Annotated in this window: 34 protein-coding genes, 1 tRNA gene, 2 rRNA genes, 1 other RNA gene and 1 riboswitch (1 of these 39 running past the window's edge); of the genes, 31 read left to right on the top strand and 7 right to left on the bottom strand. The window is 40.7% G+C overall.

Features of this window, described 5'->3' with window-relative positions; genetic code table 11:
- From RCP16_RS18470 to RCP16_RS18425, 10 genes are all read left to right on the top strand, one after another.
- A 23S ribosomal RNA gene (locus RCP16_RS18470) occupies positions 1–2834 on the top strand; it begins 89 nt to the left of the window's first position.
- Positions 2835–2898: 64 nt separating this feature from the next.
- Positions 2899–3015 (top strand): 5S ribosomal RNA (rrf, locus tag RCP16_RS18465).
- Positions 3016–3791: 776 nt separating this feature from the next.
- Positions 3792–5249, top strand: a complete 1458-nt coding sequence (gene guaB, locus RCP16_RS18460) for an IMP dehydrogenase (RefSeq protein WP_137225807.1) — start codon at positions 3792–3794, stop codon at positions 5247–5249.
- A 547-nt stretch (positions 5250–5796) separates the two neighbouring features.
- The gene (locus tag RCP16_RS18455; RefSeq protein ID WP_137225825.1) at positions 5797–7164 is read left to right on the top strand and encodes a D-alanyl-D-alanine carboxypeptidase family protein; all 1368 of its coding nucleotides are present in this window, start codon (positions 5797–5799) and stop codon (positions 7162–7164) included.
- 217 nt (positions 7165–7381) lie between these two features.
- A complete protein-coding gene (pdxS, locus tag RCP16_RS18450) occupies positions 7382–8263 on the top strand; it encodes a pyridoxal 5'-phosphate synthase lyase subunit PdxS (protein WP_069328941.1) in 882 nt (293 codons plus the stop codon).
- 15 nt (positions 8264–8278) lie between these two features.
- Positions 8279–8860 (top strand): pyridoxal 5'-phosphate synthase glutaminase subunit PdxT, encoded by a 582-nt coding sequence (pdxT, locus tag RCP16_RS18445; protein WP_069328940.1) that lies wholly within the window; start codon positions 8279–8281, stop codon positions 8858–8860.
- A 206-nt stretch (positions 8861–9066) separates the two neighbouring features.
- Positions 9067–10350, top strand: coding sequence for a serine--tRNA ligase (serS, locus tag RCP16_RS18440; protein WP_069328939.1), 1284 nt, complete (start codon positions 9067–9069; stop codon positions 10348–10350).
- A gap of 88 nt (positions 10351–10438) precedes the next feature.
- Positions 10439–10527, top strand: a tRNA-Ser gene (locus RCP16_RS18435).
- A 273-nt stretch (positions 10528–10800) separates the two neighbouring features.
- Positions 10801–11706: a YitT family protein gene (locus tag RCP16_RS18430; RefSeq protein ID WP_069328938.1), complete on the top strand. Its 906-nt coding sequence runs from the start codon at positions 10801–10803 to the stop codon at positions 11704–11706.
- 214 nt (positions 11707–11920) lie between these two features.
- On the top strand, positions 11921–13012 hold the full coding sequence (locus RCP16_RS18425; protein WP_069328937.1) for a hypothetical protein: 1092 nt from the start codon (positions 11921–11923) through the stop codon (positions 13010–13012).
- An 81-nt stretch (positions 13013–13093) separates the two neighbouring features.
- Here the strand turns inward: RCP16_RS18425 and RCP16_RS18420 are convergent, their stop codons facing one another.
- The 4 genes from RCP16_RS18420 to motA all read right to left on the bottom strand — a co-directional run bounded on the left by RCP16_RS18420 (position 13094) and on the right by motA (position 16128).
- Entirely contained in the window at positions 13094–13690 is a 597-nt protein-coding gene (locus RCP16_RS18420; RefSeq protein ID WP_308641007.1) for a GNAT family N-acetyltransferase, read from the bottom strand.
- 21 nt (positions 13691–13711) lie between these two features.
- Positions 13712–14200 (bottom strand): tRNA adenosine(34) deaminase TadA, encoded by a 489-nt coding sequence (gene tadA / locus RCP16_RS18415; protein WP_308642507.1) that lies wholly within the window; start codon positions 14198–14200, stop codon positions 13712–13714.
- Between the two features lie 277 nt (positions 14201–14477).
- Positions 14478–15317, bottom strand: coding sequence for a flagellar motor protein MotB (motB, locus tag RCP16_RS18410; RefSeq protein WP_069328934.1), 840 nt, complete (start codon positions 15315–15317; stop codon positions 14478–14480).
- Positions 15310–16128, bottom strand: a complete 819-nt coding sequence (motA, locus tag RCP16_RS18405; RefSeq protein ID WP_069328933.1) for a flagellar motor stator protein MotA — start codon at positions 16126–16128, stop codon at positions 15310–15312. The genes motB and motA overlap by 8 nt, the downstream gene beginning before the upstream one ends.
- A 197-nt stretch (positions 16129–16325) precedes the next feature.
- On the opposite strand from motA, the gene RCP16_RS18400 reads away from it, so the two are divergent.
- Positions 16326–16619, top strand: a complete 294-nt coding sequence (locus RCP16_RS18400; RefSeq protein WP_069328932.1) for a hypothetical protein — start codon at positions 16326–16328, stop codon at positions 16617–16619.
- A gap of 83 nt (positions 16620–16702) precedes the next feature.
- Here RCP16_RS18400 and RCP16_RS18395 read toward each other — a convergent pair whose 3' ends face one another.
- Positions 16703–17218: a GNAT family N-acetyltransferase gene (locus RCP16_RS18395; RefSeq protein ID WP_308641006.1), complete on the bottom strand. Its 516-nt coding sequence runs from the start codon at positions 17216–17218 to the stop codon at positions 16703–16705.
- A 277-nt stretch (positions 17219–17495) separates the two neighbouring features.
- Entirely contained in the window at positions 17496–17969 is a 474-nt protein-coding gene (locus RCP16_RS18390; RefSeq protein WP_069328943.1) for a C40 family peptidase, read from the bottom strand.
- Between the two features lie 12 nt (positions 17970–17981).
- Positions 17982–18121: riboswitch (cyclic di-AMP (ydaO/yuaA leader) on the bottom strand.
- Positions 18122–18601: 480 nt separating this feature from the next.
- On the opposite strand from RCP16_RS18390, the gene RCP16_RS18385 reads away from it, so the two are divergent.
- The 6 genes from RCP16_RS18385 (at position 18602) to RCP16_RS18360 (ending at position 36352) form a co-directional block, all read left to right on the top strand.
- The gene (locus RCP16_RS18385; RefSeq protein ID WP_069328930.1) at positions 18602–19114 is read left to right on the top strand and encodes a YwhD family protein; all 513 of its coding nucleotides are present in this window, start codon (positions 18602–18604) and stop codon (positions 19112–19114) included.
- A 362-nt stretch (positions 19115–19476) separates the two neighbouring features.
- Positions 19477–20934, top strand: a complete 1458-nt coding sequence (locus tag RCP16_RS18380) for an ATPase domain-containing protein (RefSeq protein ID WP_137225817.1) — start codon at positions 19477–19479, stop codon at positions 20932–20934.
- 17 nt (positions 20935–20951) lie between these two features.
- Positions 20952–21203 (top strand): hypothetical protein, encoded by a 252-nt coding sequence (locus RCP16_RS18375; RefSeq protein ID WP_069328928.1) that lies wholly within the window; start codon positions 20952–20954, stop codon positions 21201–21203.
- On the top strand, positions 21190–23409 hold the full coding sequence (locus RCP16_RS18370; RefSeq protein WP_308641005.1) for a LuxR C-terminal-related transcriptional regulator: 2220 nt from the start codon (positions 21190–21192) through the stop codon (positions 23407–23409). The genes RCP16_RS18375 and RCP16_RS18370 overlap by 14 nt, the downstream gene beginning before the upstream one ends.
- Before the next feature lie 217 nt (positions 23410–23626).
- The gene (locus tag RCP16_RS18365) at positions 23627–34165 is read left to right on the top strand and encodes an S-layer homology domain-containing protein (protein WP_308641004.1); all 10539 of its coding nucleotides are present in this window, start codon (positions 23627–23629) and stop codon (positions 34163–34165) included.
- A gap of 162 nt (positions 34166–34327) precedes the next feature.
- Positions 34328–36352, top strand: a complete 2025-nt coding sequence (locus RCP16_RS18360; RefSeq protein ID WP_083243570.1) for a putative bifunctional diguanylate cyclase/phosphodiesterase — start codon at positions 34328–34330, stop codon at positions 36350–36352.
- A gap of 32 nt (positions 36353–36384) precedes the next feature.
- Here RCP16_RS18360 and RCP16_RS18355 read toward each other — a convergent pair whose 3' ends face one another.
- Positions 36385–37026 (bottom strand): DNA-3-methyladenine glycosylase, encoded by a 642-nt coding sequence (locus RCP16_RS18355; protein ID WP_069328581.1) that lies wholly within the window; start codon positions 37024–37026, stop codon positions 36385–36387.
- A 171-nt stretch (positions 37027–37197) separates the two neighbouring features.
- Here RCP16_RS18355 and speE point away from each other — a divergent pair, with 171 nt between their 5' ends.
- The 14 genes from speE to recR all read left to right on the top strand — a co-directional run bounded on the left by speE (position 37198) and on the right by recR (position 52447).
- Entirely contained in the window at positions 37198–38028 is an 831-nt protein-coding gene (gene speE, locus RCP16_RS18350; protein WP_069328582.1) for a polyamine aminopropyltransferase, read from the top strand.
- Positions 38029–38189: 161 nt separating this feature from the next.
- Positions 38190–39395: a WD40/YVTN/BNR-like repeat-containing protein gene (locus RCP16_RS18345; protein WP_137225821.1), complete on the top strand. Its 1206-nt coding sequence runs from the start codon at positions 38190–38192 to the stop codon at positions 39393–39395.
- 250 nt (positions 39396–39645) lie between these two features.
- Complete coding sequence (locus RCP16_RS18340) at positions 39646–40083, top strand: YwiB family protein (protein ID WP_308641003.1); 438 nt, start codon at positions 39646–39648, stop codon at positions 40081–40083.
- Between the two features lie 30 nt (positions 40084–40113).
- Positions 40114–41793, top strand: a complete 1680-nt coding sequence (gene argS / locus RCP16_RS18335; protein WP_069328585.1) for an arginine--tRNA ligase — start codon at positions 40114–40116, stop codon at positions 41791–41793.
- Positions 41794–41976: 183 nt separating this feature from the next.
- Positions 41977–42519, top strand: coding sequence for a DNA-directed RNA polymerase subunit delta (gene rpoE / locus RCP16_RS18330; RefSeq protein WP_069328586.1), 543 nt, complete (start codon positions 41977–41979; stop codon positions 42517–42519).
- 275 nt (positions 42520–42794) lie between these two features.
- Positions 42795–44396 (top strand): CTP synthase, encoded by a 1602-nt coding sequence (gene pyrG / locus RCP16_RS18325; protein WP_069328587.1) that lies wholly within the window; start codon positions 42795–42797, stop codon positions 44394–44396.
- 363 nt (positions 44397–44759) lie between these two features.
- Positions 44760–45146, top strand: a complete 387-nt coding sequence (locus tag RCP16_RS18320) for a response regulator (RefSeq protein ID WP_069328588.1) — start codon at positions 44760–44762, stop codon at positions 45144–45146.
- 152 nt (positions 45147–45298) lie between these two features.
- Positions 45299–46153, top strand: coding sequence for a class II fructose-1,6-bisphosphate aldolase (fba, locus tag RCP16_RS18315; RefSeq protein WP_069328589.1), 855 nt, complete (start codon positions 45299–45301; stop codon positions 46151–46153).
- A 144-nt stretch (positions 46154–46297) separates the two neighbouring features.
- Positions 46298–47557: a UDP-N-acetylglucosamine 1-carboxyvinyltransferase gene (gene murA / locus RCP16_RS18310; protein ID WP_069328590.1), complete on the top strand. Its 1260-nt coding sequence runs from the start codon at positions 46298–46300 to the stop codon at positions 47555–47557.
- Positions 47558–47795: 238 nt separating this feature from the next.
- Positions 47796–49154 (top strand): transcription termination factor Rho, encoded by a 1359-nt coding sequence (gene rho, locus RCP16_RS18305; RefSeq protein WP_069328591.1) that lies wholly within the window; start codon positions 47796–47798, stop codon positions 49152–49154.
- 127 nt (positions 49155–49281) lie between these two features.
- Positions 49282–49548: signal recognition particle sRNA large type (gene ffs, locus RCP16_RS18300), an RNA gene on the top strand.
- A 143-nt stretch (positions 49549–49691) separates the two neighbouring features.
- Positions 49692–51443: a DNA polymerase III subunit gamma/tau gene (dnaX, locus tag RCP16_RS18295; protein ID WP_137225829.1), complete on the top strand. Its 1752-nt coding sequence runs from the start codon at positions 49692–49694 to the stop codon at positions 51441–51443.
- Between the two features lie 44 nt (positions 51444–51487).
- Positions 51488–51799, top strand: coding sequence for a YbaB/EbfC family nucleoid-associated protein (locus tag RCP16_RS18290; protein ID WP_069328593.1), 312 nt, complete (start codon positions 51488–51490; stop codon positions 51797–51799).
- A gap of 51 nt (positions 51800–51850) precedes the next feature.
- Positions 51851–52447: a recombination mediator RecR gene (gene recR / locus RCP16_RS18285; protein WP_069328594.1), complete on the top strand. Its 597-nt coding sequence runs from the start codon at positions 51851–51853 to the stop codon at positions 52445–52447.
- Positions 52448–52500 lie beyond the last annotated feature (53 nt).

Genomic DNA, 52500 nt, shown 5'->3' with positions numbered 1-52500 from the left:
TAAGCAAGCTGTGATCCGGGGATGTCCGAATGGGGAAACCTAACTGGATTCATCTCCAGTTACTCACACCTGAATACATAGGGTGTGCAGAGGCAGACGAGGGGAACTGAAACATCTAAGTACCCTCAGGAAAAGAAAACAAGAGTGATTCCGTCAGTAGCGGCGAGCGAACGCGGAACAGCCCAAACCAAGAAGCTTGCTTTTTGGGGTTGTGGGACGTCTCTTTGGAGTTACAAAGGAATGAGGTAGGCGAAGAGGTCTGGAAAGGCCCGCAAGACAAGGTGAAAGCCCTGTAGCTTAAATCTCATTCTCTCCGAGACGGATCCCGAGTAGTGCGGGGCACGTGAAACCCCGTATGAATCTGCCAGGACCATCTGGTAAGGCTAAATACTCCCTAGCGACCGATAGTGAAGCAGTACCGTGAGGGAAAGGTGAAAAGGACCCCGGAAGGGGAGTGAAATAGAACCTGAAACCGTGTGCTTACAAAAAGTCAGAGCCCTATTAATGGGTGATGGCGTGCCTTTTGTAGAATGAACCGGCGAGTTACGTTCCCGTGCAAGGTTAAGGTGAAAAGCCGGAGCCGCAGCGAAAGCGAGTCTGAATAGGGCGACTAAGTACGTGGACGTAGACCCGAAACCAGGTGATCTACCCCTGTCCAGGGTGAAGGTACGGTAACACGTACTGGAGGCCCGAACCCACGCACGTTGAAAAGTGCGGGGATGAGGTGGGGGTAGCGGAGAAATTCCAATCGAACCTGGAGATAGCTGGTTCTCCCCGAAATAGCTTTAGGGCTAGCCTCGGAAGTTGAGTCGTGGAGGTAGAGCACTGATTGGATGCGGGGCCCGCAAGGGTTACCAAGTTCAGTCAAACTCCGAATGCCACAGACTTTATTCCGGGAGTCAGACAGTGAGTGCTAAGATCCATTGTCGAAAGGGAAACAGCCCAGACCATCAGCTAAGGTCCCCAAGTGTGTGTTAAGTGGGAAAGGATGTGAAGTTGCACAGACAACCAGGATGTTGGCTTAGAAGCAGCCACCATTGAAAGAGTGCGTAATAGCTCACTGGTCGAGTGACTTTGCGCCGAAAATGTAACGGGGCTAAACACACCACCGAAGCTATGGCTTGATACTTTGTATCAGGGGTAGGGGAGCGTTGAATGAAGATTGAAGGTGTACCGCAAGGAGCGCTGGACCTCATTCAAGTGAGAATGCCGGTATGAGTAACGAAAAGATCAGTGAGAATCTGATCCGCCGAAAACCCAAGGATTCCTGAGGAAGGCTCGTCCTCTCAGGGTAAGTCGGGACCTAAGGCGAGGCCGAAAGGCGTAGTCGACGGACAACAGGTTGAAATTCCTGTACCACCGAAAGCCGTTATGAGCAATGGGATGACGCAGGAGGATAGTGACGCGGACTGATGGATGTCCGTTCAAGCAGTGAGGCTGGTATGTAGGCAAATCCGCATATCGCAAGGCCAGGCTGTGATGAGGAGCGAAAATTGTAGTAGCGAAGGTCATGATTTCACACTGCCAAGAAAAGTCTCTAGCCAGGAAGCAGGTGCCCGTACCGTAAACCGACACAGGTGGGTGAGAAGAGAATTCTAAGGCGCGCGGAAGAACTCTCGTTAAGGAACTCGGCAAAATGACCCCGTAACTTCGGGAGAAGGGGTGCCCCGGTAGTGTGAATAGCACGAGGGGGCCGCAGTGAAAAGGCCCAAGCGACTGTTTAGCAAAAACACAGGTCTGTGCGAAGCCGCAAGGCGAAGTATACGGGCTGACGCCTGCCCGGTGCTGGAAGGTTAAGGGGAGTGGTTAGCGCAAGCGAAGCTATGAACCGAAGCCCCAGTAAACGGCGGCCGTAACTATAACGGTCCTAAGGTAGCGAAATTCCTTGTCAGGTAAATTCTGACCCGCACGAATGGCGTAACGATTTGGGCGCTGTCTCAACGAGAGATCCGGTGAAATTTTAATACCTGTGAAGATGCAGGTTACCCGCGACAAGACGGAAAGACCCCATGGAGCTTTACTGCAACTTGATATTGAACTGGGGTGCGATTTGTACAGGATAGGTGGGAGCCGTAGAAACCGGAGCGCAAGCTTCGGTCGAGGCGCCGTTGGGATACCACCCTGATCGCATTTGAGTTCTAACCTCGTACCGTGATCCGGTACAGGGACCGTGTCAGGTGGGCAGTTTGACTGGGGCGGTCGCCTCCTAAAGTGTAACGGAGGCGCCCTAAGGTTCCCTCAGAATGGTTGGAAATCATTCGAAGAGTGTAAAGGCATAAGGGAGCTTGACTGCGAGACAGACACGTCGAGCAGGGACGAAAGTCGGGCTTAGTGATCCGGTGGTACCGCATGGAAGGGCCATCGCTCAACGGATAAAAGCTACCCTGGGGATAACAGGCTTATCTCCCCCAAGAGTCCACATCGACGGGGAGGTTTGGCACCTCGATGTCGGCTCATCGCATCCTGGGGCTGAAGTAGGTCCCAAGGGTTGGGCTGTTCGCCCATTAAAGCGGTACGCGAGCTGGGTTCAGAACGTCGTGAGACAGTTCGGTCCCTATCTGTCGTGGGCGTAGGAAATTTGAGAGGAGCTGTCCTTAGTACGAGAGGACCGGGATGGACGCACCGCTGGTGTACCAGTTGTTCCGCCAGGAGCATCGCTGGGTAGCTACGTGCGGAAGGGATAAGCGCTGAAAGCATCTAAGCGTGAAGCCCCCCTCAAGATGAGATTTCCCAGTATGTAAGACCCCTTGTAGACGACGAGGTTGATAGGTTGGGGGTGGAAGTGCCGCAAGGCATGGAGCTGACCAATACTAATCGGTCGAGGGCTTATCCAAAATCTACAAACGCGATGTTTCAGTTTTCGGATTCAGTTTTCAGGGAGCAACACCAGCCTGACTGTTTGGTAATGATGGCGGAGGGGTTCCACACGTACCCATCCCGAACACGACCGTTAAGCCCTCCAGCGCCGATGGTACTTGGACCGCAGGGTCCTGGGAGAGTAGGACGTTGCCAAGCAACGAGCAAGACCCAAAGAGTGATTCCTGTTTACAGGAGTCGCTCTTTTTTTGCTTTGTTTTTATAGATTTCGTTTGTTTTTATAGACTTTAAAGGATAGGTAAGGCAGACTAGAACTCCAACAGCATCTATACCCTTTGGTTTTAGAGGATGGGTAGAGATATACCCATCTGAGCTACACCGGCATATGGTGGTGGAGATTGACGGGATCGAACCGCGGATTCCAACGGCAACGGGTTAGGGCAATCTCTTCTCTGTATCGATATGTAGATGTAGAGGATTTAATTTTATAGAAGAGTGTGAGATTCGGGTATAAACCGCTTGAGATAGATTGTACGGACTACATTCTAAGAATATCTAAGTGATCTTTTAGCTATACTTGGTTTGAACAGCGTTTAAAATATATCCAAATGATTAGTACACGTTGCGTTTGAATTCTATTAACTTTTACTTTCGATTAAATATAGAGAGTACGAATAAAACTTAGATTATATATAGACAAAATGAGCTTTTCACAAAATACTTATATTGCTTTTAGTTGATAAATAAGGAAAAAAATGCTTGAGTGTCTCTATTGGATGGACATTAGTTTGCGGGGAGAAGTCAAATCAAGATAATGCTTTAACATTCTTGACAGTCTATAATACGCTTTGCTAAGATTGCAATAATATATTTTCAGAAACTGTTGCAGAAACTAATTCTAAGCTATTTTAACGCCTTATTTGTGTAAGGTTTTTTTATTATAGAATGAAAAAGAATAAGGGAGGAACATCCTTGTGTGGGAAACAAAATTTGCTAAAGAGGGACTAACATTTGACGATGTATTGTTGGTACCCCGTAAGTCTGAAGTTTTACCAAAAGAGGTAAGTGTCGCTACTGTTCTTAGTAAGCATGTGAAATTGAATATTCCTTTAATTAGTGCAGGAATGGATACAGTCACCGAAGCTGCTCTAGCTATTGCTATGGCTCGTGAAGGCGGTATCGGTATCATTCACAAAAACATGTCTGTCGAACAACAAGCAGAAGAAGTAGATCGTGTAAAACGTTCTGAAAGTGGTGTTATCACTAATCCATTTTCTTTGACACCCGATAAAAAAGTATCTGATGCAGAAGCAGTTATGGCAAAATACCGTATCTCTGGTGTACCTATCGTAGATGAGAATAATACTTTAGTCGGTATTATCACCAACCGTGATCTACGTTTTATTCATGACTATAATATTGATATTACAGAAGTTATGACTAGTGAAAAATTGGTTACTGCTCCTGTAGGCACTACTTTACAAGAAGCAGAAGTACTATTGCAACAACACAAAATCGAAAAATTACCTTTAGTAGATGAAAACAATATTCTTAAAGGTCTTATTACGATTAAAGATATCGAAAAAGCAATTCAGTTCCCTAATGCAGCGAAAGATGCTCAAGGTCGTCTATTAGTAGGTGCGGCTATTGGTGTATCTCAAGATTCCTTTGTACGTGCTGAAGCATTAGTAAATGCAGGTGTTGATTTGTTAGTCGTCGATTCTGCTCATGGCCATCATATTAATATTCTAGATGCTGTCCGCAAACTACGCTCGATGTTCCCTGAACTTACAATTGTAGCAGGTAATGTAGCAACAGGTGAAGCGACTCGTGATCTCATTCAAGCAGGAGCTTCTGTAGTTAAAGTAGGAATTGGTCCAGGTTCGATCTGTACCACACGCGTTATTGCAGGTATTGGTGTACCTCAAATCACAGCTATTTACGATTGTGCAACAGTAGCTCGTGAATATGGTATTCCTATTATTGCTGATGGTGGTATCAAGTATTCTGGAGAAATCACTAAAGCTTTGGCTGCTGGTGCTGATGCAGTTATGTTAGGAAGTCTATTTGCAGGAACAGAAGAAAGCCCGGGCGAGTCTGAAATTTATCAAGGTCGCCGCTTTAAAGTATATCGCGGTATGGGTTCTATGGCTGCGATGAAACAGGGAAGTAAAGATCGTTATTTCCAAGATGACGATAAAAAACTTGTTCCTGAAGGTATCGAAGGACGTGTCGCTTATAAAGGGCCATTGTCTGAAACGATTCATCAGTTGATCGGTGGTCTTCGTTCGGGTATGGGTTATTGTGGTACAGCTAACCTTGATGAATTGCGTAACGATACACAATTTATCCGTATTACAGGTGCAGGATTGCGTGAAAGCCATCCACATGATATCCAAATTACCAAAGAAGCGCCTAACTATTCGATGTAAGTTAGATCCATTTAACATTTTAACTAAATGTAACTAATCTTAAGATTAAATTACAATATAATAAGCTAGAAATGAGCAAAAGGAGAAGGATTTGATATCTTCTCCTTTTACATTTTAATTGACGTTTAGACAAGCTTGTGATTTTAAGACAAGCTTGTCTTTTTTTGCGTTTAACCGTATGTTAAAATGAGAAAGTCATTGCGATATTCGGTAATTTGTAGTCTAAACCTCTATATGGCAATACATAATGACCAGGAACAAGAAATTGTAGAGAATGATATGATTGTATTGGATTGTATGACTATGTTTGAATTTAATTTAGGTTAAATTATATCGTTCATATAACTGTAAGCTACTTGGTTGGAATAGACTCTTTATAAGTCTGGTCATTGTAAGTGATAGCAGGCTTATTCGGAGTATAACTGTAATGAAGTAGCGGGAGTCTTTTGAACACGATTTACATGCTTAAACATTTGAGGGGAGCATCAGCACATTGAAACGCAACAAAGGGTTGGAAAAAGGGATTTGGAATAAGTCGAAACGTCAAATGGTTAAACAGGGAATTACAGTTCTGATGTTGGCAAATATGTTCTGTATGGCAGTCGTTCCTACAGTTACATTAGCTGCAGCCGCTGCTACAGATTCGAAGAGTACGACAACAGATAGTAAATCTACAGCAGCGACTTCAAATGCTACCGGGAAATTACCAACAGCTGAATCACTTGGGCTGGATGTAAAATCCGCAGTATTGATGGAAGCTTCTACAGGTAAGATTTTATTATCTATTAATGCAGATGAAGCTTTGCCACCTGCTAGTATGTCCAAAATGATGACAGAGTATCTGGTATCTGATTATGTAAAACAAGGTAAAATTAAATGGGACGATGTTGTCACAGTATCTGAAAATGCTGCTGCTCAAATCGGATCACGCGTATTTTTGGCTAAAGGCGATAAGCATACAGTACTTGATCTGTATAAAGCGATGGCTATAGGATCAGCCAATGATGCTTCAGTAGCATTAGCAGAATTTATTGGTGGAACAGAGCAAGATTTTGTTAAAATTATGAATGAAAAAGCAAAAGAGTTTGGGATGAAAACAGCTCATTTTGCTAACTCTACAGGTTTAGACATTGCAGATATGCCTGCTGCGACAAGACCGGATTCGGATCAAGAAACAATTATGTCTGCAATGGATACAGCGTTATTAGCTCAACATATTGTCGATGATCATCCTGACTTTAACGATGTTACTAAAATTCAATCGTTTAAATTCCGTCCAACAGACAAAGATCCTGTTGTGAACTGGAACTGGATGTTAGAATCGAATGCTTCTATTACTAACTTTAAAGCTTATGCTTATAAAGGATTAGATGGTCTAAAAACAGGTCATACGAATGCAGCAGGACAATGCTTTACAGGTACAGCTGAACGTAATGGTATGCGTCTGATTAGTGTAGTCATGGGTACGACATCCGAACCTGAACGCTTTATTCAAACGAAAAAAATCCTTGATTATGGATTTGATAACTTTGAAGTGAAGCAAGTCGTTGGAGCTAAAGCGGCTGTATCTGGACTAGCATCACTTCCAGTAGTGAAAGGAACGGCTAAAGAAGTGGGTGTTGTTACAGATGCTGCTGTTAATGTGGTTGTTCCTAAAGGTACAACACCTAAAAACGTAACGTATACTGTAGCTCCTGCTAATGAAGCAGCACGTACTGCACCGATCGAAGCAGGCAAAGCATTAGGAACGATTACGTATACGTATAAAGATTCTAATATGCCTGAAGATCAAGTAGAAACAGTGAATTTGATTGCGGCAGAGCCTGTTGAAAAAGGAAGTTGGATTCGATTGTTTTTCCGTGCGATCGGAGAATTGTTTGTTGATTTATTCGATTCTGCTAAAAATATGTTTTAATAGATAAAAGTTGCGTAACTACAATACGGATGATCCTATCAAATGTATTGTATATTCAATAGCTCTACTGTAAAATGATGAGTTAGATTCTGTCTCAAATTTAGCGATGAATTTGAGAAATAAGCATCCAGTTATTTATGATTCCTTATGGAGTATAAATAGTCTTTGTAATCGAAGAATAATCTTATGTTATATATCGAATTCAGGGGGCATGAACATGGAAACCGGTACATCAAGAGTTAAAAGAGGTATGGCAGAAATGCAAAAAGGCGGCGTCATTATGGACGTCATGAATGCAGAGCAAGCTAAAATTGCAGAAGCTGCTGGTGCTACAGCAGTTATGGCTCTTGAACGTGTGCCTTCTGATATTCGCGCCGCTGGTGGCGTAGCTCGTATGGCTGATCCAACGATCGTAGAAGAAGTTATGAAAGTTGTATCCATTCCAGTAATGGCTAAGTCTCGTATCGGTCATTATGTAGAAGCTAAAGTATTAGAATCACTAGGCGTAGATTATCTGGATGAGAGTGAAGTTTTGACTCCAGCGGATGAAGTTTTTCATATTGATAAACATGAATTTACAGTTCCTTTTGTCTGCGGTGCTAAAGATTTGGGAGAAGCTCTTCGTCGTATTGGTGAAGGCGCATCTATGATTCGTACTAAAGGTGAGCCAGGAACAGGTAATATTGTAGAAGCTGTTCGTCATATGCGCTTTATCAATAGCCAAATTCGTAAAGTAACGAATATGTCTAAAGATGAATTGTATGCTGAAGCTAAAAACCTTGGTGTTTCTTACGATCTATTGGTAGGTGTACACGAAGCAGGTAGCCTTCCAGTCGTTAACTTTGCAGCAGGCGGCATTGCAACTCCATCAGATGCAGCGTTAATGATGTATTTGGGAGCAGACGGAGTCTTTGTAGGTTCAGGTATTTTCAAATCAGATAGCCCTGAGAAATTTGCACGTGCTATCGTTGAAGCAACTACACATTATGATGATTATAAATTGATTGCTGAAGTATCCAAAAACTTGGGTGCTCCTATGAAAGGTATCGAAATCTCTAAATTAGCTCCTTCAGAACGTATGCAGGATCGCGGCTGGTAAGAAAGAAGGTAGACCATGAAGATTGGTGTATTGGCATTACAAGGCGCTGTTGCAGAGCATCTGAGAAGTCTTCAGTTAGCTGGCGCAGAAGCGATCAGCATCAAACGTACCGAGCAACTTGAAGAGATAGACGGATTGGTTATCCCTGGTGGTGAAAGTACAACGATCGGTAAGCTGATGCGGAAGTATGGGTTTATCGAAGCCATTCAGCAATTTTCGGAACAAGGAAAACCATTGTTTGGAACTTGTGCGGGTCTGATTGTATTATCAGAACGAATTGCTGGGCAGGATCAACCGCATCTTTCTTTGATGGATATGACGGTTTCTCGTAATGCTTTTGGGAGACAGCGGGAAAGCTTTGAAACAGATCTTGATGTGGTTGGGATTGATGAACCTATTCGAGCTGTGTTTATCCGTGCGCCGCTTATCCAAGAAGTTGGAGAACAGGTGCAAGTACTGTCTACGTATCAAGATGAGATTGTAACAGCTAGACAAGGTCATTTGTTAGCTTGTTCTTTTCATCCCGAATTAACCGATGATTATCGACTGCATCAGTATTTCGCAGACATGGTGCAGGAACATATCGCTAATCAATAATTAAATGCTGTAATGATCCAAAGCGTTAAAATCCATTACACCTTAACTCTTGGCAGCTTCTGTGATTAGAAATACCTTCTAATGCAGATTGCGGCAAGTTCTCACTTGCCCGGTATAAAGCATTCACTCTTTTTGTAAAAGAATGAAGCTTGACGGCGGAAAAGAGAACCAGGAGTTAAGGTTATTTTCATTAGGAGGGTTTATAGATGTTAGACGTAAAGATATTACGTAATGACTATGCACGCGTAGAACAAGCACTACAAAGCCGTGGCAAATCATTAGATTTGATCGCAGAATTCCCTGCACTTGATTCTAAGCGTCGTGAATTATTGCAAGAAACAGAATTACTTAAAAATCGCCGTAATGTAGTATCTGGTGATGTGGCTAAACGTAAAAAGAATAAAGAAGATGCGGAAGAATTGATTCTTGAAATGCGTGAAGTATCTGATCGAATTAAAGGATTAGATGAAGAAATTCGCCAGTTGGAAGCGCAAATCGATATGATGATGCTATCTATTCCTAATATTCCTCATAGCAGTGTACCTGTAGGTGCTTCTGAAGAGGATAATGTGGAGATTCGTCGTCATGGCGATCCGCGTGAATTTGCTTTTACACCGAAAGCGCATTGGGATGTAGCACAAGATCTAGATATTATCGATTTTGAAGCTGCTGCTAAAGTAACAGGTTCACGTTTTGCTTTTTATAAAGGATTTGGAGCTAGACTAGAACGTGCATTGATTAACTTTATGATGGATCTGCATAGCAGTGAGCATGGTTATGAAGAGATCTTACCTCCTTATATCGTAAATAAAGATAGTCTTGTAGGTACAGGACAACTGCCTAAGTTTGAAGAAGATTTATTTAAATTAAATGATACAGAATACTATTTGATCCCTACAGCAGAAGTACCGGTGACGAATTATCATCGTGAAGAGATTTTGCCAGTAGATCAATTACCAAAACATTATGTTGCGTATAGCTCTTGTTTCCGTTCTGAAGCAGGTGCTTCTGGTCGTGATACTCGTGGATTGATTCGTCAACATCAATTTAACAAAGTTGAAATGATCAAAATCGTACAACCTGAGACATCTTATGATGAATTAGAAAAAATGACTGCTAATGCAGAGCGTGTATTACAGTTATTAGGTCTGCCTTACCGTGTACTTGCTCTATGTACGGGTGATATGGGCTTCACAGCGGCTAAAACGTATGATTTGGAAGTATGGTTGCCTGAGAGTAACATGTACCGTGAAATCTCTTCTTGCTCGAATGTAGAGGATTTCCAAGCGCGTCGTGCAAATATCCGTTTCCGCCAAGATACTAAGAGTAAGCCAGAATTTTTGCATACGTTAAATGGATCAGGATTGGCTGTAGGTCGTACGGTTGCAGCGATTCTAGAAAATTATCAGCAAGAAGATGGCAGTGTAATTATCCCTGAAGTATTACGTCCATATATGCGTGGAGCAGAGGTTATTACAAGCAAAAAATAATTTTTAAATCTTTTTTGATAAAAAGCTTGTCAAATCTTAAAATCCATGATATGATATTTATGTTGTGCAAGATTGATAAAGCTTTTCTGGAGAGGTACCGAAGCGGTCATAACGGGGCGGTCTTGAAAACCGTTAGGGGGCAACTCCACGTGGGTTCGAATCCCACCCTCTCCGCCATATATTTAAATCCAAGTCGTTCCTTTATAGGAGCGGCTTTTTTGTTGTTCATTTATAGAGTGTGAAAAAGGATAAGGAATTTTATAAGTCTGTATTTGATTTATGTAGGACAACCCACTATTTTATGTCATAATAAATAGTGAATAATATGCATATTTATTATGATCTTTTGATCGTATAGGATGTTATTACTTTAAGCCCACCATATGGCTTACAGAAAAATGTGTTACCAAACTCTATATCTCTACGTACATAAGAATAGGAGGACATACCATGGTAGATAGTAATCAACCTCCCGATTTATCAACGTTTGTACCGATTAAGCATGGAAGAAGGTCTTTAAAAAGTACAATCCTACGTACGTTGCTGATTGTACTGGGTGCCATGATTGTAGCAGTGGCATTGGAACTTTTTCTGGTACCTAACAATATTACCGATGGTGGTATTACAGGTATATCTATTATTTTGTCTTATATCACCAAGTGGCAATTAGGTTTATTCTTATTTGTGATTAATATTCCATTTTTGATTATTGGATATAAGCAAATAGGGAAAACATTTGCTTTGTCTACACTACTGGGCATAACAGTAATGTCGATCGGTACATTCTTATTGCATCCTGTAGAAGCATTTGTTAAAGAAACGGTTCTTGCATTTGTATTTGGAGGTATGTTCCTAGGGTTAGGTACAGGTCTAGTGTTGCGTTCTGGTGGATCACTGGATGGCACAGAAATTATAGCGATCTTACTGTCACGGCGTTCTATTTTCTCTGTGGGCGAGATTGTTATGATCATTAATGTATTTATTCTGTGTGGAGCAGGCTTTGTATTTGGATGGGATCGGGCGATGTATTCGATCATTGCTTATTATATTGCCACCAAAGTAATCGATATTACGATCGATGGCCTGGATCAATCCAAGTCGGTATGGATTATTAGTGATCGTATTCAAGATATCGGAGATGCTATTATTCATCGGCTCGGAAGAACAGTCACATACTTATCCGGTGAAGGTGGATTTTCTGGAGAAGAGAAGAAAGTTATTTTCTGTGTCATCACTCGTCTAGAAGAAGCGAAGTTAAAAGAAATCGTGAATCATTTTGATGAGACCGCTTTTATGGCAGTAGGAAATATCCATGATGTTAAAGGTGGAAGATTCAAGAAAAAGGATATCCATTAACAAAGTGTAACTTCATTTTCCAAAATGTATGGTATGTTGGTAAAAGGTTATCTGTTAGGGTATAAGTGAAAAGTAAGTAATAATAACCATTTTTGAGTTTGTATCTTTCAAAATTAGCTGAAATGGGTTATTATGTATGCTGGCTTGATACCTGTCGTGCTTTGAAAAATGGAGTAAACACTTCATCGTTGTACAAAAAGAGAGGGGTAACAAAATGAAAAAAAGAATGACACTTGGGCTTTTAGTTATGCTCATGATACTTACAGTGGCACTTGTAGGTTGTACAAAGAAAGCTGAACCGAAAGAAGCGGTAAAGGCAGCAACAACCAATGCAGCTAAAATGACATCTTACGCTATCGCAACCAAATTGAAAGTAAATGAATTATCGTTTACTTCTGCTGATGGAAAAGCGACAAGTGATGCTCAAAGTGCACAAATTGCAAGCTTACTTAAAAATGCAGAATTTAATGTAACAGGGGTATACCAAGGTGACCCAATGCAAACAGAATTGACTATGGAATTGAAATTGAGTGGCGATATGGCAATGACATTTACAGTGCCTATGGTTATGACTCAAGAAGTTCTATATGTAAAGATTCCACAAATTCCAATGTTGGCATTGCCTGATACATTGGTAGGTAAATTCTTGAAAGTGGATCTAAAAGAATTGGCTGCTAAAGAAGGTCAAGAATACAAACCTTTAAGCCCAGCGACTACACAACAATTAACTCAAGATTTGTCTACTGCTGTTCTAGACAAATATGATCAAGCTAAATACTTCAAAGATGTAGATACGAAAGATGCTGCTCTTCCTGAAGGTGTAGACGCTAAACAAGTCGTTCAATTCGCAGTAACGAATGAAAATGCAAAAGAAGCAGTAACGATCTTCGTAAAACAAGCATTGCCAGCAGTATTGGATGTTGTGTCTAAAGAAGAATACCGTAGTGCTTTGAATATCAAACAAACAGACATTGATGATATGAAAAAAGAACTTCAATCCGAAGATTCTCAAAATAGCTTCAGCAAGTCTGTAAATGAATTGGATAAATATTTAACTCTAAACCAATTCCATATCAATACAGCAATCAACAAAGATGATTTCCCTGTATACCAACAAATGGTGATGGATGCTGTATTCTCTGACCCTGATACTAAACAAAATGTTAAATTGTCTTTAGATGGTAGCAGTCAGTATTCCAAAATCAATGAAAAACAAACATTTGCTATCGGTATTCCAGCAGATGCAGATGTAGTTACAATGGATGAATTCCAAAAACAAGTAGGTTCTATGTACGGTGGTTACTAATTAGTTGTAACAAAAAGCTCACTGCTTAAGCAGTGAGCTTTTTTTATGTTCAACATGAATGGGTATGAGAAGTAATAGAATTTAAAAGTGAGTTATATCTGCGGTAGAGTCGATAGATTGAGGGGAAAATTCTTCTTTTAAAATCGAAAACATCTGATGATCTTCCCACTGATCGTTAATTTTAACCAATTTGCGTGCAATTCCTTCGGCTTGGAAGCCACATTTCTCCAGTACGCGCCTTGAAGCAATATTATGAGGCAAAATACCTGCTTGTACCCGATGAAGCCCTAGAGAGCGAAAAGCGTACTCTAAAAGCAATTGTACACCCCCAGTCATATACCCTTGACCTTGAAAGTGATGATCCATAGAATAACCGATATCTGCAAATTGACCAACACCACGTACTAAATGCGTTAACGATAACGTGCCAAGCAATTGATGATCGACTTGTGCAAATAAACCAAATAAATAGGCTTTGTCTTCCCAGGCTTCTTGTTGTCTGCGGTAGATCAAGTCCAATTGGCTAGGAAGTGTAAAAAATTCTTTGGGATATCTTGGTTCAAAGGTCTGATTCGCTTCGCGACTGTTCACTCGTAATTGCAGAAGAGCCGAAGCATCCTCTGGTTCGAGCAGACGAATATAAATACCAAGTGTGCTATTCGATAATTGTAGCGACATATCATCCCTCCTTAGGCAGAATTATGATTGTAAAGGTCTAGGCTTTTTGAGTCGCAAACGTAACTGCTTGAAGAAGTCTGTTAATAGCAGAGCACATTCAGGTTGTAAAATATCTGTGATGATCTCCGTACGATGATTAAATCTAGGTTCTTGAAGCAAATTCATTAATGTGCCGGCACAGCCAGCTTTGGGATCGACAGTTCCATAGACAACAGTAGGAACACGACTCTGCACGATAGCGCCTGCACACATAGGGCAAGGTTCTAAAGTGACATAAAGAGTACAATCAAGTAGCCTCCATGCCCCTAACGATTCACTGGCTTGTCTGATCGCTATAATTTCAGCATGAGCAGTAGCATCGAATGAAGTTTCTCGTAAATTATAACCTCTACCTACGATCATATTGTCTTTAACAACAATAGCTCCAATCGGTACTTCACCGAGCTGTTCCGCTTTGCGAGCCTCGGCTATAGCTTCTCGCATCCAGTACTCATGTACTTCTTGAGAAATAATAAACCCAACCTTTCACTGTGGATACTTTCTTTACTTGTACATCGAACAGATATTCGTTGTTAACACGTTGTGGATAGAACTGTGGATAACTCTTAAAAAACGAAAATGATAACGTTTTAGCTCAAAAAGTTGTGGATAACTATTTTAAAACGATCAAAAATAAGTCGTATCTACTATTTTAGGCAAACTGCAATTTATTTTCAATCCATCTATGGTAAACAAAATAAAAAAAGTAGACCTTAGATATACTAAGGTCTACTTTGAGTGATCATTATTATTTGCCGTTGTTCGCCATCGATTGAAGAGTAGGATTCACATCTTCATCCACATACTTACGAATAATCGATACTTCTACACGACGATTTTCTGCACGTCCCAAGTTGTTAGAGTTACTAGCAACAGGACGATACTGTCCGTAACCAATCGCACTAAATTTACGTGGATCGAGTTTGTTATTCAGCAATAGAATTTTCATAAAGTTAAGTGCACGATCTGAACTTAAGTTCCAGTTAGATTCATATTGTGAATTGGAGATAGGAACATTATCGGTATGACCTGAAACGATAATATCGTAATCCGGGAACTGTTGTAAAATATTTGAGATTGATTTGGCGAGTACACGAGACTCAGGCTTCACTGTAGCTCGTCCTGAAGCGAATAACGTATTATCACTAATCGTAATACTTAATTGAGATTGATTAAGCTTGGTCGCTAACTGTTGGCTTAATCCATTGTTTTTGATGTAGCTGTCTAGTTGACGTTTTAACTTCTCTAGATTTTCCTGCTCTTGTTGTTTGAGTTTTTCACGTAAACTTTCTTTGGTTTTCTGAGTATTATCAGCAGGTGAAGCAGCAGATGCTGGTGTTTCATTATCATCCGATTTAGGCGTTTGACCGCTTGTTTCTTCCATAGCATTTTGCTCTAGAACACCTGTACCACCAGTGAAAGCTGCATTCATGGCTGCTGCCATTTGTTGAAATTTGGATGCATCTAGTGAACTCATTGCAAATAGAGTAATAAATAAAGCAAGCAATAGGGTCATTAAATCAGAATACGGAAGTAACCAGCTTTCATCTGGATGTTCTTCGTGCGGCTCATGCCTTTTTTTACTCACTCGGTACCGCCTCCCCTACGTTGCCACTGCTACTTTCTTCGCTGTTCATTTTCGCATTTTCAGTAGGTGTTAAGAAGACTGCCAACTTCTGACTAATCGCAATTGTAGATACACCGGATTGAATCGAAAGTAGACCTTCTACCATCATCAATTTCACTTCTACTTCAGCTTTGGATAAGCGTTTAAGCTTAGTCGCCATAGGATGCCATAATACATAACCACTAAAGATACCGAGCAATGTCGCCATAAAAGCACCGGCAATCGCATGAGAAAGTTTTTCTAAGTCAGTCAAATCTGCCATCGCAGCAATCAGACCAACTACCGCTCCAAGTACACCCAGTGTAGGAGCATACATACCTGCTTGTGAGAAAAGAAGTGCGCCTGAACGGTGACGTTCTTCTGTCGCATTAATATCTTCCATCAATACATCTTGTACAAATTCCTGATCATTACCATCAATAATCATACGCATTCCGTTACGAAGGAAAGGATGATCAATTTCTTCAACTTTAGATTCCAATGCAAGTAGACCTTCACGACGCGTAATTGAAGCCCACTCCATAAACATACCGACTAGATCTTTTTTGTCCATTAATTTTTGTTGAACAAATACGACTTTAAACAATTTACCAAGGCGTTTTACTTCGTTCATTGGGAACGCCATAAAAATGGTTGCTGCTGTACCTACAAAAATGATGACATAAGCGGCTGGATTATTCACCAGATTGATTAGGGGAGCACCCTTTAAAAGCATACCGAATATTAGTGAACCCAAACCAAGTACTAGACCGATAATTGTTGAAATTTGCATAATACACCTCGTCCGTGAGTATAATAGTTTATCTTTTTCATCATCCACTTCCATGTAATGATGTGTTTTCCAAAAACATCTGATACTCTTTTATCGACAAGATATGCTGCATTGTTAAGAGTTTTTTAGTGTATATTTGCGTTATAATGTAAATAAGCTGGAAAATGTAACAATATGGACAGATCGGGAGGTTAAGTATGGGCGTTAAGCATGGAAGAGATTATGAGGACATATTAAGTGATTTAACATCAGCAGTAGGGATGATTCCAGACAGTTATTTATTTTTTGATATGGAACCTCAAGAGTGGGAAGTACTTGCTGAAGGTGAACGACATGAAGTGAATGAAGCATTGGCAGAAGATTTATTTTTTGCGTTAGGCTCAGAGTCTATGATCAATGTAGGTAGTGGAGTTGTCATTTACGATGCAGATACCCATCGAATCGATATTCTGATTGGCAAAGAAGAAATGACTTTCGTAACTTTAATTTAAAACATCTATTATAGGTATGTAAAAAAAGAAATACACAAAAAGCACAGAAGAATGAGTCTTATCATTCCTTCTGTGCTTTTATTTTAGAGATTAGGATAACGTGCGTTAGGCGGAGCTTGATAGACCATACAATAAAAAGGCTTCATCCCATCAGGCGTTCTGCGTTCATACATATCTGTAATATAAAAATCTGCTTTCTGATAGGTGCGAATAGCCCGTTGATTCCAGGTCAATACTTCTAAATCAATCTCTGCGGTAGCACTACGTTCCTGAGCCGTCTGCACAATTGCTCGTACAAATTCTTCTCCATAACCATGACCACAAAGATCGGGACGCATTCCTATACCTAGTCTAATCGTATCTCCTAATGGAAAAAGTTGAGCAAATCCAGCTAATTGTTCATGTTTATCTAGAACAGATAGATATTGTTCTTCTCGAATTATCGGATCTCCAAATTCAATCCCTAATTCTTTCATTTGTTCCCATGCCATCCAACCATAGATATTATAAGGTGGTTCATAGATCCATGTGCATACTTCAGCGGCATGTAATTCTGTCAAAGGAATAGTATGAAAAACAGAATCTAGTGATGAGCTCATCCAGTAACCTCCTATGACCATACTTCATATGTATACCATAAAAAAAAGATAAAAAATTTGCAATATCCTGTTTACCATAATTACGAGTAGGTTAATAATAAGTAGACATAATTATAACCACAACAAAATATAAATTTTCAAAGATTCACAATTTTATGTAACCTATTAGACGTTCGATACGTCTTACTTATATAGAAACATAAAAAAACCACCAAAGATTCTGGCGGGAATCTTAAGTGGTCTGTAGGTTCATTTATATGAGTTGTTAATAGGATAATTAATTGTCAGTTGCGAAGGTGTTATATGTGGAATCACTCATAACGCGTTTAGCACCAACGTAACGATTTTGATAGTAATCCATGCTCAAACTGTCAATTCTCACACCTTTAGAAGTAGAAGCGTGTGCGAAGTTACCATTTCCTACATAAACTGCTACATGTGAAACTCCAGCCCCGGTAGTATTGAAGAATAACAGATCTCCAGCAATTAAATCACTTTTTGATACAGGCTCACCTACTTGATATTGAGAACTAGATTGGCGAGGAAGATCAATGTTCATTTTGCCGAATACATATTGTGTAAATCCAGAGCAGTCAAAACCGCTGAAAGATGTTCCACCAATACGATAAGGTGTTCCAATAGCTCCATCAATTACTTGATCCATTTTAGAATCTGCATGTGCACTTGTTACTCCAAGTGACGTAAATGCAATAGCAAGTCCCATTACTGCGGCTGTTAGTTTCTTTTTCATGTTCAAAATCAATTGTCCCCTTCCAATTGCCTACGAGGTTAGCTTAAGGATTCGGTAGAAGGTATTCCCCTATGATCCCTCCGAAACAAGATCAATTCACCCAAAACGGTTCCCCCGTTTCCCGGTACCAAGGAATTTGGCTCAAAGCTTGGTATGTACCGTTCACGGATCATTACGACAAAACGACAAATTTTTCATTACGCTATAAAGGTTACAGCATTTCGTTTTAAAGTTTACAAAGTTGTTACTAAAATCTCACTGGATTTATTCTACCAGAGGTTTTTTACTTTGGCAAACGTTTATTCATCTGTTTTTAATATTTGCTTAAGCATTTTGACGAGTAATCTCTGTCAAAGCCTACGGTTGTCATGTTCTTAAAAGTTAAAAAAATTTAATCTTTTGATCAGATGTGGGTGGTTATTAGTGAATGATGACCACTATATATACTTTCTTCGGTTCACCAATCACAATAATGAACGTTTTTTACCTTTTTTTATGAAAAATCGTGACAATAATCGACTTTATTGGCTTTTAACTCATTATTCGCTACAATATGAGTAATAGATTAAAGTACCATTTATATGTATAACAGTCTTTATTTATACTGACCTACAAAGGAGTATTCTAACAATATGGATGAAAATCAACCAAGTAAAAAGTCAATGTCACTGAATATTGTAAGTAGTAGTGCAAAAAGTAGTAAACATAAGGGGTTTGGATCAGGAGCGATTAACCTCAATAATGTTTCCCCTATCATTATAGACCATGGCGAAGCAAAAATCGATGTTGGCGCTATGCATGCCAAAAGTAAGGTAGAAAAAGGAATCAAATTTACTACCAATCGTGAAGAATTAAATGGTGGTCGCCAAGTATGGTTAGTATGGGTCGCTGTAGATAAATTAGCTGAAGGTGTTAATTATGCAGGAGCGACGGCTTGTGAGATGTGGATCAATGAAGAAGAGAAAAAAGGCTGGAAAATTCTTGCCGAGCATGTGAATAAGTTAGATTATGCGATCAAGCGTCGCATTATGTTAGAGGGCTTAGGAACAGAAGAAAAAGCAGCGCTTAAAAAGTTATTGGTTGCCCATAATGAAGAGTGGTGGAATCAGTCTTCAGAAGAGTTTAAATCTGCATTAGAAGGTTAATAATAACTAACATAGTCTACGTATTACACAAAAGACCGACGACCCTCAGATCGTCGGTCTTTTATCATTTCATGTCACCATTTTGGTATCACTTTTAAAAAACTTCTTCTATAGAAGAATAATATTACACCAACAAGTATTAAGGATTCAAAATAGTAGGATTATCTTTATTTATATCATATAATAACAAGTAAAATATGGTAAAAAAGGTTATGAATGAGGATGGGATGTCAAATGACTATAAAAATTGGAAATTTACTTCCTTCTATCTCTAAACCCTTGTTATAATTAAGAGAAAGTCATCATCGTAGGAAGCTGTCCCTTGCGTGACTAAAATATTCTACAGATGGAGGGAACACTAAATGCAAAAAAGCGAAGCTGCTTACACCAAGACATTAAAACAGCCTATTAGTACAGGTATCCCGGGACTGGATGATATTTTATGCGGTGGCATTCCCCCAGGAGGCGTCGTTATTCTGGAAGGTGAGCCAGGTACAGGCAAAACAACGATAGGTATGCAATTCTTGGTTGAAGGTGCTATTAAACATAACGAGCCCGGTATTTATATTACATTCGAAGAACTTCCTGAACAAATCTACGATGATATGGAACGGTTTGGATGGAATTTGAAAGATTTGGAACGGCGTAACTTATTACGTGTGATCTGTATAGAACCGGAAATTTTATTAGAACAGATGCTTGAACCCAATGGATTATTTGAATATATGATCAAAGAAATTGGTTGTAAGCGTGTAGTTATGGATAGTATTAGTTTATTTAGATTAATGAGTAGTGAACAAGAAGCCAGGACAAACGTATATACCATTCGCAATATTATGCGAAAACATGCGTTGACTTCTTTTTTTATTAGAGAATATTCCGAAGTGGAAGGTATGCATATTCCTTTCGAGAATTATATCTGTGATGGTATTGTCAGGCTTTCTTTGAAGCCTTTAATGGAAAAATATCGTAAGCGGACGATCGAAGTACTCAAAATGCGCGGTACTCGAATTTTGGAAGGTGAACATACGTATAAGTTTGTTGAAGACGGCGTCTATATTATTCCTTCTTTATCAATGGCAGAAGACAAGATACTGGTACAAGAAACCGAAGTATTATCGACAGGTATTGATTCGCTAGATGAACTTCTGATGGGTGGTATTCCTAAAGGTAGTGTCTTTATGATCGATACGAATAGTAAAGCCAACTATAGATATCTTCTTTCTTCTATTTATGCACAACGAATCAAAGATGATGATTGTACCGTCACGATGATGTCTGGTAATACGACACTTGATATGTTTGCAGATACGATTGATTTGTTTGGCGTTTCTTTGCGTCAGGCGGTCGATGAAGGTAAAGCTCACTTTATTGAGCATTACAAGCGGGCTGTAGATAGTGGATTGGAAAAAGCACTGATTCGGGTAGACGATGTTGAAAATGATGAATATGCCAATACGCTGAATGACAAGCTTTCTCCTATTTTTGAATGTGAAGAGCTTTGCGATAAGCGCTGGTTTATTTATTACGACCTGAATACGATCATTTCAGAACGTGGTAAAGAATTTGTTGTGAAATACTTCTCTGAAGAAATTTCGCTCTGGCGTGCACTTGGTATTACAGTTATGGCTCATTGTAACTTTAGTGAAATTGGAACAGAGACGGCTTCCTTTTTGGAACGTACCTGTAATGGTGTTATTAGAACATGGGTAGATGGGAATTATCAGTATTTGCAGGTAACTAAATCACCAAGCGGAAGAGTGTCAGCCCCACACATCGTAGCTAATATCTCAGAAACACCATTTGTCCGGCTGGTATAAGGAGGGATTAAGCTTTTATGGTAGCAGAAAGCGATGTAATCACACTACAGATGGAATGTACCTTATTTTTTGAAAATAATCCTTACGCATTAGAAACCAGTACGGGCATGTCCAAAAGACTTGGACGAAATGCAAATTTGATTGAACGTGCTTTAAATCGTTTGACTGAATTGTCTATTCTTGAAAAAAACGGTCAAGGTACGCGTGCTATTTACCGTTATAAAACACCGTACATTCAGACAGAAGTGGACATGAATGCTTATGATTGAAAGTTACTTTATAGATGATAACGCAGACAGCTGTCAGGAACTCCAAAATGTATATGCGGAACTTACCGGTTTGTTTATTTTTATCACGAATGATCAAGGGCATTTATTAAGTACGCCTTCAGATGCTGAAATTGCTTCTCTTTTTGTAACGTATCCTAAAGAACTTGAAGATTCATTAAAAGCCGAGATCGATAAGTTAAAAGGTCTTCGAGTGACTGCTTTGTCGGATCAATGGATACCCGGAATCAAGTGGATTATTGCACCGGTTAGTATTGATCAGCAACCGATTGAAATGTATATCTGGGCAGGTATTATGATTCAAGAAAATACCCGTCAAGCGATTATCGATCATGTGAACTATAATAGTCCAGATTTGAACGGGCCTAGTGAAGTGTTCCGTATGATGCGAGAACGTATTCAACGTATCCCTGAAGATCAGCCCACACAGATCGAATACAAAAAAGAAAAAATTAGCAAGTTGTCTAAAGCGATTGCTTTGATTTTGAAAGCAGGATATAAAGAAAAGCAGTTTGCACAGCGGTTAACAACACTCAACGAAACGTTACGCTCTGATACTAGTCGAAATATGCCGATTGAAGAAGTGACCCGTGCAGTACTGGCTTCGAGTGATCTGGCAGACGTATTTGGTTTTGCTTTAAAAACATCGCCTGGCACGTATCGAATAGTGAGTAGTACTGGACCTGCGGCGGCAGAGTTAAAAGGAGCTATTTTCCATGAGGGTGAAGGTTTCTTAGGGCAAGCGGTATTGAGTGAACAACTCAGCCATTGGAAAGATGTAGGTAGAGATCCACGAAGTCACTTTTTTCTACAAAAAGGGTTAGCTTCGATCTATGAAGTCCAATGTTTCCCTATTCGTTATGATGACGAGAATTATGGTCTATTATTCGGTATTGGATTGGAAGAAAAATTATCGGCAACAACGAATGTGCGCTTTGAAGAAACATTGATTTCTCTGATCGGATGGTATATTGGTAACCATATTACACATGGTCGAATGGAAAAGCAGATTCAACGCTTTAAGCCTTTAATGGAATTAGCTAGCGTTATGGTATCTGTACAGGATATTCAGCGCGTTTTGTTTATGTTGGTGGATATGAGCTTGAATCTAGTGTGGACTCCATCTGCTTCTATTGTAGTGCATCGGGCGAGTGAAGATGAGAAAGTTCAGATGGTAGCTCGTGGTATGGAAAGCCCGGGTGGAGAAGCATATGCCAGAGATATTGCACGTCGTTATTTGGAAAATGGAAACAATCAGCCAGCAACAAGTTCCTACCTGAACCGTTCTGTCCCATCCGCATTGATGATAGAGTATCCAATTGTCTATGCAGATAAAACGAGAGCTGTCTTAGCAGTCGCTATAGGAGATGAACAAGAAGGCGAAGAATGTCGTGAAATTTTATCAGCTCTGGCAACCATGGGTAGCGTAATTATGAAACTTCTCTATGATCGACAGCAATTTTTGTCGAACAGCAATCGATTTGCTCATATTTTACATGAGTCCATTCGTGAATGGAATGTGGCTCAATATCAATTAGCAACCGATGCTCAGAAAATTGTGATGGAATTTGCTTTGTGGGGTGGCTTAAGTAAAGAGGAAGGTGAAACGACAGCACGTGCTTGTCTCATGTCGTTCTCTGATCCGAAGACGTTGCGTAGCTTCCCGCACTTGTTTGAACAAGAAGCAGCAATGATAGAAGACTTTAAGCAAATTCAACAGAATCCTAATCAATCGTCTTCTCAGACATACTGTAAAGGCGGGCAGATTATGGTATTAGTATTTGCCTTAGCTGCTTCTGGCGATAATGATATACAGCTGATGAATGATTCCCAATTTACTAATATTGATCCAGCATTAATAAGTCAATTCCGTTTATTTATGCTTAGCCGCCATACTTTGCAGACTGAAATCAGCTTAATGGAAGAGAAGCCTGTTCCTCGGGCATTAACTGCTGAGGTGGCAGAAGGTCGTGGTCTGGATGCAATCGTTAAAGAATTTGGATTATCCCCACGGGAAAAAGAAGTATTAGAATTAGTAGTAAAAGCTTCTAGTAATAAAGAGATTGCTGCTGCTTTATTTATCAGTGAACATACGGTCAAAAATCATTTAACTAATATTTTCAACAAAATGAGTGTGACCGATCGCGCTCAAGCGATTGCTGCTGTATTTAACAAAAGTATAGGTTAGAAAAAAAGATCATCTTTTTTTAAAAAAGGGTGATCTTTTTTTCTATTTATGGCGATAAAAGGAAGAGGAGGGTTTTCCTATTTACTAATATGTATAAAATAGGAAATAAAGTCTATATATAACTGAGGCTGTTTCTAGGAGAATGAATCTGTAAGCTTAACAGGGTATGTTATTTGTTGGGACAGGTAATTTGACTAAAACAAAAGGGGAGAAAAATATGAAGAAGCAGAGCTATTCGGCCTTTGTAGTATTTTTAATTGTAACTTTAATTTTTACAGGCCTACCTCGATATGCGAATGCTGCTGTTGGCTCAATGACAGTTACTTCTGCAAATGGAGTACAAGTTGTTGGACAATCAGCTAATTTGTCTGTCACTTATAATTTAGGGGAGGTTCTTAGTCTTCTGGGGAGTATTACGTATACGTTACCCGCAGGGATTAAAGCCACAACGACTGACCAGATCAATGGTAGAAATCTGGTAGCTAGTGAAATTACCAATAATGGACAGACAGTTACAATTTCTACAGTCGCTTTGCTTTTATTACCGTCTACAACATTGACTCTTAATAATAAAACATTACCAGCCGCTGGTACGTATCAATTTACCGGAACCTCTAAAAATACATTAAATGTTTCTATCGGTAGTGCAACACAACAGGGGAGCTTTACCGTACTTGCTGCTCCAACTGCCCCTTCTTCAGCTCAAATTAGTGTAAATAATGTAGTCGTAGGCTCTTCCACGGTTACAGTTATCGGACAGACTTCAGGAGATACAATCTCTGTATATAATGCTAGTAATACTTTACTCGGCTCGGGTGTAGTCAACGCGCAAGGAACAGCTACTATTACAGCAACATTGGTTCCAAGTGGCGGCACAATCAATGTGAGTACCGTTCGTGGTACTGCCGAGAGTACTAAAACTTCTTTTACGTATGGCAGTGCTGTTTTAAATTCAATCCCAGCTGCCAATATCGCAGTCGATAATAAATATGGTGATCAAGATACAGTAACGGTTACAGGTGTCAGCTCAGGAGATGTCGTAACAGTATACAATGGTGCAACAGCTATCGGAAATGCTACAGCTAATGCTAGCGGTGTTGCTACTATTACAACTACATTAGCACCAGAAGGTGGAAGTGTAGGTGTTACTTTAAAGCGTAATACTATTGAAAGTACGCCAACAACAGTTAGTTATGGAGCACAGGTTATTCCTCCGATTGTTTCTGGAAATATTACAGTAACCAATTCTTATGGTGGAGCTTCTATTGTTAAAGTAGATGGTTTGACTATAGGCGATATCGTTACAGTATCATCTGGAAACACAGTATTGGCGACAGCGCCAGCACTTACAAGTAGCTTGAGTTTGCCTGTTGTTTTGACACCTACAGGTGGTAGCTTAAGTGTAACGATTAAGCAAGGATTAGTACAAAGTGCAGCAACGACTGTGAACTATCCTTCAATTACGGTTCCGCTTATTGGAACAGCTAATATTCAAGTTAATAATCGTTCAGGTAATACTTCAGATACAGTTGTTGTTACAGGTCAATTAGCTGGAGATACCGTGAACGTATATAATTCAGACGGTTTGTTAGGCACAGGAACTGTAAATGCTCAAGGTACAGTCACAATTCCTGTCGTTTTAACTCCTCTTGGTGGAAGTGTAAGTATCAGTTTGAATCATAATGGAGTAGATAGTTCTCCAACAGCAATAGGTTATCTGGCTGAAGTCGTTACGCCACTACTTAGTAATCAGATTTCGCTTTCTCCTATTGTTGCAGGCAATGCAACCGCAACGATTAATGGTCTGACCAATGGAGATATTGTGAAAGTCTATGGAAATGGTACGGTCTTAGGCACAGCAACTGCAGGAGCAACAGGTATTGTTAATATTCCAGTAGCTGTGAATCCTTTGGGCGGAAGTCTAGGAGTAGGAATTACACGAAATGGAATTGATAGTGTAACCACTTCGATCACGTATGGTGGGATTGTTGTTCCTGCTATTCCAGTAGCTAATATTACGGTGAACAATCTTTCAGGTAATGCAGATACGGTTCGAATTACAGGCCAGACTCCTGGAGACATTGTAACGGTATATGGAAATGGATCAGTGATTGGAACAGAGATCGCGAACGCTCAAGGTACTGCATTACTCAATGTCACCTTAGTTCCTCTTGGAGGTGCTATTGGTGTAACGATAACCCATCAAGGTGTTGAAAGTATTGCAACACCAGTTCTTTATGGAGCAGAAGTGACACCTGCTATTTCTGCTAATGCTATCTTGGTTACCAATAACTCGGGTAATAACGATGTTGTCCAAGTAAGTGGATTAACAACAGGCGATAGTATTGAAGTATACGGAGCAGGCTCCCTATTAGGAACTGCAACTGTACAAGCAGATGGAAAAGCAACATTAAATACAACATTGCTACCTATAGGTGGTACGGTTGGAGTTACTTTGGTTCGCAACGGTGTAGAAAGTGCTGCAACACTGGTCAATTATTCAACTGAAGTTGTAGCTTCCCTTTTACAAGCAAATGTCTCTATTGTTAATGATATTGCAGGCAACTCAGCAGTGACTGTAAAAGCATTACAAAATGGAGATATCATCAACGTTTATGCTGACGGTTCTTTAATTGGAACAGCGCCAGCAGATGGCAATGGCATAGCAAAAGTAGCTACCGATCTAGCACCTAATGGTGGCGTGATCAGTGTAAGTCTTGTTCGTAATACAGTAGAAAGTGCAGCAATCCAGGTTGGATATGGCTCTATCTTAATTCCAGCTATTCCTTCGCAAGATATTGTACCTGCCAATAATTATGGCGATAACGACACAGTCACAATAGAAAATCTAGATGAAGGTCAAAAAATAAATATTTACTCAGGGTCAGATTTAATCGGTACTGGAACGGCTTTAGCTAATGGTATAACGGTTATTGATGTAATCTTAATCCCAACAGGTGGTGCAATTAGTGCTACTGTAGAATATTTGGGATTAGAAAGTGAACCGGTTTCTGTTAATTATCCGACAGAAATCGTACCTCCTATTCCAGCAGCTTCGATTACTGTTGTGAATAATACAGGTAACTCAGATACCGTTACAGTTACGGGTTTACCAGAAGGAAATAAAGTTACAATAGCAGAAGCGGGTTCCATTTTAGGTACAGGAACTGTAGCTGCAAGCGGAAGTGTTACTTTAAATGTGACTTTGAATTCAACAGGCGGTACGATCTCAGCTACAAATACACACAGTGCTATTGATAGTGTACCAACACCTGTTGTGTATCTGGCTGAACCGACTCCTGTCTTGGCACTACCAGATATTCAAGTGCTCAATAATGTTGGTAATAGCGATACGATTAAAGTAAGTAATGTTCAATCAGGCGATATGATTTGGATATTGGATTCAAATAATACTGTTTTGGGAACAGGAATTGCAGATGGTAGTGGTCTAGTAACTATTCAACTTGAATTATTACCAGCAGGCGGACAAGTATCTGTCATTTTATCTCGTAACCAAGTAAACAGTAATATTGTAAATGTTACGTATGCAGCAGAAGCAGTTGCTCCACCAGCAGATACACCGACAGCCGAGTTCACACAAGTACTAGGTGTTGATGGAGTTGTTACGGTGATAGGTATGGTCGAAGGAGAAATAGCCAAAGTATACGACGACGACGATCAGATTTTAGGTACAGGTGTAGCTAACTTGGATGGACAAGCAATTGTTAATTTTAAATTCTTGAAAGCTCAAGGTAGATTGTTTGCTCGTGTAATAATTAATGGTGTAGAAACGACAGTGAATACATTTGATTATCAAGGTATTCAAGTGCCAGTTGATCCAGCGACACCAACAGCAGTGTTATCTGATATTGTTGGAGATCAAGGAACAGTTAGTGTAGCTAATGCTACAAACGGCTCTACAGTGAAAGTATACAGTGAAGATGAGCAGGTATTAGGTACAGCGATAGTGGGTACGGATGGTACTATTATCTTGAACTTTACTTTTCCAAATACTCAAGGCGAATTGTCAGTACGAGTGACAGTGAATGGAACAGAAACGGAAATTGCAACGTTACCATACAGTGGCATTGATATTCCAACGACACCAACACCTGATGCTGTATTGTCAGATATCACAGGTGATCAAGGAACAGTGAACATCACTGGAGTGGCAGTCGGCGAAGTGGTGAAAGTATACGATGCAGACGACAATGTACTAGGCACAGCCGTAGCCGGAAGTAATGGAACAGCACAAATCGTATTTACATTCCCGAACGCACAAGGGGAATTGTCAGTACGAGTAACACTGAATGGAACAGAAACGGAAATTGCAACCTTGCCATACAGTGGAATTGATATTCCAACGACACCAACACCAAGCGCAGCATTGACAGATATTACAGGTGATCAAGGAACAGTGAACATCACTGGCGTGGCAGTCGGCGAAGTGGTGAAAGTATACGATGAAGACGACAATGTACTAGGCACAGCCGTAGCCGGAAGTAATGGAACAGCACAGATCGTATTCACATTCCCAGATGCACAAGGGGAATTGTCAGTACGAGTGAACATCAATGGAACCGAGACCGAAATTGCAACATTGCCATACAGTGGAATCGACATTCCAACGACACCAACACCAAGCGCAGCATTGACAGACATCACAGGTGATCAAGGAACCGTCAATATCACAGGAGTAGCTGTTGGTGAAGTCGTGAAAGTATACGACGCAGACGACAACGTATTAGGCACAGCAGTAGCTGGAAATAATGGAACAGCACAAATCGTATTTACATTCCCGAATGCTCAAGGAGAATTGTCAGTACGAGTAGTTATTAATGGAACCGAAACTGAAATTACAACCTTGCCATACAGCGGCATTGATATTCCAACAACGCCAACGCCTGATGCTGTATTGTCAGACATCGCAGGTGATCAAGGAACAGTGAACATCACTGGAGTAGCAGTCGGCGAAGTGGTGAAAGTATATGACGCAGACGACAATGTTCTAGGAACAGCAGTAGCTGGAAATAATGGAACAGCACAAATCGTATTCACATTCCCGAACGCACAAGGAGAATTGTCAGTACGAGTAGTTATTAATGGAACAGAGACTGAGATCGCAACATTGCCATACAGCGGAGTTGTGATTCCAACGACACCAACACCAAATGCTGTATTGACAGACATCACAGGTGATCAAGGAACCGTCAATATCACAGGAGTGGCAGTTGGCGAAGTGGTGAAAGTATACGACGCAGACGACAACGTTCTAGGCACAGCCGTAGCTGGAAGTAACGGAACAGCACAAATCGTATTTACATTCCCAGATGCTCAAGGAGAATTGTCAGTACGAGTAACCATCAATGGAACCGAGACTGAGATCGCAACGTTACCATACAGTGGAATCGACATTCCAACGACACCAACACCAAGCGCAGCATTGACAGACATCACAGGTGATCAAGGAACCGTCAATATCACAGGAGTGGCAGTCGGAGAAGTCGTAAAAGTATACGACGCAGACGATAACGTTTTAGGCACAGCCGTAGCTGGAAGTAATGGAACAGCACAAATCGTATTTACATTCCCGAACGCACAAGGGGAATTGTCAGTACGAGTGAACATTAATGGAACGGAAACGGAAATCGCAATATTACCATACAGTGGAGTTGTCATTCCAACGACACCAACGCCTGATGCTGTATTGTCAGACATCGCAGGTGACCAAGGAACAGTGAACATCACTGGAATAGCAGTCGGCGAAGTGGTGAAAGTATACGACGCAGACGACAACGTATTAGGAACAGCAGTAGCCGGAAGTAATGGAACAGCACAAATCGTATTTACTTTCCCGAATGCACAAGGGGAATTGTCAGTACGAGTGAACATCAATGGAACTGAAACTGAAATTACAACATTACCATACAGTGGAATCGACATTCCAACGACACCAACGCCTGATGCTGTATTGACAGACATCGCAGGTGACCAAGGAACAGTCAGTATCACAGGAGTGGCAGTCGGCGAAGTCGTAAAAGTATACGATGCAGACGACAACGTTCTAGGAACAGCCGTAGCCGGAAGCAATGGAACAGCACAAATCGTATTTACATTCCCGAATGCACAAGGGGAATTGTCAGTACGAGTGAACATTAATGGAACGGAAACTGAAATTACAACATTGCCATACAGCGGCATTGATATTCCAACGACACCAACACCAAGCGCAGCATTGACAGACATCACAGGTGATCAAGGAACCGTCAATATCACAGGAGTAGCTGTTGGTGAAGTCGTGAAAGTATACGACACAGACGACAACATATTAGGAACAGCAGTAGCTGGAAATAATGGAACAGCACAAATCGTATTTACATTCCCGAACGCACAAGGAGAATTGTCAGTACGAGTAGTTATTAATGGAACCGAAACTGAGATTACAACCTTGCCATACAGTGGCATTGATATTCCAACAACACCAACCCCTGATGCTGTAATTACAGATATCATCGGTGATCGAGGAACAGTAAGAATTACTGGTGTTACAGCAGCAGCTCCAGTTAATATGTATAGTGCTAATAATGAATTGCTTGCTACAGGAACAGCGGATGGAAGCGGACAAGTAACATTGACATTTGTATTCCCAGATGCTCAAGGAGAATTGTCAGTGCGAGTAACAACAAATGGATTGGAAACTGAAGTTGCGTCCTTACCATACAGCGGTATTGATATTCCAACGACACCAACACCAAGCGCAGCATTGACAGACATCACAGGTGATCAAGGAACCGTCAATATCACAGGAGTGGCAGTTGGCGAAGTGGTGAAAGTATACGACGCAGACGACAACGTTCTAGGCACAGCCGTAGCTGGAAGTAACGGAACAGCACAAATCGTATTTACATTCCCAGATGCTCAAGGAGAATTGTCAGTACGAGTAACCATCAATGGAACCGAGACTGAGATCGCAACGTTACCATACAGTGGAATCGACATTCCAACGACACCAACACCAAGCGCAGCATTGACAGACATCACAGGTGATCAAGGAACCGTCAATATCACAGGAGTGGCAGTCGGAGAAGTCGTAAAAGTATACGACGCAGACGATAACGTTTTAGGCACAGCCGTAGCTGGAAGCAATGGAACAGCACAGATCGTATTTACATTCCCAGATGCTCAAGGAGAATTGTCAGTACGAGTAACCATCAATGGAACCGAGACTGAGATCGCAACGTTACCATACAGTGGAATCGACATTCCAACGACACCAACACCAAGCGCAGCATTGACAGACATCACAGGTGATCAAGGAACCGTCAATATCACAGGAGTGGCAGTCGGCGAAGTCGTAAAAGTATACGACGCAGACGATAACGTTTTAGGCACAGCCGTAGCTGGAAGCAATGGAACAGCACAGATCGTATTCACATTCCCGAACGCACAAGGGGAATTGTCAGTACGAGTAACACTGAATGGAACGGAAACGGAAATCGCAACATTACCATACAGTGGAGTTGTCATTCCAACGACTCCAACGCCTGATGCAGTATTATCAGACATCGTAGGTGACCAAGGAACAGTGAACATCACTGGAATAGCAGTCGGCGAAGTGGTGAAAGTATACGACGCAGACGATAACGTTTTAGGCACAGCCGTAGCTGGAAGCAATGGAACAGCACAGATCGTATTCACATTCCCGAACGCACAAGGGGAATTGTCAGTACGAGTAACACTGAATGGAACGGAAACGGAAATCGCAACATTACCATACAGTGGAGTTGTCATTCCAACGACTCCAACGCCTGATGCAGTATTATCAGACATCGTAGGTGACCAAGGAACAGTGAACATCACTGGAATAGCAGTCGGCGAAGTGGTGAAAGTATACGACGCAGACAACAACGTATTAGGAACAGCAGTAGCCGGAAGTAATGGAACAGCGCAAATCGTATTTACATTCCCGAACGCACAAGGAGAATTGTCAGTACGAGTGAACATCAATGGAACTGAAACTGAAATTGCAACCTTGCCATACAGCGGCATTGACATTCCAACGACACCAACACCAAGCGCAGCATTGACAGACATCACAGGTGATCAAGGAACCGTCAATATCACAGGAGTAGCTGTTGGTGAAGTCGTGAAAGTATACGACGCAGACGACAACGTATTAGGCACAGCAGTAGCTGGAAATAATGGCACAGCACAAATCGTATTTACATTCCCGAATGCTCAAGGAGAATTGTCAGTACGAGTAGTTATTAATGGAACCGAAACTGAAATTACAACATTGCCATACAGCGGCATTGACATTCCAACGACACCAACACCAAGCGCAGCATTGACAGATATTACAGGTGATCAAGGAACGGTCAATATTACAGGAGTGGCAGTCGGCGAAACGGTAACAGTATATGACGCAGACGACAACGCTCTAGGCACAGCCGTAACTGGAAGTAATGGAACAGCGCAAATCGTATTTACATTCCCGAATGCACAAGGAGAATTGTCAGTACGAGTGAACATCAATGGAACCGAAACTGAAATTACAACCTTGCCATACAGCGGCATTGACATTCCAACGACACCAACACCAAGCGCAACATTATCAGACATTACAGGTGATCAAGGAACCGTCAGTATCACAGGAGTAGCGATCGGCGAAACAGTAACAGTGTATGACGCAGACGACAACGCTCTAGGAACAGCCGTAACGGGAAGCAATGGAACAGCACAGATCGTATTCACATTCCCGAATGCTCAAGGGGAATTGTCAGTACGAGTAACACTGAATGGAACGGAGACCGAAATTGCAACATTACCATACAGTGGAGTTGTCATTCCAACGACACCAACACCAAGCGCAACATTATCAGATATTACAGGTGATCAAGGAACCGTCAGTATCACAGGAGTAGCAATCGGCGAAACAGTAACAGTGTATGACGCAGACGACAACGCTCTAGGAACAGCCGTAACGGGAAGTAATGGAACAGCGCAAATCGTATTTACATTCCCAGATGCTCAAGGAGAATTGTCAGTACGAGTGAACATCAATGGAACCGAGACCGAAATTGCAACCTTGCCATACAGCGGAATTGATATTCCAACAACACCAACACCAGCCGCTGATCTTACTAATATTACGGGAGATCAAGGAACAGTGACTGTAAGTGGAGTAGCTGTTGGAAATACAATTTCAATCTATAGTGAAGCCAATAACGTATTAGCAACGGGAACAGCTAATGCTAATGGAGAAGCAGTATTAACATTTACTTTCCCGAATGCACAAGGTGAGTTATCTGTACGTATAACGATTAATGGAACCGAGACTGAAATCACAACATTACCGTACAGTGGGATCGACATTCCAACGACCCCAGCACCAGCCGCTGACATTACAACCATTACGGGAGATCAAGGAACAGTAACCGTAAGTGGAGTAGCTGTTGGAAATACAGTTTCGATCTATAGCGAAGCTAATGAAGTATTAGCAACGGGAACAGCTAATGCCAATGGAGAAGCAGTATTAACATTTACCTTCCCGAATGCACAAGGTGAGTTGTCGGTACGTGTAACAGCTAATGGAACCGAAACAGAGATTGGTACACTGCCATATAGTGGAGTTGAAGTTCCAACAGACCCTACTACACCTGCAACACCAGTTGTAAATCTAGTTGATGTTCAAGGGACACAAGGAACGATTGAGTTAAGTGGATTACAAGCAGGAGATGTAGTCACCGTACAAAGTGATGTCTATGGACAAGGTACAGTTCAGTTAGGAACTATTACGATTGGAGCAGACGGAAATGGAAATGTTAATATCCAACTTCCAGCTTCTGAAGGACAATTGGTAATTACACTGAATCGTAACGGCAATACAAGTGTTCTTCAGACGATTAATTATCGTGAAGGAGAAACACCGCCGCCAACCAATCCACCAACGAACCCAGGAACATCGGATGATGACGACAATGTAGGATCTAATCGTACACCAGGAGTTCTAGGAATACCGGCACCTGTCACAGCAGCAACTGTAGATACACCAGTACCCGCTGTAGAAGAGCCAGTAACCCCTCCAACAGATAATGCTGTTGAAGCAGCTAGTGGAGAGGCGACAGATGTAGAACTAGATAATGCTGACAAGATTACTCTAGTGACGACAGATAAACAGAACTTCAGCGATGTGAGTGGACATTGGGCAGAAGCAGAGATTAACCGACTACAAGATTTGTCTATTTTGAATGGTGTCGGCGATAATAATTATGATCCAAATGCATTGATTACACGTGCGCAGTTCACACAAATGATCAATAACTTATTGAAGCTATCACCAAACACATCCAGTAAAGCATATTCAGACGTTACAACAGACAAATGGTACTACAATGCTATCAATGCAGTATCTGCTACAGGCATCACGAAAGGATATACAGACGATTCTTACCAACCAGATCAACAGATTACACGTGAAGAAATGTCGAATATCCTTACTAACACATTAAGCTATTTAGAGCCATCGACATCGTTTGACGCAGATGCTAATCAGACGCTTACACCATTTAGAGATAGTAACAACACATCCGATTGGGCAAAAGAAAGCCTTGCAACAACAGTAAACGAAGGTATTATGCAAGGTAGACCTAATGGATTAATCTCACCAAAAGACAATACAACACGTGCAGAAGCAGCAATGACGATCTCACGCTTAATGCAAAAAATGGCAGAAAAATTTAACATCACAGAATAAGCAAAGTCACATGATATCTTTTTATTAAAAATAGATGGTACGATTCGTAAAAGAATCTACCATCTATTTTTTTAAAATCAAAAATTGGGATAATTTGCTATAACGAAAATAAGTGAAGTAACCGTTCTATTAAGTATAGAGCTGTGTACAAGGAGGTTGAGTATGGAACACATGTATATTCATTACAATTTTACGATTGTCGCATTATCTTTAGTCATTTCGATATTGGCGTCTTATATCGCATTGAATCTGGCAAATAAAGTCTCTCAATCGAGAGGTACACATAAAATCATATGGTTAGGTTCAGGTTCTTTTGTAATGGGTGGCGGGATCTGGGCGATGCATTTTGTAGGGATGTTGGCTTTTCATACAGGTGTCAATATTCGTTATGATGTAGGGACTACCTTTTTATCTGCTTTTGCCAGCATAAGTGCGTCTTTCATAGCCTTTTATGTCACGTTAGATTCTGTGATGCGCTTGTGGAAAATAGCCGTAGGTGGAGCAGCGATGGGTATAGGGATTGTAACGATGCATTATACCGGAATGGCCGCCATGGAGATGGATGCTGAAATTACGTACAATCCTTTTTATTTAATGTTATCTGTTCTTGTGGCTTTGGGGGCGTCGTATGCTGCTTTATTTTTATTCCGTCGTTTTCGGAATCGACCGAACTTCAGTCTCTGGAAATTGTATAGTTCGATTGTGATGGGGTTTGCAATATCTGGTATGCATTATACAGGGATGGCGGCAGCTCAATTTCACTATACACATACCGATTCAGCAGATGAGTCGATGAAAGGACAACTGTTTTTGATTACAGGGGTTGCTGTTGTGACGTTTTTGATTTTGGCTGTTTCATGGGCTGCGATTTTTGTAGAACGTCATATTCTGGAACGTATGGCCTATAGTGATCCATTAACAGGTTTACCGAATCGACATGGATTACACCGTTATTTTGAAAAAGAATTTAAGTCGCAAAAAGCAGGTGCTGTTCTTTTTCTAGACTTAGATCGGTTCAAGTCAATCAATGATACGCTTGGACATGATATCGGTGATGAATTACTGGTCGAAGTAGCACGCAGACTTAAACTGTATATGATGGATCAGGGCGTTGTTTTCCGCTTAGGTGGGGATGAGTTTTTGATTGCAACAAATAAAGGGATGACCGAAGAGATTGAACAGCTTGCAGAACAAATTTTAGAGGTGATTAAGAAGCCCTATCAATTAGGAGGCATTGAGTTATTTGTCACTGGCAGTATAGGTATTGCTCTAGTGCCTCAACACGGGTATGAACGTTCTTTTCTGATGCGTGCAGCAGATACAGCTATGTATGTATCCAAAAGTTCAGGAAAAAACAAATACAGTATATTTAGTGAAGATATGAATCGTCGTCAGATTCGAAGAATGGAGTTAGAAAATGATCTACGGCGAGCGTTTGAAAGTAAACAACTCTTTATTGTGTATCAGCCGAAATGGGATTCATTGCATGATCGTTTGACAGGAATGGAAGCTTTATTACGCTGGAACCATCCAGAATTGGGTATGGTATCTCCAGCAGAGTTTATTCCTGTTGCAGAAGAAACAGGGTTGATCATGTTGATTACTCATTGGATGCTAGAAGAAACGTGTCAGCAGAATTTGACCTGGCAAACGCAACATCATATCTATGTCCCTATTTCAGTGAATATGTCAGCGCGGATGTTTGAATGTCCCAAATTTGCAAGCAATGTAGAAAAGGTGATCCAAGACACAGGCATTGAAGCTCGTTATGTAGAGCTAGAGATTACTGAATCCATTGCGATGAACGGTATCGAAGGCACTGTAGAACAGTTGCAATATATACAGCAATTGGGAGTCAAGATTTCACTAGATGATTTTGGCACCGGTTATTCATCATTAGGCATTTTGGATGAAATTCCGATTGATATTCTGAAGATCGATCAGATCTTTATTCGAAAAAGCGATATTCCTTCCAAGCAAGCCATTATTAGCACGATTGTCGCTATTGCTGATAATCTAAATTTAGATTTAGTGGCAGAAGGTGTAGAGACGCAAGAACAAGTCGAATTTTTGCAATCTAAAGGCTGTTATGTGATGCAAGGTTACTATTATGGTCGGCCGATGACTATTTCGCAAATGGATCAATGGATACAAGCTTCTAATCAAAAGATGTCGCTAGCAGAGTAAATCTTCTGCCTATAGCGACATCTTTTTTTAGATTAAGAATCCAATAGTAGTGTAGTAGGCATCGCATTTTTGGCAGAAACATAAAGATGATTTTTGATATAAAAGCGCCAAGGTTTACTTGCGTATTCTTCAGCATAATCAATATTGATTCGAGGTCCACATTCAATTTCAAATGACTCGTTTTCCAGATCAGGCGATTGTTCTAGGCGAAGTAAGCCCCCACTAGCGAGCAAATTTATACCATTTAAAGACTTATCAATCGCTAATGCCTGACAGAGCTTACCGGGGCCATTGGATAGATTGCGCATACGGCGTGAATCGGTGGGTCTTAAAGTAGTCATTAATTGCTCGTCTCGCTTCGTTAAAGGTTCTACGGCACGAATAAGTACAGCTTGTGGATCATCAACATCGCCAGTGACTACATTTACACAATGATACATACCATAGATCAGATAGACGTAAGAAGTTCCACCTTGTCTAAACATCATCTCAGTACGAGCTGTTCGACGATTGCCATAAGCATGACTTCCTTTATCTTCAGCACCACCATAGCTCTCTGTCTCAACGATGCGACAGCGTATTTCACCCGCTGGAGTTATTCGGCTAATAATTTGACCCAGTAGACGTGGAGCCGCATCAAGTGCCTTCATTTGGACAATATCTGAGATGTTCATGGATTCGACTCCTTTTTTAAAATGTATGATCTTTTTGTATCGTAGGATTCTATACGAATGGCTTTAAAGTTCCTTTTGCAGTCTAGTCTTATATCGCGTATAATGCGAAATGAATGTGGTAACATCGACCTTTTCGATTCCGATAAATATATGCGAAAGAAGGTAATAAATATGGAATTATGGTATACCGAAAAACAAACGCCGGTATTCGGCATTACAGCAAAAATTCGTGAGACACTTGTCACTGAAAAAACAGAATTTCAAGACTTAGCGATGATCGATACAGAAGAATTCGGACGCATGCTCGTACTAGATGGCATGGTTATGACTACCGTTAAAGATGAATTCGTTTATCATGAAATGGTTGCTCATCCTGCATTGAATACGCACCCTAACCCTAAGCATGTATTAGTTGTTGGCGGCGGCGATGGTGGCGTTATTCGTGAAGTATTGAAGCATCCAGAAGTAGAAAAAGCAGTATTGGTTGAAATCGATGGTAAAGTGATCGAATATTCCAAAAAATACTTACCTGAAATTGCTGGCGAACTCGACAACCCGCGTGTTGAAGTATTGGTTAACGACGGTTATATGCACATTATTGAAAACAAAAATAAATATGATGTCATTATGGTTGATTCTACAGAGCCTGTAGGACCTGCTGCTCCACTATTTGAACGTGGATTCTATCAAGGAATCTATGAAGCACTGAAAGAAGACGGAATCTTTGTAGCGCAAACCGATAATCCTTGGTTCAAAGCTGATCTGATTCAACAAGTTAATAAAGATGTAAAAGAAATTTTCCCAATCGTACATGTATACGGTGCTAATATTCCGACATATCCTAGTGGTCTATGGACATTTACAATGGGTAGCAAAGTACATGATCCACTTCAAGTTGACGAAGCGTCTATTCCTGAAATGGAAAGCAACAAATATTATACACCACGTCTACACAAAGCGGCATTTGTTTTGCCTAAATTTGTAGAAGATCTGTGCAAATAAGAGATTTATTTTAGAAATAAATGAGTGAATTGAGAAGATCTGTATCCTCTTTTATATAATATAGAAGAAGACAGGTCTTCTTTTTGTATGAATAAGGGTAATATTATATAGTACATAGACGAATATTCCATGTATGTAACATATTCTAGGAGGATGAATAGATGAAGATGAACAATAATCGTGTTTCATATGGATCGTATCCATCGTTAAGTATAATGATGGTATTAGTTTTGTTACTAGGAATGGTTGGATTCAGTGCAACTCCTGTATCTGCCAAAACGTCAAAAGCATGTGATGTGAATAGTTCTACTCTTCAATCTCAATTGGAGCAAGGGCGTTCATCTAGCATTCAAGAAGATATTCATTTTACCGATACCGATTTTCTGAGTCAGACGACAGGTCGAGCAGCAGGAAATGGATTTTTGATCGGTACATCGGATAGTGGATGTCACTGGCAAAAAATTTATACGGGTACATGGCAGTTCAGTCAGATTGAATTTAGTAACAATACACAAGGATGGGCATTGGCCAGTGCAAAATCTGGACAAAAACCTGTATTTTTAACGACAACCGATGGCGGAGCAACTTGGAAAAGTCCGTATAAAGGTAATATTAGATTTAACAAAATCGATAAGAAATCAGGCAGTACAGGTTTTGCATATACCACATCAGGTGTATACAAAACGATAAATGGTGGCGCAGCATGGACAGCGATTCCTACACCTGCGAATACGCGCGGTGGTTATTTTCAGGATAGCAATACAGGTTGGGTAGTCAAAACAGTATCAGGTAGCAACAGCGGCTACCGTATTATGCAGACAATTGATGGTGGTAACAAATGGACAACAGCCCTTAGCGTAGGTTCACTTGAAGTCTCTGGTGGAGAAATTTATGCGAGTGGTAAGCAAGTATGGGCAATCTTGTATGGCGGAGCAGGTATGTCTCAAGTCTCTTACTCGGTCTATGCAAGCTCAGATAGCGGCAAAAGTTGGCGTCAAGTCTTTGGACAATCGACAGCCGGCGGTGGCAAAGCACCGGGTACAGGCGCTCTAGGTAATGGTGAAGGACCTGCCCAACCGGGTGGACATCCAGGTAATATGCAATTTGTAGGCAGTACGATCGCTTATCTTGCAGGCGGATCACCAGCGGGTGGTAAAGTAGCGGTTGGAAGATCTCTGGACAGTGGCAAAACGTGGAACAATATGCCAGCTACAATTGATGGTATCAGCGCAGACATTTCGTTTTTAAGTCAAAATGTAGGCTATCTGGCTGTAACCGATTCATTAACGCCAGCGATCTATACGACCAAAGACGGTGGTAAAACATGGTCTGCTACATTAAAATTTGTAGCTACAGATAAACAGTAAGCATAAAGTAGAAGCGACTCTATACGGAGTCGCTTTTCTTTTCGTACATATTTTGTAGAGACAGAAGTCAATGACAGGGATCAGAATCTAAAGCATATTCCAATAAAAACGTATTTTTTTGCTTAGAATCTCTACGTACGGTTCAATATAATGGTACAATAGAAGAGATTGAGCTTATTGAATTAATCGTGAAAATGTTCTATATTCAACAAGCTAACATGGCGCATCATCAAAAATGGAGCTGGATCTTATGACTGAATTCAATCAGGTACAATTGACATTGCATAGCGATCAAGATGGAGAGCAAAGCACAACTCAATTTATCGGGCAGGCTTTTCAAAAAGGCAGCAGTTTATATATTCGTTACACTGAATCCGCAGATACTCTTCAGCAGGAAGTTCGTACTGTCGTGAAGATCGATGATCATGAAGTGAAAATTATGAGACGTGGTGGGGTAGAATCAGATCAGACTTTTCGTCAAGAAAAGCAACTACCTGGTTCGTATCGTTCGCCGTTTATGACATTTGTACTTTCGACACACACCACAAAATTGACACAAGAGCTAGATGGACATCTTGGACGTGTAAACTGGGAATACGAATTGTATGTGCATGAAGAGCTTACAGGGACATTTAAGATCAGTTTACATATACAGGCATTGGATACGCACGAAATAGACGAAGTGTGAACCATGCGAACACAGGAGGAGCAGTAGAAGATGACACGTAATCCATTGGAACAAAGCCGCAGTGCAGTGAAAGAAGCTGTGCATGCAGCAGTAATCGCAGCTAATATTGTAAGTAGTGAAGAAGTACCTGAAGTGGTGCTTGAAGTACCTAAAGACAAAGCGCACGGAGACTTAGCAACCAATATTGCGATGCAGTTAACTCGAATCGCTAAAAAGAATCCACGTCAGATCGCCGAAGATATTATCGCTAACCTCGATCTCAAACAAGGCGATATTGAACACGCTGAGATTGCAGGGCCTGGATTTATCAACTTTACGCTGAACAAAAGTTATCTATATCCGGTTATCCAAGTTGTCGCAGAACAAGGTGAAAACTATGGACGTATCGAACACGGTAAAGGCGAAAAAGTCGAAGTTGAGTTTGTTAGTGCGAACCCAACAGGTAGTCTACATTTAGGACATGCTCGTGGAGCTGCTTTTGGTGACGCATTGTGTAATATTTTTGACTTTGCAGGTTACCAAGTCACTCGCGAATACTATATTAATGATGCAGGTAATCAGGTATCGAACTTGAGTAGCTCGATTGAAGCTCGTTATTTGCAAGAGCTTGGGCAAGATGCAGCGATGCCTGAAGATGGTTATCATGGTGCAGATATCAAAGGCTTTGCTAAAGAATTAGTAGCACAAGAAGGCGACCGTCTATTATCGCAATCACCGGGTGAGCGAGCTGCCTTTTTCCGTCAATACGGTCTTGAGAAAGAATTGCAAAAAATTCAGCGTGATTTAGAAGCATTCCGCGTGAAGTTCGATATCTGGTTTAGTGAGACTTCGCTATATGAGACAGGTCAAGTACTAGACGCATTGGATGAGCTACGTGAGCGTGGAGAAGTCTATGAACTGGATGGCGCAACATGGCTTCGTACGACTGCTTATGGCGATGATAAAGACCGCGTATTGATCAAAAACGATGGTACGTATACGTATTTGACACCAGATATCGCTTATCACAAAGATAAATACGGTCGTGGTTACGATAAAATGATCAATATCTGGGGTGCAGATCATCATGGATATATTCCACGTATGAAAGCAGCGATGCAGGGATTGGGTAACGATCCTGAGAAATTGGTCGTGCTGATTGCACAAATGGTTAGTCTTTTCCAAGATGGCGAGAAAGTCAAAATGTCCAAACGTACAGGTAAAGCTGTAACGATGGAAGACTTGATGGCAGAAGTAGGCGTAGATGCTATTCGTTATTTCTTCACGATGCGCAGTATCGATTCTCATCTTGATTTTGATATGGATTTGGCGATCTCGACTTCTAACGAAAATCCTGTGTTCTATGTTCAATATGCACATGCACGGATTTGTAGTATTTATCGTCAAGCCGAAGAGCAAGGTATCCAGTTGCCTGAGTTATCTGCAATTGATTACAGCTTATTAACAAGTGAGCATGAATATAATCTATTGCACAAAATGGGCGAATTGCCTCAAGAAGTTGCCCTAGCAGCTGAGAACTATGCTCCACACCGCCTGATTCGCTATGTCTACGAGCTAGCATCTATGATGCATAGTTATTACAAAGCAGAACGTACACTGACAGACAACGAAGCACAAACAGCTGCTCGTCTGGCTTTGTTAGGTAGCGTTCGTACTGTTATTGTGAACGTACTTCGACTTGTTGGAGTATCTGCACCAGAGCGTATGTAATCGACGAATATTGGTACAAATTTAAAACGTTATATCTCAAAACATGCAAATCATCCGATTTTTTGTAAAAAACTTGATTTTTGCTGATAAATAGGTTTTACTTAACTCAGCATTTTGCATTTTTTGTGCGAAAAAACGTGAATGATAAAGCGTGAAAATGGATCCGAGAGGAAGTGTCCGTAAGTGAGTACACCGCAAGAATTAAAAATCGATCCGGAAAAGGTACACGAAATTCCGATGGTAGATTTGGCTGTTGCTATTTTGAAAAAAATCAATACGCCTCTATACTACCGTGACCTTATGAAGGAAGTTGCAGAACTACGTGGCTTTACTAAAGCACAAACTGATGAATATATCGCTCAACTATATACTGAAATTAATGTAGATGGTCGTTTTGCCTGTGTAGGTACAAACCTATGGGGTCTTAAACGTTGGTATCCGCTTGAGCGTGCAGAAGATCCAATCGCTAATGCGAAGCGTCCTCGTATTATCAACGATGAAGAAGACGATGATATCGAAGACGAAGAATTCAATAACGAAGATGTTGTTGATGCAGATGAGCCGGAAGATGAGAACTACGATGCAGTAGATGAAGATTCCGATGATATCTTTGTTGACGGTGAAGATGATGATGAAGATAAAGCTGATCTTGTTATCGACGACGAAGATGATGACGACGATGAAGACGAAGATGAAGAATATGTAGAAGAAGATAAGAAAGATTAATCTTCTATCAATAAGGATCAAAGTCTGCCTGTTTTAGGCAGGCTTTTTTTCTTGAGGATATGTCTTGACACGGTATTAAGATACAGAGTAAACTATTGCTTGGGCTTATCATTTAAACCTATAACTAAACGTATACGCATTTTCTCAAATGCTGTAATAAATAAAAGTGCCCCGTAGCTACGGGTGTCACTTTTTTTGTTTTTTATAAGGAAAAGGGGCTGTGTAACCCCCCATATATCGCCGGAATTTCTGGAAAATAATTAGGAGGTCATACAGTGGCAAAGTATATTTTTGTAACAGGCGGAGTCGTATCATCACTCGGCAAAGGTATTACAGCGGCATCACTTGGTAGGTTGTTAAAGAACAGAGGTTTGAAAGTAACGATTCAGAAGTTTGACCCGTATATCAATATCGATCCAGGTACAATGAGTCCTTACCAGCATGGTGAAGTATTCGTAACTGATGATGGCGCAGAGACAGATCTAGATCTAGGACATTACGAGCGTTTTATTGATATTAACTTGTCCAAAAACAGTAACGTAACAACAGGTAAAGTATATTCCTCCGTAATTAGCAAAGAACGTCGTGGCGAATATTTGGGTGGAACAGTACAGGTGATTCCACACATTACAAATGAAATTAAAGAGCGTGTATTCCGTGCAGGCCGTGAATCAGGTTCTGATATCGTAATTACCGAAATCGGGGGTACAGTAGGTGATATTGAAAGCCTTCCGTTCCTTGAAGCAATTCGTCAGATCAAAAGCGATGTAGGTCGCGACAATGTGATGTATATCCATGTAACTTTGATTCCTTATATCAAAGCAGCAGGTGAAGTGAAAACAAAGCCAACACAACATAGTGTTAAAGAATTACGTAGTATCGGTATCCAACCGAATGTGATTGTATGCCGTACAGAGTATGAATTGTCTGAAGATATGAAAGCTAAAATTGCATTGTTCTGTGATATTGATGCTAATGCTGTAGTTGAATGCCGTGATGCTTCTTCTCTTTATGAAGTGCCACTAAATCTACGTGATGAAGGTCTAGATGAGATCGTAGTAAATCATCTCAAACTAGATACACCTCAACCAGATATGACAGAATGGCAGAGCCTTTTAGATCGTATCAAAAACTTGGAAAAAACAGTCGAGATTGCGATTGTTGGTAAGTATGTAGCCTTACATGATGCTTACTTGAGTGTGGTTGAATCATTGTCTCATGCAGGATATCATGCGAATGCAGATGTCAAATTGCGTTGGGTCAATGCAGAAGAAATTACAGACGAGAACGTACATGAATTGCTTGGCGGTGTGGGTGGTATCCTCGTTCCAGGTGGTTTCGGCGATCGTGGTATTGAAGGTAAAATCAGTGCAATTCGCTATTCCCGTGAACGCAGTATTCCTTACTTCGGTATTTGTTTAGGTATGCAAGTATCTGTTATCGAATATGCACGTGCTTTTGCAGGATTAGAAGGAGCAAATAGTTCTGAAATTAATCCAGCTACACCTTATCCAGTAATTGACTTGTTACCAGAACAAAAAGATATCGAAGATTTAGGAGGTACAATGCGTCTTGGATTGTATCCTTGTAAATTACAACCAGGTTCACTGGCTATGGAATGTTACGGTGAAGAGTTAGTATATGAGCGTCACCGTCACCGGTATGAATTCAACAACCAATACCGTGAGCAAATCGAGAATATGGGTATGAAGATCTCGGGTACTTCACCAGATGGTCGATTGGTAGAAATCGTCGAAGTTCCAGAACACCCTTGGTTCTTAGCAGTACAATTCCATCCAGAATTTACTTCTCGTCCGAACCGTCCACAACCGTTATTCCGTGAATTTGTCAAAGCATCACTTGCACATCAAGGCTAATCAATAGATGATGATAAGGCGACTTCTTTCTTCCATTCGTGAAGAAAGAAGTCGCCTTTTTATGTATACATACACGTATTTATCCTAACTAGCTTCTCAATAAGATCAATTAACTATATAATTAACCTAATAAAATAATTATTACAATTAGTGACTAATATTAGAAAGTAAACCTAATTTTTGTCGAAACAAATTTGGGAACAAGCAGGAAATGTACGATAAAAAGCGAATTTATATACTATGTTATCCGACGTCAATTTTGATATCTGTAAACTAATCGTTTGAATTGTACGTTCCTCCTCATTCTAATTAAGAAAAAATCACAGCATACTATTCTAGCAACGATGAAGGGAAGGATGACCCGTGGAACAGAAGAAAATCCTTATTGTCGATGATCAAAACGGAATTCGAATTTTACTTATGGAACTTTTCGGTAATGAAGGTTACCAAATGTATCAGGCAGCAAATGGTAAAGCAGCGCTTGAAGTGGTAGAGCAAGATACACCTGACCTTGTTCTTCTGGATATGAAAATTCCAGGTATGGATGGATTAGAAATTTTAAAACATATCAAATCAACGCATCCGCAAATTAAAGTGATTATGATGACAGCTTATGGAGAATTAGATATTATCAAACAAGCCAAGGATTTAGGCGCTATCAGTCATTTCACCAAACCTTTTGATATTGATGAAATGAGAAATGTAGTGGATCAAAACCTGCGCGGTAATCAAGTCGATCAGCAAAAATAGAATCTATCCTACAAAGATAGGTTTTTTGCTATGCAAAGACGCATAGCTCTTTTTAAATTGCTTGTTTAGTATTTGAAGTGGGTTGTGTTATAATAAGCAACGTATGCGAGTATCGGCTTACAAATACCATCATTCTCAAGGAGGATATCATTATGCCATTAGTATCTATGACAGACATGTTAAACAAAGCACTTGAAGGAAAATATGCAGTGGGTCAATACAACATCAATAACCTGGAGTGGACTCAAGCGATTCTGGGAGCAGCGGAAGAAGAAAAATCACCAGTAATCCTTGGTGTATCTGAAGGTGCTGCACGTCATATGGGTGGATTCACTACTGTTGTTAAAATGGTAGAAGGATTGATTCATGACTTGAAAGTTACAGTTCCAGTTGCTATTCACTTGGATCATGGTTCTAGCTTTGACAAATGTAAAGAAGCAATCGATGCTGGATTTACATCTGTAATGATCGATGGATCTCACCATTCAATCGACGAAAATATCGAAATGACTAAAAAAGTAGTTGAATATGCACACGCTAAAGGCGTTTCTGTTGAAGCTGAAGTTGGTACTGTAGGCGGACAAGAAGATGACGTTATCGGTGGTATCATGTATGCTGATCTTAACGAATGTGTACGTATCGTTAAAGAAACAGGTATCGATACATTAGCTCCAGCATTGGGTTCTGTACACGGTCCTTACCATGGCGAGCCTAACTTAGGCTTCAAAGAAATGGAAGCAGTTCGTGACGCAGTTCAAATTCCATTGGTATTGCACGGTGGTACTGGTATTCCTACAAACGATATCAACAAAGCAATCTCTTTGGGAACATCCAAAATCAACGTAAATACAGAGAACCAAATCGTATTTGCAAAAGCAGTTCGCGAAGTACTTGCTGCTAAACCAGATGCTTACGATCCTCGTACATTTATTGTTCCAGGTCGCGATGCTATCAAACAAACAGTTATCGGTAAAATCCGTGAGTTTGGCACAAGCAACAAAGCATAAGAATATTGTTTTTGTATAAGACATTTTAAATAATAGATTGTGGGAAGAACACCGCCTAGTCGGTGTCTTTCCATTTTCATTACCAAAATTCAACATCACGTATCGTTTACCGGATGCAAAACACGTAGGGGGACATTAAGCTTTATGGAAAAATTAATGATTAGTGGCGGACGCCCGTTGCAGGGAACTGTAACGATCAGCGGTGCAAAAAATAGTGCCATTGCGCTTATTCCTGCGGCATTGCTTGCGGAATCGGAAGTCGTGTTGGATAACTTGCCGCTATTAAGCGATGTAGCCGTTTATGCAGAAATTTTAGAAAATCTTGGAGCAAGTGTAAGCTGGCACGAAAGTGAAAACCAGATGCGTATTAACCCAAGTGATGTCAGATCTATTCCTATGCCGAATGGGCCTGTCAAAAAGTTAAGAGCTTCGTATTACATGATGGGTGCACTACTTGGACGTTTTGGAGAAGCAACGATCGGTTTGCCAGGAGGATGTAATTTTGAGCCTCGTCCTATCGATCAACATATCAAAGGTTTTGAAGCTTTAGGAGCGACAGTAACGAATGAGCATGGTTCTATTCATTTATATGCTAAAGAATTACGTGGAGCTAAGATTTATTTGGACGTTGCAAGTGTAGGAGCAACGATTAATATCATGCTTGCGGCTGCAAGAGCCAAAGGGCACACTATTATTGAAAACGCGGCGAAAGAGCCTGAGATTATAGATGTAGCAACATTGTTGAACGCGATGGGAGCCATTATTAAAGGTGCAGGCACAGAGACTATTCGTATCGAAGGTGTCACTGAAATGCACGGCTGTAGACATTCAATTATTCCTGACCGTATTCAAGCAGGAACATATATGGTGGCAGCAGCAGCCACTCGCGGAGACGTTTTGATTGATAATGTTATTCCTAAGCACTTGGAAGCTATTACAGCCAAGTTATTAGAGATGGGTGTTCAAGTCGAAGAGTTAGACGAAGGTATTCGTGTAATGGGTAGACCGACGTACAACCATGTTGATGTAAAAGCATTAACGTATCCAGGATTTGCGACAGATTTACAGTCACCAATGACAAGTCTGCTTACGCAAGCTCAAGGGGTTAGTGTGCTTAGTGATTTTGTATACAGTAGTCGATTTAAGCATGTTCCAGAATTAGCACGAATGGGCGCTAAGATCAAAGTAGAAGGTCGTTCTGCGATTATCGAAGGTTCCCCACTGAATGCAGCCAAAGTCAAAGCGACGGATTTGCGTGCAGGTGCTGCTCTTGTGATTGCGGGTTTAACGGTTCCTGAAGGAATTACAGAAGTGTCAGGTGTTGAATTTATCGATCGTGGTTATGATCATTTGGTAGAGAATTTACGCAACTTAGGCGCAGATGTTTGGAGAGAAATCGTATAAATAGGTCAGACCATCGTTTTTGAAGTCATCCCTCTGTTGGGGAGGAGAACTCTTTTGTATTTTCCAATAAAATACATACCTCTTGAATATCTCCTCCCAAAATGGGTAATGCTATCCTATGAACGCATTTGAAATAATACACTCCTTTTACATGTAGTTTCTCCATTTTCCTATCTTTATATTAGTAGGCTTATATTTGTCTCAACAATCTTGATAAAATTGAATAGGTGGTTATTTTATGGATTTACAAATTTCCGATTTGGAAGAAATGAAGCTGACTGATCTGTATAAGCTAGCTAAACAGTATCAGATTCCTTATTATGGACAGCTCAAGAAAAAAGAGTTAATTTTTGCAATCTTGCGTGCACAAGCTGAAAAAAGCGGTTTGATGTTTATGCAAGGTGTGCTTGAAATTTTACCTGAAGGTTATGGTTTCTTACGACCGATTAATTATCTTCCAAGTCATGAAGATATCTATATTTCAGCATCACAGATTCGTAAGTTTGATCTTCGTACCGGTGATCTGGTCTCTGGTAAATGTAGAGCACCTAAAGAAAATGAACGTTACTTTGGATTACTTCAAGTCAATGCAGTCAATGGAACCAGCCCTGAACAAGCCGCAGAGCGTCTTCATTTCCCAGCATTAACTCCTCTTTATCCACAGGACAAACTAGTCTTAGAAACCGCTCAGAATAAACTATCAACTCGTATTATGGATGTTCTTGCCCCTGTTGGACTTGGACAACGTGGTCTAATTGTTGCACCTCCCAAAGCAGGTAAAACTTTGCTTCTTAAAGAGATTGCGAACAGCATCTCCACCAACAATCCTGAGATTGATTTGTTTGTATTGTTAATTGATGAGCGCCCGGAAGAAGTAACAGATATGCAGCGTTCCGTTAAAGGTGAAGTTGTAGCTTCTACATTTGATGAATTGCCAGAAAACCATATCAAAGTTGCTGAATTGGTACTTGAACGTGCACTTCGTCTGGTAGAACATAAAAAAGACGTGGTTATTTTGTTAGATAGTATTACTCGTCTGGCACGCGCGTATAACTTGGTGATTCCGCCATCTGGACGTACACTGAGCGGTGGTATTGATCCAGCAGCATTCCATCGTCCTAAGCGTTTCTTTGGAGCAGCACGTAATGTAGAAGAAGGCGGTAGCCTAACGATTCTAGCGACAGCATTGATCGATACAGGTTCACGTATGGATGATATTATTTACGAAGAGTTCAAAGGTACAGGGAATATGGAGCTTCATTTGGATCGCAAATTGGCAGAACGTCGTATTTTCCCGGCGATCGATATTCGTCGTTCTGGTACACGACGCGAAGAAGATTTACTTGGCAAAGAAGAACTAGATACAATCTGGCATATTCGTAAAAACATGAACGAAACGCCAGACTTTGTAGATGGATTCCTCAAAAAAATGCGTAATACAGAGACGAACAAAGAGTTCTTAGCTTCGTTTGATACCTCTGAAGAAACCAATACGAAAAGCAAAAGCAGTAGCGCGAAAAAGCCTACCAATAGCAGTGCTTCAAGTAGTCCGGGAAGACGACCAACACGATCTGCAACTCCAGCTTCGACAAAGTGACATAAGATTGAAATCTAGTGGCGTTTAGGATTCGAAGCGCCACTTTATGTGATAAAAATGAACTTTTTTAAAACAAAATATCTTGTCCATTGCATTAGAAGCTTCTCTCGGTTATAATAATTTAATGCCGTGCTAGATGGGGAGGTAGCGGTGCCCTGTAACTCGCAATCCGCTGTAGCGAGGTTGAATTCCTGTTTTAGGTTTTGTCGATGTGAGGCTGGTATCTGAATACGGTGTTGACGGCTGGGTCCTTCGCAAAGGACTGCTGTGAATCTGGTCAGGTTCGGAAGAAAGCAGCCATAAGCAGTTTTGTTCTTGTGCCGAAGGAGTGCCTATCCTGAGTCGTGGTTCAGAAAAACCGCTTGGATCGCAATAATCGATAACAGGTGCACGGTATATAATAATGTATTCAATAACACCTTCTGTCTCAGGACATCAGGTGTTTTTTGTTTGTAAAATAGAGCTTCGGATGTTTTGCTTAGGTCTAATCTATAGTATAATTAAATGAAGTATTCAAAGAAGAAAGAGGGTAAGCAAGTGGAGCATATCGCACTTTATCGTGCTTGGCGACCGCAGTCGTTTAAGGACATGGTTGGACAGCAGCATATCATTCAGACGCTGCAAAATGCCATTCGGGAAGAGCGTATTTCACATGCCTATCTGTTTAGTGGTCCAAGAGGAACAGGTAAAACGTCTGCTGCCAAAATTTTTGCAAAAGCGATTAACTGTGAACATGGGCCGGCTATAGAGCCGTGTAACGAATGTGAAACTTGCAAAAGGATCACATCAGGCAATATTATGGATGTGCTTGAGATCGATGCTGCATCCAACCGTGGTGTAGAAGAAATTCGTGATCTACGGGAAAAAGTCAAATACGCGCCTACTGAAGTACGACGCAAAGTATATATTATTGATGAAGTCCACATGTTAACAACAGAAGCATTTAATGCGTTGCTTAAGACGCTGGAAGAACCACCAGCTCATGTTGTTTTTATTCTAGCTACAACAGAACCTCATCGATTACCAGCTACGATTATATCACGCTGTCAGCGTTTTGATTTTCGCCGTGTATCTTTAGTAGAGCAGACAGATCGGCTTGCATTGATCGCTGGAGAAGAACAAATTGAAGCCGATCGTGATGCGTTAGAATACATTGCTCGTTTATCAGATGGTGGGATGCGTGATGCAGTTAGTATTCTGGATCAAGTATCAGCTTTTACAGATGGCAAAGTAACCTATACTCAAGTATTGCAGATGACCGGTGGTATCGCTTCTGAACAGTTTGCGGAACTAGCCTCTGCATTGTTACATGGAGATATCGGCAAAGTACTACAGATGGTAGAGTCATTTATGCAAGAAGGTAAAAGCGCAGAGAAATGTATGGAGAATCTACTCTATTATTTCCGTGATGTATTGATGATTAAGATGATCCCACAAGCAGGAGATTTAACAGAGCGAATGCTCGATCCCGAGATTTTTCGAGAAACAGCAGCTGCATTTACAAAAGAACAATTGTTTGCCATGATTGATACGTTGAATCATTATCAGACTGAGATGAAGTATGCTGCTCAGCCTCAGATGTTATTTGAGGTCGCTCTATTGAAATTAGGCAGTATACCGAATACAGGATCACATGGAGATCATGCGGCAGAAGTGACTACATCTTCAAGCAGTCATGGGCCAACAGATGCTTCAGAGATTCGACAACTCAAACAGCAATTAGCTCAATTAGAACAAAAGCTAGATAAAGCGTTAAAATCAGGAATAGCAGCAAGTGGCGAAGCAGGCGACCGTAATCAGACAGGAAGCTCTGGAAGACGTCCCCCAACAGCAAGAGTATCTTCAGCAGCCAAAATTCCTTCTCAGATTCAGAGCTATGTGAGCAACCGCAATCATAGCGATTTTACAAAAGTATCAGGATCATGGGGCAAAATCCTACAACGGGTTAAAGAAGAGAAGGTGACTATTCACGCATGGTTTGTGAACTGTGAGCCTGTTTCGATTCATGAAGATGCTGTTTTGGTTGCTTTCAAACATGATATGCACCGGGAAACGATTGAAAAATCTGTGAATAAGCAGATTGTAGAGTCTGTATTAGAAGAAGTTCTAGGCGGTTCTCATCGATTGGTTACCATGATGCAAAAAGATTGGTTAGAAGCAATAGAAGGAGCTCATGAAGATCCGGTTGAAGCATTAGAGCTAGAGCACGAAGGCGAAAATGCGGGTGAACCATTAGTAGACGAAGCTATTCAATTATTTGGAGAAAGCTTAGTCGTTGTTAAAGAATAGCTACTAAATTTAAGATTTATACTTTAATTGAGGAGATGATAAGAATGGGTAACATGAACCAAATGATGAAGCAAGTTAAAAAAATGCAGGAACAAATGTTGAAAGCACAGGAAGAACTAGGAACAAAAACATTAGAAGGTAGTTCTGGTGGTGGCGTAGTCACTGTACAAGTGAATGGACACAAAAAAGTAACAGCGATCACAATCAAACCAGAAGCAGTAGATCCAGACGATGTAGAAATGTTACAAGATCTAGTAATCGCTGCGGTCAACGATGCGATGGGTAAAGCAGAAGAACTAGCTAACAAAGATATGGGTAAATTTACAGGCGGTATGAATATTCCAGGCCTGTTCTAAAATAATGAATAGTCATGCATAAAGGGACTGTTCTCAAAGGAGATCGCTGTATTGTATTATCCCGAACCGATTGCCAAACTGATAGAAGCCTTTACACACTTGCCGGGAGTCGGACCTAAGACAGCAGGGCGACTTGCTTTTCATGTGCTCCGTATGAAGGAAGACGACGTGATCGATTTTGCTAAGGCTCTGGTTAATGTAAAGCGTAATCTCCACTACTGTTCTGTGTGTGGGAATATTACAGACACAGATCCATGTCAGATTTGTCAGGATAAGACCAGAGATGCGTCTGTCATTTGTGTTATTCAGGAAGCCAAAGATCTAGTAGCTATGGAACGTACTCGAGAATTTGACGGGTACTATCATGTGTTACATGGAGCGATTTCTCCGATAGAAGGTATTGGACCTGATGATATCAAATTAAAAGAGTTATTGAATCGTCTTAGTGATGAGCGAGTACAAGAACTGATTCTGGCAACAAACCCTAATATTGAAGGTGAAGCGACCGCTATGTACATTTCTAGACTGGTCAAACCTTTCAATATAAAAGTAACAAGAATTGCTCATGGATTACCTGTAGGTGGAGATCTAGAATATGCGGATGAAGTTACATTATCCAAAGCATTAGAAGGACGCCGAGAATTATAATTAGGTAAAGTGTATATATACCGAATCATAGTAATAACTCAAAAAGGCACAAA

Source organism: Paenibacillus nuruki, from assembly GCF_963311185.1.
GTDB classification, from domain to species: Bacteria; Bacillota; Bacilli; order Paenibacillales; family Paenibacillaceae; genus Saccharibacillus; species Saccharibacillus nuruki.
This window is presented reverse-complemented; position numbering and strand designations above follow the sequence as displayed.

Bases quoted from the DNA above. Each gene is read 5' to 3' on its own strand.
- RCP16_RS18455 (WP_137225825.1), top strand. From the start codon at position 5,797: ATGGTTAAACAGGGAATTACAGTTCTGATGTTGGCAAATATGTTCTGT.
- pdxS (WP_069328941.1), top strand. From the start codon at position 7,382: ATGGAAACCGGTACATCAAGAGTTAAAAGAGGTATGGCAGAAATGCAA.
- pdxT (WP_069328940.1), top strand. From the start codon at position 8,279: ATGAAGATTGGTGTATTGGCATTACAAGGCGCTGTTGCAGAGCATCTG.
- serS (WP_069328939.1), top strand. From the start codon at position 9,067: ATGTTAGACGTAAAGATATTACGTAATGACTATGCACGCGTAGAACAA.
- RCP16_RS18430 (WP_069328938.1), top strand. From the start codon at position 10,801: ATGGTAGATAGTAATCAACCTCCCGATTTATCAACGTTTGTACCGATT.
- RCP16_RS18425 (WP_069328937.1), top strand. From the start codon at position 11,921: ATGAAAAAAAGAATGACACTTGGGCTTTTAGTTATGCTCATGATACTT.
- RCP16_RS18420 (WP_308641007.1), bottom strand. From the start codon at position 13,690: ATGTCGCTACAATTATCGAATAGCACACTTGGTATTTATATTCGTCTG.
- motA (WP_069328933.1), bottom strand. From the start codon at position 16,128: ATGCAAATTTCAACAATTATCGGTCTAGTACTTGGTTTGGGTTCACTA.
- RCP16_RS18400 (WP_069328932.1), top strand. From the start codon at position 16,326: ATGGGCGTTAAGCATGGAAGAGATTATGAGGACATATTAAGTGATTTA.
- RCP16_RS18395 (WP_308641006.1), bottom strand. From the start codon at position 17,218: ATGAGCTCATCACTAGATTCTGTTTTTCATACTATTCCTTTGACAGAA.
- RCP16_RS18390 (WP_069328943.1), bottom strand. From the start codon at position 17,969: ATGAAAAAGAAACTAACAGCCGCAGTAATGGGACTTGCTATTGCATTT.
- RCP16_RS18385 (WP_069328930.1), top strand. From the start codon at position 18,602: ATGGATGAAAATCAACCAAGTAAAAAGTCAATGTCACTGAATATTGTA.
- RCP16_RS18380 (WP_137225817.1), top strand. From the start codon at position 19,477: ATGCAAAAAAGCGAAGCTGCTTACACCAAGACATTAAAACAGCCTATT.
- RCP16_RS18375 (WP_069328928.1), top strand. From the start codon at position 20,952: ATGGTAGCAGAAAGCGATGTAATCACACTACAGATGGAATGTACCTTA.
- RCP16_RS18370 (WP_308641005.1), top strand. From the start codon at position 21,190: ATGCTTATGATTGAAAGTTACTTTATAGATGATAACGCAGACAGCTGT.
- RCP16_RS18365 (WP_308641004.1), top strand. From the start codon at position 23,627: ATGAAGAAGCAGAGCTATTCGGCCTTTGTAGTATTTTTAATTGTAACT.
- RCP16_RS18360 (WP_083243570.1), top strand. From the start codon at position 34,328: ATGGAACACATGTATATTCATTACAATTTTACGATTGTCGCATTATCT.
- RCP16_RS18355 (WP_069328581.1), bottom strand. From the start codon at position 37,026: ATGAACATCTCAGATATTGTCCAAATGAAGGCACTTGATGCGGCTCCA.
- speE (WP_069328582.1), top strand. From the start codon at position 37,198: ATGGAATTATGGTATACCGAAAAACAAACGCCGGTATTCGGCATTACA.
- RCP16_RS18345 (WP_137225821.1), top strand. From the start codon at position 38,190: ATGAAGATGAACAATAATCGTGTTTCATATGGATCGTATCCATCGTTA.
- RCP16_RS18340 (WP_308641003.1), top strand. From the start codon at position 39,646: ATGACTGAATTCAATCAGGTACAATTGACATTGCATAGCGATCAAGAT.
- argS (WP_069328585.1), top strand. From the start codon at position 40,114: ATGACACGTAATCCATTGGAACAAAGCCGCAGTGCAGTGAAAGAAGCT.
- fba (WP_069328589.1), top strand. From the start codon at position 45,299: ATGCCATTAGTATCTATGACAGACATGTTAAACAAAGCACTTGAAGGA.
- murA (WP_069328590.1), top strand. From the start codon at position 46,298: ATGGAAAAATTAATGATTAGTGGCGGACGCCCGTTGCAGGGAACTGTA.
- rho (WP_069328591.1), top strand. From the start codon at position 47,796: ATGGATTTACAAATTTCCGATTTGGAAGAAATGAAGCTGACTGATCTG.
- RCP16_RS18290 (WP_069328593.1), top strand. From the start codon at position 51,488: ATGGGTAACATGAACCAAATGATGAAGCAAGTTAAAAAAATGCAGGAA.